The 57,671-nt window shown below is 43.4% G+C and carries 38 protein-coding genes and 5 pseudogenes (1 of these 43 running past the window's edge); 33 read left to right on the top strand and 10 right to left on the bottom strand.

From position 1 onward, the window contains the following. The 8 genes from A8708_RS34175 to A8708_RS36705 form a co-directional block, all read left to right on the top strand. Positions 1-2,842: the 3' portion of a hybrid sensor histidine kinase/response regulator gene (locus A8708_RS34175; protein WP_068671488.1), read on the top strand. It extends 305 nt beyond the left edge of the window; only the last 2,842 of its 3,147 coding nucleotides appear in the window; the start codon falls outside the window, past its left edge; it ends in the stop codon at positions 2,840-2,842. Positions 2,843-3,069: 227 nt separating this feature from the next. Then, positions 3,070-7,455 (top strand): FG-GAP-like repeat-containing protein, encoded by a 4,386-nt coding sequence (locus A8708_RS34170; RefSeq protein ID WP_068671486.1) that lies wholly within the window; start codon positions 3,070-3,072, stop codon positions 7,453-7,455. A gap of 555 nt (positions 7,456-8,010) precedes the next feature. Then, entirely contained in the window at positions 8,011-8,145 is a 135-nt protein-coding gene (locus A8708_RS36940; protein WP_275667952.1) for an NUDIX hydrolase, read from the top strand. Continuing rightward, positions 8,103-8,417, top strand: a complete 315-nt coding sequence (locus A8708_RS34165; protein WP_239696933.1) for an NUDIX hydrolase — start codon at positions 8,103-8,105, stop codon at positions 8,415-8,417. The genes A8708_RS36940 and A8708_RS34165 overlap by 43 nt, the downstream gene beginning before the upstream one ends. A 45-nt stretch (positions 8,418-8,462) precedes the next feature. Continuing rightward, entirely contained in the window at positions 8,463-8,765 is a 303-nt protein-coding gene (locus A8708_RS34160; protein WP_068671484.1) for a hypothetical protein, read from the top strand. Between the two features lie 554 nt (positions 8,766-9,319). Continuing rightward, on the top strand, positions 9,320-10,036 hold the full coding sequence (locus A8708_RS34155) for a 3-ketoacyl-ACP reductase (protein WP_028557774.1): 717 nt from the start codon (positions 9,320-9,322) through the stop codon (positions 10,034-10,036). Positions 10,037-10,762: 726 nt separating this feature from the next. Beyond that, on the top strand, positions 10,763-11,563 hold the full coding sequence (locus A8708_RS34150) for an NPCBM/NEW2 domain-containing protein (RefSeq protein WP_068671482.1): 801 nt from the start codon (positions 10,763-10,765) through the stop codon (positions 11,561-11,563). 84 nt (positions 11,564-11,647) lie between these two features. Further along, positions 11,648-11,851 carry a TerC family protein gene (locus tag A8708_RS36705; RefSeq protein ID WP_068671480.1) on the top strand — a complete coding sequence of 68 codons (204 nt, stop codon included), beginning with the start codon at positions 11,648-11,650 and terminating at the stop codon, positions 11,849-11,851. A gap of 141 nt (positions 11,852-11,992) precedes the next feature. On the opposite strand, the gene A8708_RS34140 is transcribed toward A8708_RS36705, so the two are convergent. Both A8708_RS34140 and A8708_RS34135 read right to left on the bottom strand, forming a co-directional pair. Continuing rightward, positions 11,993-12,745 carry a response regulator transcription factor gene (locus A8708_RS34140; RefSeq protein ID WP_068671478.1) on the bottom strand — a complete coding sequence of 251 codons (753 nt, stop codon included), beginning with the start codon at positions 12,743-12,745 and terminating at the stop codon, positions 11,993-11,995. A gap of 1 nt (position 12,746) precedes the next feature. Beyond that, a complete protein-coding gene (locus A8708_RS34135) occupies positions 12,747-14,600 on the bottom strand; it encodes a sensor histidine kinase (RefSeq protein ID WP_068671476.1) in 1,854 nt (617 codons plus the stop codon). Between the two features lie 313 nt (positions 14,601-14,913). Between A8708_RS34135 and A8708_RS34130 the strand changes: the two genes are divergently transcribed. The 9 genes and pseudogenes from A8708_RS34130 to A8708_RS34090 all read left to right on the top strand — a co-directional run bounded on the left by A8708_RS34130 (position 14,914) and on the right by A8708_RS34090 (position 28,192). Then, entirely contained in the window at positions 14,914-16,260 is a 1,347-nt protein-coding gene (locus A8708_RS34130; protein ID WP_068671473.1) for an ABC transporter substrate-binding protein, read from the top strand. Between the two features lie 93 nt (positions 16,261-16,353). Beyond that, entirely contained in the window at positions 16,354-17,232 is an 879-nt protein-coding gene (locus A8708_RS34125; protein ID WP_068671471.1) for a carbohydrate ABC transporter permease, read from the top strand. Further along, positions 17,229-18,050 carry a carbohydrate ABC transporter permease gene (locus tag A8708_RS34120; protein ID WP_068671469.1) on the top strand — a complete coding sequence of 274 codons (822 nt, stop codon included), beginning with the start codon at positions 17,229-17,231 and terminating at the stop codon, positions 18,048-18,050. The genes A8708_RS34125 and A8708_RS34120 overlap by 4 nt, the downstream gene beginning before the upstream one ends. A gap of 130 nt (positions 18,051-18,180) precedes the next feature. Beyond that, complete coding sequence (locus A8708_RS36700) at positions 18,181-21,609, top strand: CBM35 domain-containing protein (protein ID WP_068671467.1); 3,429 nt, start codon at positions 18,181-18,183, stop codon at positions 21,607-21,609. 86 nt (positions 21,610-21,695) lie between these two features. Then, the gene (locus A8708_RS34110) at positions 21,696-24,044 is read left to right on the top strand and encodes a PDZ domain-containing protein (RefSeq protein WP_068671465.1); all 2,349 of its coding nucleotides are present in this window, start codon (positions 21,696-21,698) and stop codon (positions 24,042-24,044) included. Between the two features lie 43 nt (positions 24,045-24,087). Then, entirely contained in the window at positions 24,088-24,975 is an 888-nt protein-coding gene (locus tag A8708_RS34105) for a sugar phosphate isomerase/epimerase family protein (RefSeq protein ID WP_068671463.1), read from the top strand. Between the two features lie 19 nt (positions 24,976-24,994). Next, a pseudogene (locus A8708_RS34100) lies at positions 24,995-26,034 on the top strand (Gfo/Idh/MocA family protein). Positions 26,035-26,133: 99 nt separating this feature from the next. Further along, positions 26,134-27,207 (top strand): annotated as a pseudogene (locus tag A8708_RS34095) (Gfo/Idh/MocA family protein). 16 nt (positions 27,208-27,223) lie between these two features. Beyond that, complete coding sequence (locus A8708_RS34090) at positions 27,224-28,192, top strand: sugar phosphate isomerase/epimerase family protein (protein WP_068671461.1); 969 nt, start codon at positions 27,224-27,226, stop codon at positions 28,190-28,192. A 518-nt stretch (positions 28,193-28,710) separates the two neighbouring features. On the opposite strand, the gene A8708_RS34085 is transcribed toward A8708_RS34090, so the two are convergent. Beyond that, positions 28,711-29,070: an FAD-dependent monooxygenase gene (locus tag A8708_RS34085; RefSeq protein ID WP_068671459.1), complete on the bottom strand. Its 360-nt coding sequence runs from the start codon at positions 29,068-29,070 to the stop codon at positions 28,711-28,713. 171 nt (positions 29,071-29,241) lie between these two features. Then, positions 29,242-31,566 (bottom strand): alpha-xylosidase, encoded by a 2,325-nt coding sequence (gene yicI, locus A8708_RS34080; protein WP_068671457.1) that lies wholly within the window; start codon positions 31,564-31,566, stop codon positions 29,242-29,244. Between the two features lie 128 nt (positions 31,567-31,694). Between yicI and A8708_RS34075 the strand changes: the two genes are divergently transcribed. Further along, the gene (locus A8708_RS34075) at positions 31,695-32,627 is read left to right on the top strand and encodes an AraC family transcriptional regulator (protein ID WP_068671455.1); all 933 of its coding nucleotides are present in this window, start codon (positions 31,695-31,697) and stop codon (positions 32,625-32,627) included. A 301-nt stretch (positions 32,628-32,928) separates the two neighbouring features. Here the strand turns inward: A8708_RS34075 and A8708_RS34070 are convergent, their stop codons facing one another. Together A8708_RS34070 and A8708_RS34065 are read right to left on the bottom strand one after the other, a co-directional pair. Next, a complete protein-coding gene (locus A8708_RS34070; protein WP_068671453.1) occupies positions 32,929-34,359 on the bottom strand; it encodes an alpha-L-fucosidase in 1,431 nt (476 codons plus the stop codon). A gap of 25 nt (positions 34,360-34,384) precedes the next feature. Next, positions 34,385-36,412: a beta-galactosidase gene (locus A8708_RS34065; protein ID WP_068671521.1), complete on the bottom strand. Its 2,028-nt coding sequence runs from the start codon at positions 36,410-36,412 to the stop codon at positions 34,385-34,387. A 199-nt stretch (positions 36,413-36,611) separates the two neighbouring features. On the opposite strand from A8708_RS34065, the gene A8708_RS34060 reads away from it, so the two are divergent. From A8708_RS34060 to A8708_RS34040, 5 genes are all read left to right on the top strand, one after another. After that, positions 36,612-38,279, top strand: a complete 1,668-nt coding sequence (locus A8708_RS34060; RefSeq protein ID WP_082927993.1) for an extracellular solute-binding protein — start codon at positions 36,612-36,614, stop codon at positions 38,277-38,279. 88 nt (positions 38,280-38,367) lie between these two features. Continuing rightward, positions 38,368-39,276: an ABC transporter permease gene (locus A8708_RS34055; protein ID WP_068671449.1), complete on the top strand. Its 909-nt coding sequence runs from the start codon at positions 38,368-38,370 to the stop codon at positions 39,274-39,276. 19 nt (positions 39,277-39,295) lie between these two features. Then, positions 39,296-40,165, top strand: coding sequence for a carbohydrate ABC transporter permease (locus A8708_RS34050; RefSeq protein WP_068671446.1), 870 nt, complete (start codon positions 39,296-39,298; stop codon positions 40,163-40,165). Between the two features lie 37 nt (positions 40,166-40,202). Beyond that, a complete protein-coding gene (locus A8708_RS34045; protein ID WP_068671444.1) occupies positions 40,203-41,939 on the top strand; it encodes a sensor histidine kinase in 1,737 nt (578 codons plus the stop codon). Beyond that, on the top strand, positions 41,940-43,526 hold the full coding sequence (locus tag A8708_RS34040) for a response regulator (RefSeq protein ID WP_068671442.1): 1,587 nt from the start codon (positions 41,940-41,942) through the stop codon (positions 43,524-43,526). It begins immediately after the preceding gene. A 238-nt stretch (positions 43,527-43,764) separates the two neighbouring features. Here the strand turns inward: A8708_RS34040 and A8708_RS34035 are convergent, their stop codons facing one another. Further along, positions 43,765-44,580, bottom strand: a complete 816-nt coding sequence (locus tag A8708_RS34035) for an AraC family transcriptional regulator (protein WP_167355956.1) — start codon at positions 44,578-44,580, stop codon at positions 43,765-43,767. A 1,084-nt stretch (positions 44,581-45,664) separates the two neighbouring features. On the opposite strand from A8708_RS34035, the gene A8708_RS35140 reads away from it, so the two are divergent. Both A8708_RS35140 and A8708_RS34025 read left to right on the top strand, forming a co-directional pair. Then, positions 45,665-45,802: an NADAR domain-containing protein gene (locus A8708_RS35140; RefSeq protein ID WP_082927991.1), complete on the top strand. Its 138-nt coding sequence runs from the start codon at positions 45,665-45,667 to the stop codon at positions 45,800-45,802. A 407-nt stretch (positions 45,803-46,209) separates the two neighbouring features. Beyond that, complete coding sequence (locus A8708_RS34025) at positions 46,210-47,070, top strand: stalk domain-containing protein (protein ID WP_068671438.1); 861 nt, start codon at positions 46,210-46,212, stop codon at positions 47,068-47,070. A gap of 131 nt (positions 47,071-47,201) precedes the next feature. On the opposite strand, the gene A8708_RS34020 is transcribed toward A8708_RS34025, so the two are convergent. Further along, positions 47,202-47,594 carry a MerR family transcriptional regulator gene (locus A8708_RS34020; protein WP_068671436.1) on the bottom strand — a complete coding sequence of 131 codons (393 nt, stop codon included), beginning with the start codon at positions 47,592-47,594 and terminating at the stop codon, positions 47,202-47,204. 300 nt (positions 47,595-47,894) lie between these two features. Here A8708_RS34020 and A8708_RS34015 point away from each other — a divergent pair, with 300 nt between their 5' ends. From A8708_RS34015 to A8708_RS34010, 3 genes and pseudogenes are all read left to right on the top strand, one after another. Further along, positions 47,895-48,875: an aldo/keto reductase gene (locus A8708_RS34015; RefSeq protein ID WP_068671432.1), complete on the top strand. Its 981-nt coding sequence runs from the start codon at positions 47,895-47,897 to the stop codon at positions 48,873-48,875. A gap of 213 nt (positions 48,876-49,088) precedes the next feature. Then, a pseudogene (locus A8708_RS36695) lies at positions 49,089-49,208 on the top strand (cupin domain-containing protein); the annotation flags it as partial. Next, positions 49,199-49,907, top strand: a pseudogene (locus tag A8708_RS34010) (aldo/keto reductase); the annotation flags it as partial. The pseudogenes A8708_RS36695 and A8708_RS34010, both read left to right, overlap by 10 nt. 310 nt (positions 49,908-50,217) lie before the next feature. Here the strand turns inward: A8708_RS34010 and A8708_RS34005 are convergent. Further along, positions 50,218-51,108 (bottom strand): LysR family transcriptional regulator, encoded by an 891-nt coding sequence (locus tag A8708_RS34005; protein ID WP_068671430.1) that lies wholly within the window; start codon positions 51,106-51,108, stop codon positions 50,218-50,220. A 296-nt stretch (positions 51,109-51,404) separates the two neighbouring features. Between A8708_RS34005 and A8708_RS35980 the strand changes: the two genes are divergently transcribed. The 5 genes and pseudogenes from A8708_RS35980 to A8708_RS36690 all read left to right on the top strand — a co-directional run. Continuing rightward, on the top strand, positions 51,405-51,956 hold the full coding sequence (locus A8708_RS35980) for a cyclophilin-like fold protein (RefSeq protein WP_204787697.1): 552 nt from the start codon (positions 51,405-51,407) through the stop codon (positions 51,954-51,956). Between the two features lie 74 nt (positions 51,957-52,030). Further along, positions 52,031-53,206, top strand: coding sequence for an MFS transporter (locus tag A8708_RS33995; protein ID WP_068671428.1), 1,176 nt, complete (start codon positions 52,031-52,033; stop codon positions 53,204-53,206). A 22-nt stretch (positions 53,207-53,228) separates the two neighbouring features. Further along, entirely contained in the window at positions 53,229-53,360 is a 132-nt protein-coding gene (locus tag A8708_RS36935) for a hypothetical protein (protein ID WP_275667951.1), read from the top strand. Between the two features lie 206 nt (positions 53,361-53,566). After that, positions 53,567-53,746 carry a hypothetical protein gene (locus tag A8708_RS36290; RefSeq protein WP_204787696.1) on the top strand — a complete coding sequence of 60 codons (180 nt, stop codon included), beginning with the start codon at positions 53,567-53,569 and terminating at the stop codon, positions 53,744-53,746. 227 nt (positions 53,747-53,973) lie between these two features. After that, a pseudogene (locus A8708_RS36690) lies at positions 53,974-54,837 on the top strand (transposase family protein); the annotation flags it as partial. Between the two features lie 142 nt (positions 54,838-54,979). Here A8708_RS36690 and A8708_RS33980 read toward each other — a convergent pair. Further along, positions 54,980-57,671 (bottom strand): DUF5018 domain-containing protein (locus A8708_RS33980; protein ID WP_068671422.1); only part of this gene is annotated, 2,692 nt, incomplete at its 5' end.

Here is a 57,671-nt window from a genome sequence, read left to right as displayed (position 1 = left end):
CGATGCCACTAATGCCTATGGTTACGGAACGTATCGGCTTCGCATCCTAACCGATCGGCTTGAACAGCCTGTTGCGTTCTGGTTCAAAGGGATTCAAGCCTCCTCGCTAGTCGAGATCAACGGTAACATTATCGGGGGAGCAGGGCACGTTGCCGAGGCAGCAAGCGAGTATGTGCCCAGCAATACCTCATATAGCCTCTCTTATACGGAAAAGGGGGCTACGGAGATCGATCTGCTCATTCGCACGGCGAATTTCCACGCTCCGTTCTCCGGGGGGATTACGCGTTCTGTCCGATTCGGCACGGAGACGGCGATAGATGACATGAGCCAGCGTTCGCTCCTCTTTCAGATATTGACTGTGGGTATTTTGTTATTGCACGGTATGTATGCTTGCATCGTCTACTTCTACAGACGCAAAGACACATCTCTCTTCTTCACGGGGTTGTTTTTTTTATTTGCCGGCGTTACGGTATCCAGCGGTTTTGACAAATCATTGTTTATGTGGCTGCCTTTCGACTACACATGGACCATCAGGATCAGGCCTATTGCCTTGCTGTGGAAAAATATGTTTTTGCAGCTCGTCTTCATGAAGTCGACAGGAATTTCATGGCGCGGACGAGGGATGAAGATATACATTGCCGTGCTTGCGGGACTGACAGCGGGTCTATTGGTTGCGCCTGCATCGGTCGTGAACAGCGTGGTAGACTTGCATATTTTCCTTGTGGTTTACTTGCTGTCGTATATTTTGTTTATTGGGGTCGTGGTCAAGGCGGTATTCAAGAAGCAAGCCGACAACGATCTGAATTGGCTGCTGGTTGCCGCGATCAGTACGTTTTCCAATCTGACGTGGGTTATGTTGGACAGTTTCAGGGAAGTGACGAGCGTCTATTATCCAATCGACATTATGGTTGCCGTCATCGCATTTTCAACGCATTGGTTCAAAAAGTATTCGCGGAATGCCGATGAGATTAGCGAATTATACGAGCAGTTAAAGATCGCCGACAAAATAAAAGATAGGTTTCTCGCGAACACCTCGCATGAATTGCGTACGCCGCTGCACGGCATTATGAATATCGCGGGTAATCTCTACGAGAGAGAGAAGGATAATCTCACGGAGGGCAGTCGCCAGGAGATGGAACTGCTCGGCACGATTAGTCGGCGTATGTCTTATCTACTCGATGACTTGCTTGACGTCGTACGCTTGCGGGATCATCGCATAAGCTTGCAATTGGAGCCGCTTCGCGCCCAAGCGATCGTCCCCGGCGTTATAGCGATGCTTCAATATATGGCGGAAGGCAAGCCGATCATGCTGCATATGAACATAACGGAGTCGCTGCCGCCTGTGATGGCGGACGAGAAACGTTTGGTACAAATCCTGTATAACTTACTGCACAATGCGCTGAAGTATACGGAGCGGGGATCTATCACTCTATCTGCCGAAGTCCGGAGCGGGCAAGCCGTGATTGAGATAGCTGACACCGGCATTGGCATGGATGAAGAGACGCAGGCGCGAATATTCATGCCTTACGAACAAGCTGTATACGGAATCGGCGATGGTAGAGGAATCGGGCTGGGGCTTAGTATTTGTAAACAATTGGTCGATCTGCACGGCGGTGAGCTGTCGGTTGACTCCGCGTTAAGCAGGGGCTCGACATTCCGCGTTACTCTTCCGTTGGCGGATAGGACCGCACAATCGCTCGCTGGGCAGATTCGGCTTGCGGAGCGGGAAACGGCGACGGCGACGCAACCGTACGAAGGCTTGCGAGCGGAAGGGCGAGAGATAGACGGCAGATCATTACGCGACGCGGTTCCGCCGTTGCTCCATGGCGACAATATTCGCCTATTGGTGGTTGACGACGATCCGATCAATCTGAAGGTGCTCGCCGGCATACTAGAGTCAGAGCCTTTCCAGATCGTGACGGCGCATTCCGGGGAAGAGGCGTTGCAATTGCTGGAGCAACAATCGTGGGATCTCGTGATTGCCGATGTTATGATGCCGGGAATGTCCGGTTACCATCTGACGCAGAGGGTGAGAGAGCGTTACTCCGTTTCGGAGCTGCCCGTGCTGTTGATGACCGCCCGCAGCCAGTCTGCAGATATCTACACGGGCTTCCTGGCAGGAGCGAACGATTATGTGACCAAGCCTGCTGATGCGATTGAACTTCGGTGCCGGATTCGTTCGTTGATCGCGCTCAAGCGGTCGATCCAGGATCGGTTGCGAATGGAAGCCGCGTATTTGCAAGCGCAAATTCAGCCGCATTTCCTATTCAATACGCTCAACGCGCTGATGGTGCTTAGCAAGATCGATACGACCAGGATGCAGAAGCTGGGTGAAGCGTTCACCTCCTATCTGCGCATCAGCTTCGATTATATGAACACAGGGGAGAAGGTCGAGCTGGCTCACGAGCTTGCCTTGGTAGAAGCTTATCTGCACATTGAGAAGGAGCGATTCGGCGACAAGCTGGAGGTCGTTCGGAAAATAGAGAAAGGAGTTCGCGTGTCGCTTCCACCGCTGTCGATCCAGCCACTGGTCGAGAATGCCATTAGGCACGGTCTCTTGAGCAAGGGGATAGGCGGCACGGTTCAACTGCGGATCGCTCGCCTGGAAGACGGCATTCTGATCGAGGTCAAGGATAACGGCGTTGGCCTGTCATCCGATAGGATCGAGAAGCTGTTGAATCCTTCCCTGCAAGAGCAGAGAGGCATTGGCATTGTCAATACGAATCGGAGGTTGATTCAATTGTATGGACACGGGCTGAGTTTCGAGAGTAAGCTAGGTGAAGGAACGACAGTATCCTTCGTAGTTCCAACGGGGCGAGCGCAGTTAATAAGAGTTGAATAAAGCTTACCTATATAAAAGGCTGCTCTACGAGATAGAAACGGAATTATTTCGTTTCTATCTCGCGGAGCGGTCTTTTTTTTGCAGCTTAACGTATTCGCTTACGCGCTTTATAAGTCGATGGAAGGGCTGCGACTGTGATTGTATAGGGTTTGTATAGTTTGATTTGATATTCTATTGCATGAGTCGACAAAATCTTTAGGAAATGGTTTGGGAGGAGATGAATTACAGTGAGATGGAAGTCCGGTAACAAACTTATCAAACTTATACCTGCGATTCTTACAGCAATGTTAACAGTAGCGCCGCTTCATTCATTGGCAGCCGACCCGTCGCATTATCAAAGCGCTACAACCATCTATACCGTTGCAGCATCGGAACTAATCCATCACGTAGAGTACGCCGATCTCGACGACGATGGAAATCTGGATATGATCATTATTCAGCTTATGACCGATCAAGTCGGGGTTCTGCGAGGTAATGGCGACGGAACGTTTCAAGTGCCTCAACTCTATAATGTCGGCGACAGTCCTAAGTCCGCAACAGTAGGCGATTTCAACAAAGACGGGATAAACGATATTGTCGTTGGCAGTTACAACGACACCACGATTTCCATCCTGATCGGAAAGGCTGACGGCCAATATATGGACGCCGTCTTCTACCCTTCCGGCTACAGATCTTTGACTGTGACCTCCGGCGATTTCAATAAAGACGGGAACTTGGATGTAGTTGCTACGAACGATGGTGCAGACAGGATCTCCATTCTGTACGGGAATGGCAACGGCTCCTTCCAGACAGCTGTTACTGAGATGGTGGGAAGATATCCGCGCTACGTGGAGACTTACGACATCAATAACGATGGGAATTTGGATTTGATCTGTTCCAACGATGGCTCCAATTCGATAAGTGTCTTTCTTGGTGACGGTAACGGCGGATTCAGTAGGCAAGATTATCCGGCGGGAACCTTTCCTAACGAAATTGCAATCGGAGATTGGGATGGCGATGGCGTAGCTGACCTAGCGTTAAACGCGAATGGCGATAGCGGAATGACGATCCTGCTCGGCAACGCAGACGGTTCGTTTCGCGCACCGATCTTCTATTCGTCCGGTGGGGGGTCATACCCGCTCTATTTAGACGCTGGCGACATCAATAACGATGGCCGTCTTGATATCCTGGTTACGACTCAAGCGTACTCTTATGTCCTATTCCTTGGTAACGGCGACGGCACTTTCCAATCGGGCATCACTTATGCCCCGCCTGTTAACGTAAGAGAGGTCAACGCTGAAGATTTCAACGGCGACGGAATTCCGGATTTGGTACTCAAATCCAACAGTTCTATTGAGCTCATGCTCAGCAAGTCCGAAGGGTCGATCGCCTTCAATTCGGCTGCTTATTCCGTCTCCGAGGACGGAGGATCCGCCATTGTTACCATCGTTCGAAGCGACAGCTACGGGCCGACGACGGTACGATTGACGACGACGGACGGCTCCGCCACCGCCGGCACTGATTATACCGCAGTCACCGATACGATCTCGTTCCTGGCGGGCGAAACGGTCAAGACCTATCCGATCCCGATTGACGATAACACGGTGTACTCCGGCAATCGGATGTTTACGGCAACGCTCTCTGATCCTTCGAACACGGTGTCGCTGGGAGCGCAGTCAAGCGCAAGCATCACGATTATGGAGGACGAGCTGCCGGATACGACGGCTCCGACCGTAGATGTTACGAAGTTCACGGCTATCGACAACTATGCCGGAACGCCGGATCAACTGCGCGGATCGGCGAATGCGATCAGCGAGTCCGGAGTGAACGTTCGCGCTTATGCCTGGAATGACGCCAATGCTGACAACTTGATCGATGCAGGCGAGTTGTCGGCGACGGGAGTGAATCTGGGAATGAGCGCGGCCGATGGCTCCGTACCCGCGGCCGCTCTAGGCAATCTGCCGCCCGGCTCGTACAAGTACGTCCTTACCGCGACGGACGCTGCTGGCAACGAATCGCCGCGAGTAGCGAGCGCGGCCATCTCCGTTAACCTATCGAAGGCGACGATGCCGCAGGATAGCGTGATCAGCCCGACGACGGCGACGTTTGATATAAATCTGGCGAACCAGGCGGATGTAGCGACGGAGATGACACTGAACGGCAACACGCTGATGAGTATCGCGAATGGCGGGACGCTGTTGGGAAAAGACGTGGACTACACGGTAGTGGACGGAACCGTCACGATTGGTCAGAGCTACTTGGCGGGGCAGTCAGTGGGATCGACGACGCTGACGTTTACATTTAGCGCCGGATCTGAGCAGACATTAGTGATAACGGTGAGCGATTCGACGCCGCCGATGTATGGCGTCACTTACGATGGCAATACATCCGATGGCGGCACGACCCCGATGGAGACGAATCAAGCGTCTGGAGCAACCTTTGCGGCTAAAGCGAATACGTTCACGAAAACGGGCTATACGTTTGCAGGGTGGAACTCGCAGGCGGACGGCGGCGGAACGGCGTATGCGGCGGGTGCAACGGTGACGATGCCATCCGGCACGTTAACGTTGTACGCGCAGTGGACGCCGATTACGTACGCGGTGACCTACGCCGGTAATACATCCGACGGCGGCACTGCGCCGACGGAGACGAACAAGGCGCAGGGAGCGATGTTTGCGGCGCAAGCGAATACGTACACGAAAACGGGCTATACGTTTGCAGGATGGAACACGCAGGCGGACGGAGGCGGAATGGCGTATGCGGCGAGTGCAACGGTGACGATGCCATCCGGGGCGTTAACGTTGTACGCGCAGTGGACGCCGATTACGTACGCCGTAACTTACGCCGGTAATACATCCGACGGTGGCACGGTGCCGACGGAGACGAACAAAGCCTCTGGAGCGACCTTCGCGGCGCAAGCGAATACGTTCACGAAAACGGGCTACACGTTTACGGGATGGAACACGCAGGCGGACGGAGGCGGAACGGCGTATGCGGCAGGTGCAACGGTGACGATGCCATCCGTCGCGTTAACGTTGTACGCGCAGTGGACGCCGATTACGTACACGATCAGTCCGTTGCCGAACGTGACGCTGAATAATCTGACAACAGGCTATGCATCGGGGGCACGGGATACGAAAACAGTGAACGTGACGCGGACGGGCGCGGGCGACTTGACGAACTTGGCGACAATGTTGAGCGGGACGAATGCGAGCAGTTTTACGATTACGCAGCCCGCAGAGACTTCGTTGAATAGCGGGGCGCCGTCCACGACATTTACGTTACAACCGAACGCCGGACTTGCCGCAGGAACCTATACGGCAACGGTATCGGTATCAGCGACCGACATGATGCCAGTGACTTTTACGGTGACACAGATTGTAATAAGCGCAGGAGACGGCAGCTCGACACCTCCAACTTCTCCGGAACCGGAGAAGGAACAGGTCTCCGATTTGGTTATCGATCTGAACGGTGTACCATTTGACCCGAATACCATCGATACGACGAAGCCGTCCGTCACGCTGGAAGTGACGCCGAAGGGCGGGATAGTTTATGTCAGCATCCCTGATAGCATATTAACGAGATTTGCGGGCCAGAACGCAACTTTCTTCATCGAGATTCAGACGCCTTTTGGCAGTTACCGAGTGCCGGTTAATCTGGCTTCCCTCATTCCGGGAATGAAGGATTTGCTTGCCGCGAACAAACTGAATGCCGAGGATATAAGCTTCAAGATCACACTGACCGACAAGTCCGGTGACGCGGACATTCAAGCTGCGTTTGCAAGCGGCTTGCCGAACGGCAAGGTAATGGGCGCCATTGTCGATTTCAACATCGAGATCATCAATATCCAGACTAAGCAACTGATAGGTACGGCTGACAAGTTCAGCAAGGCGATGGTAAGAATCATCCCGATGCCGAATGAATTGACGGACCTGCCGGAACAATGGGGGGCATTCCGCTATAACGAAACGAAGACGCAATTCGAGTTTGTTCCTGCGCGCAAGGTGCAGATCGAGGGCAACTTGTATGTGATGATCAGCTCATTATCGAACAGTGTGTACGTCGTGGCGGACAATCCGGTCGACTTCACCGATGTACGACAAGATTGGAGCAAACCTTTCATCGATCTAGCGGCGGCAAAAGGGCTTGTTAGCGGCGTAGGCTTGTATGATCCGAACAAAGCGGTCACTAGAGGGGAATTTGCCGCGATGCTCGTACGGATACTTGGACGCGGCCATTCTACCAACACCACAGCGCCATATGAGGATGTAAAGCAAGGTGCTTGGTATTATAGCGAGCTTGCACAAGCGAAGGAACTCGGCCTATTGGAGTTCGCGAGCGGCAACCGCTTTAAGCCGGATCAACTGCTGACGCGCGAGGAAATGGCGAGTATGCTGGCGGCTGCAATTGGACTTGAGAAGCTGCCATCCACAGGAGAAAAGGTTAGCTTGAATGGCTATAAGGATATTGGAAGGATAGACACGATATATATGGAGGACATTCAACTGATGGTTAAGCTTAACATCATGACTGGTACCAGCAAGGATATGTTCAGTCCGGAAGCCGAGACGACACGTGCGCAAGCGGCGGCCGTCCTTGTGCGGACGCTTCGGGTGCTTGGATTCATTGATTAATTGAACCATCCATCATTCAAAATCAAAGACCGTTCAATGTGAACTGCACCCCAATTGTTAGACACAATCTAACAATTGGAGGTGCAGTTTTTCTATATGTCCAAATTAACACCACAAGAAAAATACAAGCTGCAAAAAGGTACCTTGAGAGAAAGGAAAGTCAGGATACCGTTGCTCAAAGTAGTGGGGATATCCAAGGCTATTCTTCAGACGTAGATACGTCAGTACCAACTTCAAGGAGAAGATTCTTTTATAACTACAACTGACCAATTAACTAACAAAGTTTTCAGCAGTCTCTGTCGAGTTTACTGATCTAAACAAAACGGCCAGCCATTGTATTTACTTGGTGGTGCAAGCGCTCAACTAACGGGAGTAAAAATTGCGAGGATTTAAAAATGAGAATTTCGAAATTAGAATTCAAAAGTTGTTTAAGAGACGGTTATCCAGGACCGATTATTTTGCTGATTTTATAGTAGATGGACAATCAGTATACGAAATATATGCTGAGGAATTCGATTTTGTATCTTGTTTAGGGTGGGGCAGGAGGGGATTCTGATGAATCCTTGGGTCGGTGCGGCAGCTATATGTAACAATTCTGATAGACAATTACTTATGGTACTACAAGGTAAACCAGAAGAAGAAAAACGATGGTCGGTGCCTTCTGGGGAAAAGAAGAAGATCAAACCTTAGAAGATTGCTGTATTAGGGAAGTTTATGAGGAGACAGGTTGCCTCTGTAAAATTAACAAAGAGATAAAGGGTAATGCAGGGGCAATTGGTCCAGTTGAATTCCATGTAACATATTTTGAGGTTGAGATTTTAAGTGACCATCCAACAATCCATGACCCTGGACTTATATATGAAATTGCTTGGAAGACCACTGAGCAGCTAAATGACCTGCACTTTTCCTTTCCTGAAGATAAAGAGTTCTTGTTACAGTACATCGAACAAAAACTGCGTTAAAGGCGAACGTAAGCATTTAAAGCTATACATGGGGAGTTATTAAAGATGGAAGTTTTGAAAGAAAAGGCATACGTATATCTGTTTTATTGTGTTCTTTTAGATATTCGGAGTGCTTCTTATACTCATCGTATAAAATGGTGGAAACCTTCATCATGGATCCAGGCTAAAATTGATTTGCAAGAAATAAACAATATTGCTGATGTATTTCATAACTTACCTGACTTGCTTGTTAACCGACCAAATGAATTTGATGAAAAGTGGTTTTGGGATTACTTAAAACAGCGACTTCCAGAGAAATATGAATTTTATTTTCAAGTTTTTACCGAAAAGTTAAACGAAAAAGCATGAGTTCATTCATCTTACGAGATACATTAGCGCGGCGATGGAATCGATCCATCGACTAATTTCGTTCCTGGCGATCCTCTCGACTAATGGGCAAGGACATACCAGACGATTTTGCAGTGTATACCGTGGAGGGCGAGAAGCCAATTTTAATGGTTTGGTTGGTACCCGTCACACCTCAAGAGATAAAATTCGTGAATCAACATGGGTAGAAGCTGTTTGAAGTTTTGCTGGAGGCTTCAGACCCCAATTAGATTGATTTCAACCATAGGAGCATTGTCTGATAAATAGACTTTATTGCGCTAACGAGGGAACGTTAATTCAACAAAAAACGCTTTAACTGGTACACAAGTCTGATATCTGTTACCAATGTAACAGCGACTTGTTCCGTTTGTTTGTAAATAACATCTGAGTAAATACAGAAGATGTCATTTTGATAATACAATACTGCACACAGGGACCACCTCACTCTCGAATATCGATTTTAGTCTTATTTTTGTTTGTGCTAAAATAGTGTTGAATCAAGCTTTACATATCGAGAACTAAAGGAGCGAAAAAATATGCAATCCGTAGCAGGGAAAGTAGCATTAATTACCGGAGCGGGACGCGGTATCGGGCGTGCAACAGCAATTGCGTTTGCTCAAGAGGGCATTCACGTCGGTCTTGTGGGACGTTCGCTTGAAAATTTGCAGAAGGTAGCGGAGGAGCTCAAGCCGTACGGCGTGAAGGTAGTCATTTCAACAGCCGACGTGGCGGATCTTGCTTCCATTACTGCGGCGGTTGAGTCCATTCGCGGTGAACTGGGTGCAATTGACATTCTCGTCAACAATGCCGGAATTAGCAAATTCGGCGGCTTTATGGAGTTAACGCCCGAAGAATGGACGAATATTATCGACGTCAACGTTAAAGGCGTATATTACACCACCCGCGCGGTATTGCCGGAAATGATGGAGCGCAATGCTGGCGATATTGTTAATATTGCATCAACGGCTGGACAAAGAGGGGCTCCGCTCACGAGCGCTTATACGGCATCGAAAGCCGCTGTTATCGGGTTAAGCGAGTCCTTAATGCTTGAGGTTCGAAAGAAAAACATTCGCGTAAGCACATTGACTCCAAGCACGGTCGCAACCGATATGGCATTGGAGCTCAAGCTGACGGACGGCAACCCTGAGAAGGTCATGCAGCCGGAAGACTTGGCTGACTTGATCGTTGCGCAGTTGAAGCTGCATCCTCGCGTCGTATTGAAGCATGCCGGACTTTGGTCGACGAACCCCTAACCGTCCGCTGTCTCTCGTCGTCGCGGAAAACAATTGTGTGACCTAGAAGTTAGTGAAGTTATGGAGTTCATGGTCCGATTCACCAATTGAATTTGCGTGATGCACTTATGGTAGGTGATCGTGAGGTGAAAACATCATTTCAAGTACCACCAGTGCTTCATTGCCTGGGTATTGAATACGATGGTGATGCCTAAGTCGTAGTCGTCTCATTTACTGATAATAGAAGTCTATGAAATAAATGTTGTAACAAATTTTTTAAGGTTGTTCTACTCAGAACAACCTTTTTATTTTGACTGAGCGTGTGGCTTTATAAAGGCTCTTAATAGTTAAAGGTGGCAAGATGATGTTCTTTTGATTAATCTAAGCCTCCCAATAAGCGTCCAGGACTGGCTCGGGCAATAACCTTGTAAAGTTGTTCAACTACCAGGCAGTTTAGCTTGGAAGATCTAAGGATTACTAGAGATAACTGGGTTTACCTAACACACTAACCGCTAGTCCTGCTTGATTTCCCATGAATACTCTTCAAGAATAGCGAGCATTATGCTTGTGGCGGCTCTTTATTTTAACTCAAGTGATTGTAATTTTTTTGTGAAAAATTAATGAACTTAATATTTTTTGCGACAAATTACGACAACATAAATCGCCAATTTTCGATAAAATAACGTTTGTGTTGCCTAGTAAACAACCGGTATAAACATAAAGTTATGGAAAGCAAGGGGGATTCAAATGAAGAGATTATTGCAAGGTTTTGTTGGTGGTTTTTTGATTTGCTTAGTATTGTCAGGAACAGCGGTGTACGCAGCATCGGGGAGTACTATGATTGACGTGTATTTTAAAAACTTAACGTATCTGTTTGATGGCGTTAAGAAAGCCCCCCCTCAAGATGCCAAAGGATTTATTTATAACGGAAATACTTACGTTCCGCTACGTTTTCTTACAGAAGCATTAGGTAAAGAAGTGAAGTGGGACGGCAGTACGGATACGATCTCGATTGGGCAAAATAGCGTTGCTACAACACCAATTCCCACAACGCCAACGAGCAGTGGTTTAGAGCAGAATGAGAAGTATCTAAGTGAACTTGTCTATGATACCAAAGATGGTGATGCGAATGTATTCCTAAGCTTAGATGATTGGGAGAAATTCGCTTGGAATACAAAGCCAGGGGACACGTTTAAGATAAATGGCAAGATGTATAATTATGGATTAGGTGTGCATTTGAATAAGTCAGTTCCGCCTACATACTATAAAAGTGGTGGTGCGGTCACTTATACCTTAAACGGTGAGTATAAGAAGTTAACAGGGTATGTTGGTATTGATGATTCTGTTGTGAAAAGCAAAGCTAAAGGAACGTTAACCATAACAGGTGACGGCAAGGTATTGTCAGTTACAAGTGATGTCATTGCTGCGGTAGACCCAGTTGCCCTTAATGTCGATATTACGAATGTGAAAACACTAGAAATTCGATTCCAGACGAATCGTAATGATTATGTTAATTTTGTATTTGCTGATGCGAAATTAATTAAATAATAAACTTTGTTGAAGTGGTAAGAACGATTAATGAGCCGGAGTTAACATTTTAAGTAGAATAGAATTCACAATATAGCATTAAGCTTGCATAACAATGATGAGCAAGAAGAGAAGCAGCAGTCGAGTTCACATTTAAGCACGGCGATTAAAACGATTCTTATTGCCGATCTTGTTATGAGCCTCGATAATGTGTTGGCTGTTGCCGGGGCAGCAGGTGGAAGTTTTTTACTGATTACATTGGGACTAGCCATCAGTATTCCGCTCATCTTATGGGGAGTAATTTGCTGATGACACTTATAAATCGTTTGCCAGTGATCGCTGTTCTGGTTGTTGCTTCTGTTCTAAATAATTCGATTGTGTTTTCCTGTATGGATTAAGGTCAGTTCTTGACGCGCATTATGAAATGCGGTTAAGAACTGATTTTTTGTTTCAAGATTGCTCATTTTGTTGAAACCCTTTTGGTGTTAAGCCCGTGACTTGTTTGAAAATTCGGCTAAAATAAAATTGGTCCGGATAACCAACTAATTCTCCTACCTCTTTTATGGCAAGTTGTTTGTTGTTTGTAAGTAAATACTTGGCTTCGTTAATACGCAGAGTTGTAAGATATTTCGAGGGCAATTCACCTGTATACTTGATAAAAATCTTACTTAAATAAGATGATTTAAAATTAAATTTACTTGAAATTTCTACCATATTTAATTCTTTATTAAAGTTTTCACGAATGTACTGTTGCACCGCATGTACAATTTCTCTAGGGTCACCTGAATGATCTATGGCAATCAATGCTGTCTTTTCGTCTTCCAGTGATAGCTTAATATTCATAAGCGCTCTGTTTAATTCAATCGGTTTTACTGGTTTAAGTAAATATTCATCAATATTATAACGAATAGCTTGTTGTGCGTATTCAAAATCAGCAAATCCGCTAATAATGATTTTCTTAATATGATGGAAATGAAGATGGAGTGTTTTAATTAATTCAAGTCCGTCCATAACCGGCATACGTATATCGGTTACGACAAGGTCAGGTTGATATAACTCGATTAGTTCAAGCGCAGATTTCCCGTCATTTGCCGCACCGATAACATGAAAATTTAGATCGCTGGTTTCAATTTTTTTTACTAAATAATTGCGTATCAACAGTTCATCTTCAGCAATAACTACTTTAATCTGCTTATGTTTCATATCATTCCTCCTCTACGATGAAACCACCTATTGTAACAGATGCACCACCATTAGAATTGTATGCAATTCGAAAAACCATTTTGGCTTGATATTGTAATTTAAGCCGTAAATAAATATTTAGCAACCCCATTCCATTAAGCTTAAGCCCAGGCATAATTTTACTTTGTTCGATTTTCTCAATTTTTTCATATAGGAGATTTAACTGTTGATCATTAAACCCTAAGCCGTTATCAGAAACAGTAATTTGCCAGTTGTTGTTCGTAATTGTTCCGACAATGTGAATATGCCAAGGCGAGGCTTTTCTTGTGACGAATTTTAAAGCATTTTCTACCAACGGCTGAATGATCAGTTTAGGAATTTTTAAATCTAACATATTGGGATCAATTTCAAAGGAATATTGTAATTGGGAACCATACCTTATTTGATGTATGTTTATATATTTTTCAGTATAGTGAAGCTCAGTTGCTATATCTACTTCTAAAGATTCATCAGAAGAAATGTAACGCAGCATGTCAGATAGATTATCGGACATTTCAATAATTTGGGAATTCATATTTTCTTCTGCCATAATTCGTATGGTCATTATCGTATTATATAGAAAGTGGGGGTTCATCTGCGATTGAAGCGCTATCATTTTGGATTGAAGCTCCTGAGCTTGTGACAACAAGAGCTCATTCATTGAATTCTTCAACCTGGAATTCATATTGATAAAGGATAAATGTAATTGATCTAGTTCATTTAAACCGCTATTCAATTGTTGGGGAGTTGGGTTGTATCCAATATCCTCCAACCGAATATTGCGAATCGTACGATGTATTTTTAAAATCGGCAGCGTAATTCTTTTTGCAGAAAAAAATGATAGCAGGATAGCGAAAATTAGTATAAGAATTGCGACAAAAACGGTTCTTTTTGCAAATAAGGAAAGGGGAGCTAGCAATTTTTTCTCTGAAATGATGATAGCTACATTCCATCTAGTAAATTGAGAATGTTTAATAGAGAGCATTTCTTTTTCTTTGGTTGTTGGATTGGTGATTATCGTATATTTATCGTCATTGTTATAATTAGAATATTTTGTAATGTAGGGCTCGTAATCTGATTGATTCATGTTTAATGGATATATGATGTGATTCGAATCGTCAAACACTATTATTTTCTCGCGATTTGGATTTCGATCGAGATAGTCCATAATACTCTTAAAGATATGGTTGTAATATTGCTTAACTTCGACAATTCCTTGGGCTACATTTTCTTGATCGTAAAACAAACGAAAGAGTGAAATGGAGTACTGCACTTGGTTGGATGACAAGAACTTAGACATTTTTTCATCTGGGACAGGAGGGTGAATAAATTTGCCTTTTTTATTTTCAGTAACAGTTTTATACCAGTCTTCTTTAGTTGGATCATAGCTTTGATGGCCGTTTTCAATCCCATTTGCATAGACACTATTCATAAAATCGTATAAATAAACTTGATCCACCGGTCTACTGGGACCGATTGCAATTGCCAAAATGTCGGCTAGTTCTTTGGAACTTTCGAAGTTATTCATGGGTATTGATTTACTCGTACTAGCATGTAATTGTTCTTCCGTTTTTCCACTCGTGTATTCAATAAATAAGTCTTTTACCAAATTAGAATACATCACATCAAGCGTAACGGCATCCATCTTTTGTATTTCAAGATCTAATTTTTCTTGCGTCGATTGAGCAAGATTGTATATGGAATCCGTTGCGTTTTCCCTTAATAAATCGGATACCCATAAATAAATCCAAACGACTAGAACTGTAAAAACAATTATGATGATCAAGGAATACGTGGTGAAAAGAATGGTTTGAATGTTTTTAAATTTGTTCAGCATAACTTCCTCCTGTCGGAAATTATAAATGGTATTCAACGTGTCAAATATAATTTTGTTCTTCAATTATGTGTGTAGAAATCAAGTTTGTCAAAGCTATTTATATGGATTCATGTGGTTAAAATAATACAAAAAAAACGCTGACCATCTCCATGGAGAACCTGAAACAACTTTAATATAATAAGGATGTAATCAGCGAGATCATTCGTTTGGAGGGTAGAATTAGAGGAAAAGGGGGAACAAGCAACATAATAATGAATTTTTTATTCCTTTATGAATACGTTTACAAAAAATGAATAAAAGGGGATATGGGAACATGAATAAATTGTCTTCAATAACTACTGTTTGCCTATTAAGTATTGGTTTATTAGCGGGATGCAGTTCTTCCAAAACGGAATCAACAGCTACTGTTGCTCCAACATCGTCTGAAGTAACACCAGTCTCAACCTCAAAAGTGAAAAAAGACATTACGTTAACATACATAGCTAGTCAGGATTGGGTAAAAGATGGTGAAATGAAATTAGCCAAAAAATTCGAAGCGGAAACGGGTATTCACATTGATTACCAGATTATTCCGGCAGATCAGTATACGAATATTCTCAAAACAAAATTAAACGCCCAGGAAGCACCTGACATTTTTGGCGGGCAGAGTGGTAAAAGTGACATTGTTACACAATATAACGTAGAGAAAAATGCTGTTGATCTAAGTGGAGAAGAATGGGTGAAGCGTGAAGATCCGCTATCTATTGAACAAGCGTCGGTTAATGGCAAAGTGTATGCTTTGACAGTGTGGGATAATACGGGAAGTTGGATTATCAACTACAATAAGCAGATTTTCCAAAAGTTAGGGTTATCTATTCCGAAAACGTATTCGGAATTTAAATCAATTAGTCAAAAAATTAAAGATTCTGGGATTACACCAATCTATGAGCCTATTTCGGATGGATGGCATCACGTATTATGGTTTCCGGAAATTGGACCACGCTTCGAAGAAGTAACACCAGGCCTAACGGATAGACTAAATACAAATAAAGCGAAATTTGCCGATGATCCGACTATGTTGCTTGCTCTAACTCAACTTCAGGAAATGAACAAATTAGGATTCTTTGGGACGAATGCCTTCTCTGATACGTTTGCTGATACAGAGAAAAATATGGCAAGTGGTAAATTTGCAATGACGCTTAATAATCCAAGTGAACCTGCAAACATTGAGAAAGCCTATCCTGAAATGAAAGCGGATAACTTTGGTTTTTTTGTAATGCCACTTGCAGATAATCAAATTTTAAATGTAAATCCTGCTGCTCCAAGTAAGTTTATTTATTCAGGTTCCCAACATATTGCAGAAGCCAAACAATATTTTGCATTTTTAGCCAAACAGGAAAACTTGCAAGCATTTTTAGATAGTGAGCCTAAGTTTTCCACGCTTAATTTTCCAAATTTAAAGGATAAATTTACACCTGAGCAAAAGAAGTTTTTCGAAACCTATAAAAAGGCAGGAACAGTTTTCCAGACTTCTATTAATTATTTAAATGCGCAGTGGATGGATATAGGTAAGGAGCTTCAGGCCATGTTGGGAAGCACTTCAACACCTGCAGATGTATTAAAGTCTATTGATAAAAAGAGAGAGAGTATAGCAAAAGCTGCTAAAGATCCTGCTTGGTAATTGTAGATTATAAAAGATGGAACAACAACCCATCTGGGCTATTTTTCCAGATGGGTTGTTGTTTTTATTAAAGATAGAGTGGAGTGCATACGTATGAACAAAAAAATATATCCTTCTTATTTTGCAATTGGAGCAGTTGGTTTGTATGTGGTGTTTATCATAATCCCAAGTTTTATGGGGTTTTACTATTCATTTACGGATTGGAGCGGTTTTTCCGATGAGATCACTTTCATTGGCCTTGACAATTTCAAAATGATATTTTCATCTGATGAACATTACATGCATTATATCAATAATACGCTCATTTTTTCGGTAGCAACTATTATTTTGAAGTCGGTTTTGGGATTTTCGTTTGCCTTACTTTTAAACGAAGGTGCAAATAAATTAAGGAATATTCACCGTGTGCTGATTTTCATGCCAGCGATAATACCGGTATTAGTTGTCGGACTTATTTTTAAATCTATCTTAAATCCAGAGACAGGGTTATTGAATGTGAGCTTACGGGCAGTTGGGTTAGATGTGTTCGCACAGCAATGGCTTGTCGATCTGGATTGGGCCTTTAAATCAATTATTGCCGTGGATATTTGGAAGGGTGTTGGCTATATCATGGTCATTTTACTGGCAGGGCTCCAATCCATTTCCAAGGATTATTACGAGGCAGCCGTTATCGATGGTGCAAACTTTTTTGCAAAACTCAAACATATTACGATTCCATTGCTAATGCCCGCGCTTTTAATAACGACTGTCTTAAATCTGCTCTATGGTTTAAGGGTATTTGACATCGTCTATGTATTAACAAACGGTGGTCCGGGCTATGCGACAGATGTTATTTACACGGCTGTGTTTAAAGAGTTTTCAGAAGGGCGTTATGGTGTGGGGACTACCTTATCTACGGTTTTATTCACAGTTATGATGATCATTGGTTACTTTGTCATTCGATTAATGAGTAAAGAGGAGGGGGTTCGGACATGAAGTTAAAAAATGTACTTGGCAGCTTAAATCATTTGATTTCAATTTTGATCAGCCTTGTCATGGTTGTTCCACTCCTCTTAATTGTAAATAATTCTCTGAAGGAATCCAGTCAAGCAAGTTCTATGGGATTTGATTTACCCAAAAGCCTACATTTTGAAAACTATTCAATCGTTATAGAAAAAGGAAAACTAGCGCATACTTTTCTGAATAGTGTGATGTATTCAGGGTTTTCAACCATCATAGGGATTTTGCTCGCCTCGATGGCAGCTTATGTATTCGCAAGAAATAAGTCTAAGATGAATCGAATGATGTATTTATTTGTCATCATGGGAATAGCCATGCCAATCAATTACGTGACATTAACGAAAGTGATGCAGTTCACTCATCTAATCAATTCACAAGCAGGAATTATCATTTTATATGCTGCTTTTCAGATCCCTTTCAGCGTATTTCTTATTTATGGTTTTGTCGAAGGTGTGCCTAAAGAACTGGATGAAGCTGCAGTTGTGGATGGATGTGGCCCGAATAGAGCATTCTTTCAAGTTGTATTTCCGTTATTAAGACCCGTTGCTATTACTGCAGCTATCTTAATATTTATGAATACATGGAACGAGTTTGTGCTTCCTTTATATTATCTAAACGATACGTCAAATTGGCCAATGACGCTGGCGATATATAATTTCTTCGGACAATTTTCTAAAAATTGGAATTTAGTCTCCGCCGATATTGTATTGACAAGCTTACCTGTTGTAATCGTCTATTTATTTGGTCAAAAATACATCGTTTCAGGCATGGTTTCAGGCTCGGTGAAAGGCTGATTATTGTGAACCCATGGAAACAGAATTAGAGGGCAATCGCGGAAGGGGGGATTATTATGTAGCGAGAATGTTTGTAATTCAGGAGTTCAAGCAATGAATGAAAAGAAACATTTATTAAGGAGGAAGCAGGGTGACAAAAAGACATATCTATACAATTTTATCCCCATTCATGGTTTTAATCATGCTTTTGCAAACGATTACAATTTTCCCTAAGCAGACGCATGCAGAAATCACGGCTCCACTATCTCCTGTTTTACCAGCGTTTAGCAATCCAGTAAATCCCGTTTTTAATCCCAATTATAGCGAACTAATAGGGCGGTCTGATCTAACTTATACGGGATTAATTACAAGCGGTAATAAAGGAATGCCTGTGGCGACTGGAAGGTTCGGTGGCCCTGTTTGGCAGAGCAGTGGAAATACGCTTAGTATGCAGTTGAACCACACAGATAGCTTTATGTTCAACGATGCCTCTTCCGTCTCCAAAGATCATCAAAATTCTGGTGGAGGTGCTTTGGGACGTGTCCATGTTGGTTTTGGATCAGGTACGGTTTTTGATGCTGCTACGCAACAACGTTTATCCCTTTATGACGGCAAACTGAACATTATGGGGACAGGAGTTGCCATCAATGTCATTGCAAATATGAATTCAGATGCCATCGCGATTCAAATAACGGATAATCGCGCGACGCCTACTGCGATCACTGTCGATCTGGCCATGCTGCGCGCAGCGAACCAAGTATGGGGGGCTCATTCCGCGGTTTCCACGCTTACCACGGAATCAGATAATAAGACGATTGTACTGGAGCAAGTGATTCAGGAACCAAGCAGTACAGGGATAGCAGTTAATAATTATTACAACCGCACAGCCGTTGCGGCAACAGTTCAAGGCAGGAATGTTTCCTCGGTTTCCACCAGCACAGTTGGCACTCGTCAAGCGCTTCGCTTGAATTTGCCAGCGCAAAGCGGTAGCTTCACGGTCATTATTGGGGGAGACTCAACCATGAGTCAATCAGTAAACGTAAAAGCCAATGCGATCGCGAACGCATTGAATTCCCCGACGTATAGCAGCATATATGCGTCCAGTCAGGGATGGTGGAGCGCCTTCTGGGATAAATCTTATATCTATTTGCCTTCGAAGAAAGATTTTGAACAACGGCGCAACTATTACATGTATTTGGCAGCGATATCCAACCGAGGAAATTTCCCCTCCAAGTATAACGGCGGAATCTGGATCGGCGAGGAGGATCGGCGGGATTGGGGTAGCTTTTTTTGGAACTGGAACCAAGATTCCTTGTACCAGCCTTTGATTGCGGCAAATCATATGGAATTGATGGATCCGATGTTTAAAATGCGGGATAGAAGTTATCAGCAATACGTAACCGCCGCAGATCAAATGTGGGGCAGCCAAGGGACTTTTATCGGTGAGACGGCTGGTGTCCTTGGATGGGAAACGCTACCGAGTAATATTGCCACTTCCGTAAAGCAATATTACAATTTCACCACCAACACGCGTTCGCAAGATTTCACAAATTTAACTGCGCAGCGAAATACATTTCTTCCAGTGTGGAATTGGAACGTATTCGGCGCCAATAACCAAGCGAGTTATGTGTCGCATACGATGATGGCTACGCAGGAAACTGCGGAGTATTACTGGCAAGTCTATCTTCACACCAAAGACCTTAACTGGTTAAGGGATGAAGCCTATCCCTTTATCAAAGGTGCGGCTGAGCTTTACCGAACTTATGCAGGTTTAAGAAAAGAGACCGATGGGAAATATCATTTCTATAATACCAACCTTCACGAACATATTTGGGCTGGTAAGGACGTCATTGATGATTTGTCCATGGCTAGAGGCGTGTTTGCGGCCGTAGTTGAGGCTTCAACCTTGCTAGGAGTCGACTCAACTTTGCGACCGCAGTGGGTGGATCGCCGTGACAATCTCGCGAGATATCCATTGCGCACGGACACCGGAGCCCTATGGGCGGGTAGTACAAATTCATCGCTTGCTTCGCAACTTGCGACGAATCAGCCCGCATGGGCGCAGGGACTGCAACCGGCATACTTTATTAGAGATCTGCATGGGACTGAAAGCCCGATCTTTAAGATGCTTGAGAAGTATGATGTCCTAAATTTGGAAACCAGAGATCAGGGTCTAGATAACGGTGATTGGGCAATCGCGCTTAATACGTTTCTCCATTCTCCGGGCTACTACAATCAAGTTCAAAATCAGGTTGTTGACAGAAACGGATCCAGCCGCTTTCATGTGGACGCTGCGAAACTTGGGCGGGCGCAAGATATGGATGAGATTTTAAATACACAATATGGTGTGTTCACTATTAATGGCGTGAACCCGAACCTGCTATTTGACCAAGGTGATTATTATTCGGCAGAAGGCTATGGGACTTTCTCCGCTGCGATTCAGGAAGCGCTCAATCAAAGCCTTAGTCCAACGCCTGTCGGTGATCCCGTGATACGCGTGTTCCCGGCATGGCCAACGGCGTGGGACGCCAAATACAAACTGCTTGCAAAAGATGGTTTCGAGGTTTCCTCTTCCATGAAATCAGGGGATATTCAATATGTCGAGATTGAATCGAAGCTTGGAAATGTAGCTCGTGTTCGAAACCCGTGGACAACAAATGTCGTGCTTTATCGCAATGGTGTTCAGAGTCAGACGCTTTCCGGCTCCTTGCTTAGCTTTAACACCATGGCTGGGGAAACCATCGTGCTTGTGAGACCGGGAACAACGCCGGATCAGTACAGAAGTTCCACCTTGGATGGATCGAGCACAGGTGTGGGCACGTATGAAGCGGAGAGCGCTCAATTGTCGAGTGGCGCAAAAGTGAACAACGATCATCCGGGATATACCGGTTCGGGATTTGTTGACGGTTACTGGACTTCCGGAGCAACTGCGACTTTTAGCGTGAATGTTGCAACTGCTGGCAGCTATCGGGTGACCACTCGTTATGCCAATGCTCAGAACAATCCATCTACAGCAAGTCTCTATGTAAACGGAACGAAAATTAAACAATCAAACTTCCCCAAACTGGCGAACTGGGATACATGGGGGAATCAATCAGAAGTCATCACTCTGAACTCTGGATCTAATACGATTGCTTACAAATACGACACGGGAGATACGGGTTGGATTAATCTCGATAATATTACGCTCACTTCTTTGATAAAAGCTGAAGCGGAATCCGCACAATTATCAGGGGGAGCGAAGGTGAACACAGACCATACGGGCTACTCGGGAACAGGCTTTGTCGACGGGTATTGGATCTCAGGAGCAAACACGACGTTTAGTGTTACGGTTCCTACCGCAGGGAATTACAGCATATCAGCACGTTACGCCAATGCGCAAAATAATCCGTCCACTGCAAGTATTTATGTGAATGGAACGAAAATTAAACAGGCAACCTTTGCCAAACTAGCTAATTGGGATACTTGGGCGAACCAAACGGATGTCCTAGCACTGAACGCTGGCGTCAATACAATTACCTATAAATACGATACTGGTGATACGGGATATATCAATTTAGACTACATTCAAGTGCAATAAGATTTAGAAAGTATACGGGTTCTATTCTCCAGGGAACTGGAGAATAGAACTGTAAGGAAGCTCTCTAGAAAGAAAGGAAACTATGCATGAATAACTCAAAAGTACAAATTTATGTCTCCCCAGGTGGAAATGATCTTGCAGTAGGGAGCATGGGGGAGCCTTTTTCCACACTGCAGCGGGCACAGCTTGAAGCACGTTTGGCAGCGAAAAAGGGAATGACGGCCCATGTTTTCGTATATGGAGGTACTTACTATCTCACTGAAGAACTGAAGTTTATGCCAGAGGACTCTGGAACCGCAGATGTTCAAGTCATTTATGAAGCAGTGCCTGGCCATGAGGTCATTATTAGTGGTGGTAGAAAACTTGATCTTAAATGGACTACATATGAAGGACCTATTATGCAAACAACGGGGATTCCATCCCATTTAAAATTAGATCAGTTATTCATAAATGGCAAGCAAATGCATATGGCAAGATACCCTAGTTTTAATGAACATACCCGTATTATGAATGGCTACGCCAAGGATTGTATGGAACCAGAACGGATCAAGAACTGGACAAATCCAACCGGAGGTTACGTCCATGCCATGCACAAGCATTTATGGGGGGACTACCATTATCTGATAAAAGGCAAGGATAATAACAACCAGCTTCTAATGGAAGGAGGCTGGCAAAATAATCGGCAAATGGGTATGCATGATGATTACCGCTATGTGGAACATATTTTTGAGGAATTGAACGCTCCAGGGGAATGGTACTACGACGAAATAGGCGGAACGCTCTATGTATATCCCTATCCAGAAATGGTATTGAAGGAAGCATTGGTTGAGGGGGTCTTTTTGTCACATTTAATTGAATTTATTGGAAGTGAGGATGCTCCGGTTCATCATATTCAGCTTAATGGCTTTACTTTTAAACACGCGAAGAGAACCTTTATGGATAACCGGGAGCCGTTGCTCCGAAGCGACTGGACGACGTATCGCGGTGGTGCGATCGTGTTGCGTGGAACAGAGAATTGTTCAATTAAGGATTGTACTTTCGTACATGTAGGCGGGAATGCTGTATTCGTTGATAGCTATAATCGAAACGCCGTCATTCGAGGATGTCATATTATGGATGTTGGTGCAAACGGAATTGCTTTTGTAGGAGATCCGAATGCAGTTCGTAGTCCCTTGTTTGAATATAATGAACGTCAAAAGCTTCAAGACATTGATCAAACCCCAGGACCAAAAACAAATCAATACCCAGCAGAGTGTTTGGTTGAGGACTGCCTGATTTATAGAGTTGGACGTGTGGAAAAGCAATCTGCGGCAATTCAAATTTCCATGGCTCTCGATATAACCGTTCGACATTGCAGCATTTACGAGGTACCAAGAGCTGGAATTAATATGTCGGAGGGAACATTCGGTGGTCATGTCATTGAGCACTGCGATATATTTGATACCGTTCTTGAAACAGGCGATCACGGTTCGTTTAACTCGTGGGGGAGAGACAGGTATTGGCTACTGGAAGATATCGATATGGACAACATAAATTTGGATAGCGAGACGGAGGATAACGTATTACCTATTTTGGATATGGTAAGGCCAATTACCCTCCGAAATAATAGATGGCGATGTGATTATGGATGGGATATCGATCTTGACGATGGTTCCACTTGGTATCATATCTACAATAATTTATGTCTCGGTGGCGGTATTAAGTTGCGTGAAGGTTTCTACCGAAAATGCGAAAACAATATTTTGGTAAATAATTCGTTTCATCCGCACGTATGGTTTAAAGGAAGTAGGGACGTTTTTCGAAATAATATCTTCTTTACCGAGTATGCTCCCATTCGTGTACCAAAACCATGGGGACAAATATGCGATTGGAACCTGCTTCATAATGCCGATTTATTGGAACCAGAGCCTGCTTTAATACTTCATGAACAGAGCGGTGGGGATATGCATTCAATGATTGGCGATGCGTTGTTTATGGATACTTCTTCTGGCAATTATCAAGTGCATAACGATTCTCCTGCTCTCAAATTGGGGTTTCGCAATTTCCCAATGGATCAGTTCGGCGTACGCAAGCCTGAATTAAAGAAGATTTCGAAAGCCCCCAAAATGCCTGAACTTGGCGTTGTTGTCAGCGAATCTGGTCGTCTCCCACAGTATTCCCGTTGGGATCAATGCAAAATTAAAAATATTGTTGGGATGGGGGAGGTGTCTGCTGCGGGTTTGCCTGCTGAAACAGGGGTAATTATAGAATCAATTCCGTGGGGGAGTTGGCAGATGGAGAAAGGCTTTCAAGTAGATGATGTGATCTTGGAGTTGAATCGAGAGAAAGTGGACACGGTAGATGATTTGTTACGCTTATACCAAGCTGAGACCTCAGGTAAGAGCTTTAGCGTTAGGGTTTTCCGTGGGCAAAGAGAGATAGATTTGGACGTGTAGCGGTTCGAAGGACCAGTCAGTTATTGTATGAGGAGGATTCTCTATGGGAAAATTACGTATTGGAACAATGGTGTGGGGTGGCAATGCCTTGAATGTCATCCCACAAATTTTGCCCCACGGATTTGAAAGCTTTGATGTCTCATTTTGGTTGACTACTGGAGATACAGATCTAAGGGAAACAGCAAAACGACTTCATGACATCTTAGCAGAAAAAGATGTGACAATTTCTTGTCTCTCTATTTTTGGTAACCCACTAACGGGCATAGGAGATAGTGAAGACACCCTTGCCAGTTGGGAGCGTCTGATTGATAACGCGCATCACTTTGGTGTCGATCTCGTTACTGGGTTTACTGGACGTCTCACTGACCGTCCTATCGATGAATCTATACCTCGGTTTAAAGAAGTATTTGGGGAATTATCTAGGAGAGCTATGGATAAAGGAGTCCGCCTCGCATTCGAAAATTGCGACATGGATGGGAATTGGAAGGGGGGGGACTGGAATATCGCACATAATCCAACTGCCTGGGAAATGATGTTTAACGCAGTCCCTATGGATAACATCGGCTTGGAGTGGGAACCTGCCCATCAATTGGTTAGTTTGATGGATCCGATTCCACAACTTCGTAAATGGGTTCATAAAGTATTTCACGTACACGGGAAAGATGCCACAATCGCGTGGGATATTGTGAAGGAATATGGTATCCATGGTCCTAAAGAATTTGTCTGGCATCGTACCCCTGGTTTCGGGGATAGCAATTGGACGGACATAATCACGATTTTAAGACAGGCTGGCTATGAGGGGACGATCGATATAGAAGGTTGGCACGACCCTGTATATAAAGGAGATTTGGAAATGACAGGACAAGTACATGCATTGAATTATTTGAAGCAATGTCGTGGCGGATTATTAATTCCAAATCCAATAAAATAAACATAAGGGGATACATAGTATGGGAAAAATAAAAGTTGTATCGGTTGGCTGCGGAATCATAGCCAATGAATGGATGAAGAATGCCCTCCCAAGAACAGACATGGAAATTGTAGCGTTGGTGGATATTAGAAAGGAATCTGCGGAGGCATTAGCTTCACGTTATGGATTGACTTGCCCGACATTTACCGATGTAGCTACTGCTATTCAACAAACAAATGCTGATGTGGTGTTCGACTTAACGATTCCGGCAAGCCATTTCAGTGTATGTACAACGGCCATTAATCATGGATGCGACGTTTTTAGTGAAAAACCTATGGCTGCAACAATGACAGAAGCTCGTGATATGATTCGGCATGTAGAGCGAAAAGGGAGATTCTTCTCAGTCATGCAGAACCAAAGATATAACCCAAATATTCGCGCGTTACGCCATCTTGTTCACTCTGGAGCAATAGGTGTTCCAGGGTATATTGGCGCCGACTTTTTCATAGGGGCTCACTTCGACGGGTTTCGTGTTTTAATGGATAGTCCGCTTGTACTGGATATGGCAATTCATACTTTTGACCAAGCACGTTTTATTTTAGGAGCAGATCCCGTATCTGTATATTGTCATGAATTTAATCCATTTGGATCTTGGTACAGTGGCAACGCAGCAGCAATATGTATTTTTGAAATGTCAGATGAGTCCGTTTTTTGTTATCGCGGCTCTTGGTGTGCAGAAGGGGCCTCTACCGCCTGGGAATCTAGTTGGCGGGTTACGGGTGAAAAAGGGACTGCAATTTGGGATGGACATAGTGCACCTTATGCAGAAATCGTTTCTCTGAGTGGTCAAGAAGACAAGTTTATTCGTGATTATACGCGCATTGAAAGTGATTATAAATGATTGGAAACTTGGGCCATGCTGGTTGTCTCGATGAGATGTTCTCTGCCCTAAAGGAAGGCCGATACGCGGAGACGGATTGCCGAGATAATATCAATAGCATTGCAATGGTACTTGGAGCTGTTGAGAGTGCCAAAACAGGCAAAAAAGTTGATCTTTTGAATTACATCCAGAATGGATAAAACATATGTGGTCATGTATGGAGTAAGAGAAAAAAACGAAAATTACCTCTTCATTGTGCTATTCGGTATGAATAAAACAAAGAGAGGAATATTGCCATAATGGACATTCGAGTAGGAATGATTGGTTACAAATTTATGGGGAAAGCACACAGTCATGCGTATCGTGACTTACCTATGTTTTTTCCTGAAGCGGTAAAACCAGTGATGAAACTAGTCTGTGGTCGGGATGAAGCAGGAGTGTCTCAAGCGGCAAGTCAATTCGGTTGGGAGGGCTATATTACCGATTGGCGGCAATTGTTGGAGAGGGACGATATTGATTTGATAGATATCAACGCCCCGAGCGATGCGCATAAAGAGATTGCACTTGCGGCGGTGAAGGCCGGTAAGCATTTGTTGTGCGAGAAACCGATGGCTCTGACTTTGGCCGATGCAAGAGAGATGCTATACGCGGCGGAGGAGGAGGGCGTGAAGCACATGGTCGGTTTCAATTATCGTTTCGCTCCCGCAGTGCAGCTTGCCAAGAAGCTGATTCAGGAAGGCAGGATTGGGAAAATTTATCATTTTCGTGGATTATTTCTACAGGATTGGATCGTGGATCCTGGAGCCTGATTTTCCCCTTGTCTGGCGGCTGCAGAAGGAGATTGCTGGTTCTGGTTCGCATGGCGACCTTGGAGCTCATATAATTGACCTAGCTCATTTCTTGGTTGGCGATATTTCCGAGGTCATCGGGATGAGTGAGACATTTATTAAAGAACGACCAATTCCTTCTTCAATGACTGGCCTTAGCGTTTTGAAGCATCGCGTTTTGCACCAGGACATCGCTGTTCCAACTCATTTGAAATTAATGGAAGCAAAGGAAGCATCCGATTCGATTTTGAAAGAATGAATGAACTGGAAGTTTATTTTACCGAAGACACAGAAGATGTACAAGGATTCCGTAGGGTTTTGGCAACCGATTCGGCACACGCCTATATGCAAGCATGGTGGCCTCCAGGTCATACCATTGGATTTGAACACACCTTTATTCATGAGATCCTGGAACTGCTGCAAGCCATAAAAGAAGATCGTTTGCCAAGTCCAAATTTTCACGATGGAGTGAAATGTCAAGAGGTCTTAGAAGCGGTTGATTTATCGATTGCGGAACGTCGCTGGGTACAAATAAAAGAAGTTTAATAATGGAGGGGTATCCATGAAAATAGGAGTTTTTACCGTTTTATTTGGCAGTAAGTCCTTTGAAGAGACCCTGGATTACCTAGCCGAACGAGGCGTTGAATCCATTGAAATAGGAACTGGTGGATATGTCGGAAACGCTCATTGCAATCCGGGAGAACTCCTTCAAGCTCCTGAAAGGATTAAGGAGTTTAAGAAAGCAGTGGATGCCCGGAACATGACGATTAGCGCATTAAGCTGCCATGGGAATCCGCTTCATCCTCAAAAGGAACTTGCTCGTGCTTTTCAGGACGACATTGTAAAAAGCGTTCAATTGGCTGAGAAACTGGAAATTCCAGTTGTCGTGACGTTTTCTGGACTTCCAGGTGACCATGAAGATGCTAAATATCCAAATTGGCCAGTATCCCCATGGCCGAATGATTTTCAAGAAGTGCATGCCTGGCAGTGGGAAAATAAAGTGATTCCTTATTGGACTGCAATGGGCAAATTTGCCGAACAGCACAATGTAAAGTTTGCTCTTGAGCCGCATGGGGGCTTCTCCGTCCACTCTCCAGCTACTTTGTTAAAGCTTCGCAAAGAGGTTGGCGAGGTTGTCGGTGCGAATTTGGACCCCAGCCATATGTGGTGGCAAGGAATAGATCCTGTTCAGGCCATTCGAATTTTAGGAAACGAAGGAGCCATTTATCATTTCCATGCGAAGGATACAGCGATTGATCCAGTAAATGTAAATAGGTTTGGTTTAACCGATATGCAATCGTATTCTGATATGTTGAGTCGAGCTTGGATGTTCCGTACCGTTGGTTATGGACACGATTTGAAAGTATGGTCGGATATTATTAGTGCGCTCCGTTTAGTCGGTTACGACGGGGCAATAAGTATAGAACATGAAGACGGATTAATGTCCATAGATGAGGGACTGGGAAAAGCCGTGTATAATTTGAAACAGGTGTTAATTAAAGAACCGTTAGGCGAAATGTGGTGGGTGTAGTCTAAGTATGGCGGGAGTTCGACATGCCATTCGGGCAAAATGCTGCTACTGCTAGTAAAACAATCTTACAATATTTTACTTATAACGAGAAATCGCCAAAATTTAAATGTCAAAACACCTGGATAAGTACTTAAATAAAGACAAAACAAGCTACAACTCACAATTATTGTGAGTTGTAGCTTGTTTTGTCGGTGATTGGAAGATGAAGTGTCGCTTGATTGAAATATAAATGACGTGAGCTTTAGCCTTGATGCTATGGGCTTTTTCGTATTTAATTGTAATTTTGAGTTTACTAGATTATTTTAAATTCCAACATGGATTGATGTATTAGTGTTTAGAAATTGTAATATGATTTGAAGTTTCTATTGAATAATAATAGAAAAAAGTGAAAAGGAATTAACTATTTTAGCAAAATAAGTTTGAACCTCATATGATTCTAAATAAGTACAAAAATGATGTATATATGATCATATAAGCTAGTGTAGGATCAGTGCGGTGGCTGTCAGCTTGAGCTTTCATCAGCACCAATCAGATATTTGCAGCGAACGTTGTCCCCGGAAGAGAGCTTCGCAATTACAAATAGAATCATGTTTGAAACTTTCCACGGCTTTGCCGACCTCTATCATAAGTCCGTTGCGATCGATCAAGCGATGCATGATGGCGTCGGTGCGGAGCTGAGGTATCAATAAGGTGTTTGGATAAGGTGCGTTTGGAGTGGATATTTTCTGCAGTATCATTCGCCACGGCACTGTAAACGGTCCGATATGGATGCCAGCAAGAGGGCACTCTCCACCTTCAGCCAAAGCTTCTTCTAATACCCCGAGGTCTTCAAAGACCTCAAAAGTACGTGGTTGAACTCCCTTTGCACGAGAGCCCATGAATGTGTTTGGTGCCTTATCAATTAGTCAAACTCTAAGACCGCGTCGTAGAAGGTCTGCTGCAAGCGTGGGCCCAGTTGGGCTAGCACCGGCGATAAGTATTCATACTCCAATTAGATATTACAGGTAAAGATTTAAATAATTGTTCTCTAACTAAAAATTAAGCTTCCACTACAACCTTATAGTAATCAGCGACGTATTTGTTTCTGGTTTAAGTACAATTCCAATCGAAGAATCTGCCCAAGTAGCACCTTCTACCGTAGCGATTTGATGTATGCCTCTTAGCACTAGTGTGTAAGATTTCGTTTGCCCGCCTTGAACGGTAATGTTAATTAGACCATCTTGTCGAGTAGCCTTCCCATTTAACTGTAATTTCGTGTGAATATCATATACATCTGATTCCGTGGTAGCACCATCCTCAAGTTGGAACAAATGGAACGAAACCCCGTCGGCATAATCATAATCGGGCTTGCTATCATTTGCTCCAACCGCTAGCAATGTATTGGGTTTAACCAGCAACGGAATAGATAGGTAGCCATGTGTTTCCTCATGCCATTTACCGCCTTCAACGACGCGCTCGCTAAAGAAATCGCTCCATCGTCCCTCAGGAACATAATACTGTACCTGACCTTGTTCATTAAAGATAGGGGCAACGAGTAAACTGTCACCAAGCATGTATTGTGTATCTAGGTGATGTGTGGTCGGGTCCATAGGGAAATCCAATACCATCGCTCGCATCATGGGAATCCCCATTTCTGTTGATTGGATAGCACTTCCAAACAGATAGGGCATTAAGGTGCTTTTTAACTTTGTGAAATAGCGGAGCACATCGACGGCTTCCTCGTCAAACAGCCATGGAACGCGATAGGATTCATTGCCATGTAGACGGCTATGAGAAGATAGTAAACCAAAAGCTACCCAACGCTTGTAGATATCAGGTGGTGCAGTTTTTTCAAATCCGCTGATGTCATGGCTCCAGAAACCGAAGCCCGATAAACCGAGGGACAGTCCACCTCGCAGCGATTCTGCCATAGAGTCGTAATTAGCGGAGCAGTCACCACCCCAATGAACCGGGAATTGCTGTCCTCCTGCGGTTGCAGAGCGGGCAAATAACATGGCTTCGTTCTTGCCAAGCTTTTCTTCTAACACTTCGAATACTGCCTTATTGTAAAGGAATGTGTAATAATTATGCATTTTAAAAGGGTCGGAACCATTATAGTATTTGACATCAGTTGGGATGCGTTCGCCAAAATCGGTTTTGAAACAATCTACCCCCATGTCCACTAGTCGCCTTAAATGCTCCTTATACCATTCCGTCGCATCTGGATTCGTGAAATCGACTAGACCCATGCCTGCTTGCCAGAGATCCCATTGCCAAACGTGATCATCCAGGGTTTTAACTAAATAACCCTTTTCCATACCTTCTTTAAAAAGAGGCGACTTCTGACCAATGTAGGAATTGATCCAGACACATATTTTGAGACCCTTGTTTTTCAAACGTTTGAGCATGCCAACAGGGTCTGGGAACATATCGGCATCCCACTCAAAGTTGGTCCATTGATATTCTTTCATCCAAAAACAATCAAAATGGAAGACATGAAGTGGAATGTCACGCTCGAACATACCGTCAATAAAGCTATTGACAGTTGCTTCGTCATAATCGGTTGTGAAAGAGGTTGTTAACCATAGTCCGAAGGACCACGCGGGTGGCAGTGCAGGTTTACCGGTAAGCTTCGTGTAATTGTTCAAAACATCTTTAAGTGTTTTACCGCCTATGATGAAATACTCGATCGTTTCACCAGGTACGCTAAACTGAACTTTTGATACAACTTCAGAGCCTACTTCGAACGAGACACGTTCGGGATGGTTAACGAACACACCATATCCTTTGCTAGATAAGTAAAAGGGAACATTTTTGTAGGATTGATCAGAGCTCGTGCCACCATCTTCGTTCCAAATATCTATCGTCTGCCCGTTCTTCACAACATTCGTAAAGCGCTCGCCAAGTCCGTAAATATGCTCGCCAACGCCTAGTTCAAGCTGTTCACGCACAAATGCTTCTTTATTATCTGTCGTAATATAACCTGCACCCTTACTGTTGGTACCGGTTAGGCGGCGATTTTCGAAGAAGAACTCAGCTGCCCATGTGCTATGGTTGTTAATTTTCACGCTTAAGTTGCCAGATGACAAAGTCACATGGTCGCTGCTATTTTTAATAGAAAGTGGCGTATGTGGATTCGTGAAGAGTTCAAAGGCAGGTTCTGTCAAAGTCCTCCCAGCATGATGAGTCCAGCTTACCCGAATAATATCAGGTAGAGGAGAACTCAATTCGCAGGTTAACATCGCACCATTTAGCGTATCTCCTTTTCGCTGGATTTTCCGCGTGGCCGTGTAGACGGTTAGCTTATCTTCTTCTGCATGAACCTCCCGAACATCAATCGGATTTTGAATGGTATATCCTTCCTTTGTCATCCAATAACCATTTGAAAATTTCATTGCCATCATCCCTTCAATATTTATAATAAAAGTATATTGATTTATATGAATGTATTCTTTCATTATTTTATTAATTATTATCATGATTTTGATATTAATTAAACCTCGAAGGAGATAACTGTACTGTTATGCTGCAAACTAATCTAAAAGAAAATCGTGTGCACGGTGATCCACTGTATCCGATACGTGTGTATGAAATATGCTGTCAGCCAGGAGAAGAATTGCTCGAACTTCATTGGCATGAGGAGTTAGAGTTTCTCATGGTAACTAAGGGAAAAGCGGTATTTCGGGTTTCAATGGATGACTATACATTGGAAGCTGGGGATGCGATTTTTGTTAATGCAGGTCAGCTTCATTCAGGTCAACTTGTTGATGATGAAGCGTGTTGCTTTACGGCAATAGTATTTCACGCGGATGTTTTGGGAGGTGGGCAATTTGATATTGTCCGTGAGAAATATATTCTCCCCTTGATTCAGCAGAATTTTGTCATTCCTGTACACATTACTCGTCATACGGAAAGGGAAAAGGAATTGTTAGCATTGCTACAGGAAGTTTTCCAGTTGAATGTGAGCGAAGGGCTCTTGTATGAATTATCGACAAAGGGACTGCTGCTAATGATTATTTCTAAGCTTATCCTGCTTGGTGGACCCGTCTTTCGTGAGCTTCCGTTATCGGTCAACCATACAAAAGTAGATCGATTAAAAATGATCATTGCGTATATAAACTTGAATTTCAGCCTTCCTATCCGATTGGAGGATTTAGCGGCGCTAGTGTCATTTAGCGATTCCTATTTCTGCAGATATTTCAAGAGTTACACAGGAAAAAGCCCACTAGTGTACTTAAATCAAGTGCGGGTGCAACGAGCGGCAATTCTGCTCCGAGAAACGGATCGGAGAATTACGGAGATTTCGTTGGATGTTGGATTCAATACCTTGAGCTATTTTATTGGTGTATTCAAAGCGCATTTTGGGGATACGCCATCTACATATAGGAAAAGGGATAAAATGGGGGAGAAAATAGCACAGAAGCGATTAATCTCTAATCTGCATGAGGATATCTGAAATGTGATATGTGAATCTAGTAAATACTCAACTTATTCCGGAAATCAGAAACTGGTTACAACGTGTATTAACCTATGTACCGCATCTTTTCTAGTATATATGTGATATGCAAGGTATCATGGAACATTTTAATAACGGTCTTCGTATTTCTGACCTTCCACCGTTACGAGTCTATGATGTAAGAGTCAAAACACAAATTACAATCAAACCATTTATCCCGAAACCATCCTGGCAATATAACTACCAGCGATTTCAGGATAAACTGAAAAGCGCGCACCGATTGAGTATCGGTGCGCACTTTTTATTTTTTACCGGTGCTGTAATATACTTCAAAAGCGGAAATGGTCGGACACCAGCGTGACTCCTCGATCACCAGCCTGATTTGTCTTGCCGTGGTTTCATCAAAGGTCAGAATACGCTTATAGCCAACAACCGTGCAGCCGACTGTCCGCTTCCATACTCCACCCTCTAGAACCTCTATACAAAGTTTCTCAATACGTTGACCGGACCCAATATGTTCTTTTAGCACGATTGTATCAAAGGTCTGGGGGATTCCAAGGTCAATGTCAATAACAACCTGTTCTGTTCCTTCATTTGGACACCAGTAAGAATCCTTGTTGCCATCAAGCATGCGCATTGCGTTGTGCTCCTCATCGAGAGATTCCGCTGCAATTGCGACAGCCCCGGAGGTAAGATTATGTTGAAATATCGTTCTGATCACTTCACCAAGCTCTGTCATGCGTTGGGCATCGTTCTCATGGATAAGTCCTCGTTTGTCTGGTGGCAAATTTAACAGAAACGTAGAATTTCCTCCAACTGATTTGTAATAAATATCAAGCAGGGTTTCAAGGCTCCTTACCTTGTCGTCTTCAGCAGAGTGGTAGAACCAGCCTGGCCGGATAGACGTGTTTACTTCCGCAGGATACCATACAAGCTTATCTTTGTATTTAATGGTTGCTCGGCTTCCCAGATTTTCGTCCCGGGAATTAGAGCGTTTGGAGAATTCGCCGTCGTCGATATGTTGGGACTCCTCTTGAATCTTCTCGCAATCCTTAAGCTCCTCAGGAACTACGCTCCATTCCGAATCTCGGGTATGGCCCGCTTCATTTCCGCACCATCGAACATCCGGACCACAGACGGAGATCACTGCATTTGGTTGAAGGCTGCGAATGACATTGTAATAGCCGTCCCAATCATAAACCTGCTTTAAGCCATTTGGTCCTTCTCCACATGCGCCATCAAACCACACACAGAAGATATCTCCATAACCGGTGAGAAGCTCCTGAAGCTGATCCTTGAAGTAGGTGTTATATACTTCGGTTCCATAGCGATTATCATGCCGATCCCATGGCGATAAATATACGCCAAAGGCCAATCCGCCTTTGCGACAAGCATCGGCTACTTCTTGAACCATGTCCCCTGCTCCGTCTTTCCATGGACTATTCTTAACCGAATGATCGGTATACGAGCTTGGCCATAGGCAGAAACCATCATGATGCTTACAGGTCAGAATGAGTCCTTTCATGCCTGCCGATTTGCATACCTCTACCCATTGATTTGCGTCAAATTCGGTTGGATTAAAAATGGATGGCTCTTCGTCTCCAAGTCCCCACTCCTTGTCCGTGAAAGTATTAACTCCGAAGTGAATAAAGGAATAGAACTCAAGCTCCTGCCAAGCCATTTGTCTTGCTGATGGTGCGATTTGCGCAACGTGTTTGATGCGTTCTGTCATATTAGTCTCCTCCTCATGGTAGAACTTAAATTAATACATCTGCTTCGTAGCCGCTAAGTACCATTACTTGATCGAAATGGCGACCCGTCAATAACCCCGTAGCAGGCTTGTTGAGCGAAATAGTTTGATCCGTGCCGGTCGTATTTACGAAGATGACAGAATCATCTTCAAGTCTGCGAGCGACTACGCCAAGTGGAGTAGTTGGCCCCTTGATAATACCCCGTTCTGGAAATAGTTGTTCAAGTAGCGAGCTGACAAAGGAAGTTTCTGCTGGAATAGCGACATAGATAGCTTCTCCCTTTCCGTATCGGTTTCTAGTGACAGCAGGGGACAATTCAAGCGTATTTGTAAAAGTGGCTGTTGCCTGGGCAGTGCGGACTTCGAGTATTTCATAATAATCGATCTCAGGAGTATGCTGCGATTCCCCGAGTTGAATAATCGGACGCTCACGTTCCAGCCTAAGCTCGGCTTTCTCCAATCCACCTGCGTTTTCTGAAGGAGTGTGGCTTCTGGTGCGTGTGAAGGCTCCACAACGGATGCCAAATACATCGCTGAGTTCTCCTGGTAAGGTTGTGTCGAAGACTTGATTATGTTCATTTACCTTAGAAGAGTATGCTGTCATGATAACGGTTCCGCCCTTCTCCACATAGGAACGAATAGCTGAGGCGGAGGCTTTGTCCATGACGGCATGACCAGGCACAAGAAGGATTTTGTAGTCCTTGCGCATATCTCGCAGATTCACGATGTTGCAGTCTAGATTAGCTCTAACTACCGAATCGTAAGCTTGAAGCACCTGATGGGTATAATCAGATTTATAGTAGCTGCGGTTGCCGGCCATAACCTTCAAGCTTTCATAGGAATAAGCGATGGCAATTTCCGGTTTCGTCTTTCGCGGGAAGCCATGGCTCTGCAGCAACTTGAATTCCTCTGAGAATTGTTTGAATTCGTCATACTTCCAGCCTGGAACACCGTCATGATCCAGCAGGCCGAAAATATACTGTTCTTCTCCCCCAAGCATAGAGCGCCAGGTCCACGCACAAACCGCCTGAGATCTATAAATAAGAGATAAATAAGCATACATTCTCATCGCTTTGCGAGGCGAGCCGTAGCCGCCAAAGTCACCTGTCTGAAATTCAAGGCACCATATAGGCTCGTCCAGCTCTCCGGTACGGTGATCCATGAAGAAGCATGCAGCAGTCAAAGCGCGTCTGTCTTCAGGGTTGGTACCCGGATAGAAACCGATACCCGGTAAATCCACGATATCCCGGTACTGCTTCAAGTAATCAAACCCGTAACCCGGATTTTCAGACCAGTGATTGGTCGTTTCTCGTGCACCCGGAGCTAATTTTTTGACAAGAGTGCTCAGTTTTTGCATGTAAGCTAACGTTTCGTCGGAATAGAAACGCCACATATCCAGAACACGCTCCGGAGCGCCTTGAACTTTGCCGGATACAGGGAGGACAACATCATGGAAGCTTGCCAGTTTGCGTGACCATCTTTGAGTGGTCCAGGCAGCATTCAGGTTGCCAATGGTTTCGTATTTATGGCGCAACCACTCAATAAATCGATTTCTTGCAGCAATGGAATAGGAGGGGGCACCAGAGCCAAGCTCGTTGCACAGACCGAAAGCATATAGCGCTGGGTGCTTTCGGTACCGGCATATTAGCTTTTCGGCGAATCGCAGCGCATATTCCTGGAAGGCCGGATGCCCGATATCCTCCATATAACGAGAGTGTGCTTCCATTCGAATGCCGTTTGTATCCGTGAGACTAATGTCCGGGTACTTCTTATGCAGCCAAGTAGGCGCAGGGCGGGTGGCAATATCAAGTACAACCTGGATCCCTGCTTCATGAAAGTGGTCCATAACCTCATCAAACCACTCAAACGTAAAATTTCCTTCGGAAGGCTCATAGCTGTCCCAACATAAATGACCGAGACGGACAATATTAAAAGAAGCCTCGCGCATTAATTCAATGTCGCGTCTCCACCGCTCTGTTGGCCAGTCATGCGGATGGTAGTTTGTTCCTGTAAATAACAAGTTGATCACCGCCATATAAAAATTATAAAGATACAAACTATAATAGATGCTGTAAAGTAAATAGGATATATAAAAAAAATAACCAATCATATAAGAATTTGAACTTAAAAAATACTGACTAAAATAGTTGCATATTTCTCTTTTTATTCGTATTTAATAGATTGTAGTGAGGGCAGTATACTGGAAATCAACCATACATAAGGAGGTCATGAAATTGAAGAAAAGATTTACAAGAAAAACGTCAATCGCCTTGATTGCAGTTCTTGCTCTATTGACAGCGGCTGGTTGCAGTTCAAATGCCCCGGATTCTAACTCAAAGGCAAATCAGAATGGGCAAGGAAACAACGGGAATGCGGTAAGTGAAGAAGCCACCATTACGCTGGGCCGTGTTGTCGGCTCTGATAACCAATTTAAGAATAAGGAGAGTATTGAAGATAACGTTCATACCCGATGGGCGAAAGAAAGGTTTGGAATCAACTTCAAGGTGGATTGGACCGTTGGTACGGGGGAGGCTTATACTACTAGATTACGGCTGCTTCTTAATTCCAATGACAAGCTTCCGGATGTGTTCACATTAAGCGACCCGACACTAGAGAATCAGGTTGTTGATTCCGGCAAGGTGATGTCAATTGATGAAGCGTTTAATAAATATGCCTCGCCTCGAATTAAGGAGCTATACGCGAAATATCCTGAAATCTGGAATACGGTAACCTATGAAGGTAAGCATTACGGTCTTCCGACGTTTAATGCTAACAGCTCATTCAGTGTCTTATGGATCCGTCAAGATTGGCTGGACAAGCTGGGTCTAAAGGCACCAAAAACCATGAGTGAAATGGAAAACGTCATGGATGCATTTGTAAATAAAGATCCGGACGGCAATGGCGTGAAGGATACCTTTGGCTTATCCGTTTCCCTGAAAAAAGGTGTATCGGCCGTTAAAGATACTTATATGGTTTCGAGCGACTTTATTTTCGGGAAAAAAGCCGTTCCGACTTACTGGACGGAAGCAGAGAATGGAACACTGCAATACGGATCTATTCAACCGATAGTCAAGGAAGGACTCGCGAAACTTAGCGAATGGATGAGCAAAGGTTATCTCGATAAGGATGCTGGCGTGCAGGATGAAGCGAAGGCAGCTGAGAGCTTTGTTCAAGGGAAATCAGGTATGGTATTTGGACCTACTTGGATGGCTACTTACCCGTTTAATGCCGATATGAAGTTTAATTATGTACCTGTGCCGATTCCTGCGGGCGTAGATGGAAATAGAGGATTTGGCAGTGAGCCTCAATCATCTGTTCGGTTCTATTTCAATAAGGATTTTAAATACATGGAAGCCTTCTTTAAATATCTGGATGCGATTATGGGACCTGGCTTTTATGATCCTAAATCGGAGCTCGCCAACGGTTGGGCGGAAGGCTACGACTATGTCATGGTTAACGGAGAGCCGGTGTATGAGCATGATAAAATTCCGGGTGGTTGGATTGACGTGAAGAAATATTCAATTTACGGCAATGATATCCAGACGCCTAAGAAAGAGCTTGAAGTCATGGCTAAACTGGGGCAAGGCGTTAAACCGGAGACCCCTTACGAGAAGTATTTCTCCGCAAGACCAAAAAAATGGGCTGATGCTGCTGCTGTTCTTCAAACCTATATCGATGACGCTGCGGTATACGATCAATTTACCGGGCCGCCAACGAAGACAATGGCACAAAAGGGCGAATTGCTTCGCAAAATGGAAAACGAGACCTTCTTGAAAATTATTTATGGGCAGGAGTCGCCTGACTCGTTTGACAGCTTTGTTGATAAATGGAAATCCTCAGGTGGTAACGAGATTACGAAAGAAGTAAACGATTGGTACCAAGCAGTAAAAAATAATAAATAAGTCAACGGCGGCAGGCCTTGCACAACAATTACATTGATAGGCCTGCCTCGCTTCTGCAAAGAAATCGAAGAAAGGGGCTGCACAGATCATGGAATGGAAAAAAGGCCGGGTAAGGTTCATTCGCCAGCTGCCTCTTCATTTGCTTATATTGCCTTCACTCATCTGTCTGCTTATCTTCAATTATGCTCCTATGGCTGGTTTGCTTATGGCTTTTCAGGATTATAAGCCCCGTCTTGGTATTATTCATTCGCCGTGGGCAGGACTTGAGCATTTTCGTTATATGTTTTCGTATCCGGACAGCGTTCAGGTGATATCCAATACTTTATGGATAGCCTCTCTCAAAATAGTGGCAAACACCGTGGTACCCATTGTATTCGCACTCCTTCTTAACGAGGTTAGAGCGATTGTATTCAAGCGCTTTGTGCAAACGTTCGTATATTTGCCTCATTTTCTGTCGTGGGTCATTCTCGGAGGTATCCTGACAGACGTCTTGGGCAATAAAGGTATTGTCAATCATCTGCTTTCCTTGACTGGCGCGGACCCTATTTTCTTTCTGGGGGATGGCACCTGGTTCAGAATTACGGTCATTATAAGCGACGTGTGGAAAGAATTCGGGTTCTCTACGATTATTTATCTTGCTGCAATGAGCGGAATCAATATGGCTTTGTATGAAGCAGCTGAAATGGATGGCGCCGGCCGTTTCAAACAGACGCTTCACGTTACTTTACCAGCGATGGTACCTGTTATCCTCGTTGTGAGTACACTTGCTCTCGGTAACATTCTTAATGCCGGATTCGACCAGATCTTTAACCTGTATAACCCGCTTGTCTACAAAGAAGGGGATATTATTGACACCTTTGTCTACCGGGTGGGTCTAATGGGCGGATCATTTAGCTTCGCGACAGCAGTCGGCTTATTCAAATCGGTGGTAAGCTTTGTATTAATTGTCGTGTCATATAGACTTGCTTACCAGTTTGGTAATTACCGTATTTTCTAAGTAAAGGCAGGCTGATCCTATGTATCGCAATACGCTCCGTTACCGTTGGTTTGCATCCTCAAATGCGCTGCTGCTTACGGCTATATCCATTTTATGTATCTTGCCGCTGCTTCATGTGGCTGCTGTTTCTTTCAGCTCGAGCTCTGCCGCTACGGCTAATCAGGTTTATTTCTGGCCTGTAGGATTTACAAAAACGGCTTATTTGAAAACGCTGGATAATCCCTTGTTCTTGCATTCATTGGTTTTATCCGTAGAGAGGACGGTTGCAGGCACCCTGATCTCCATGCTTCTTACCGTCACAGCTGCGTACACCTTGTCGCGCTCGTTCTACGGAAGATCTTTTTATTCTTGGTTTTTTGTCTTTACCATGCTATTTAACGGCGGACTCATTCCAACCTATATGGTAATTACCGGACTTCATTTGACCAATACGCTCTGGGCTCTTATACTGCCGTCGGCTGTAAATGTTTTTAATACGATTCTTATGATGCAGTTTTTTCGTGCAATTCCAAAGGAGCTTGAAGAGGCGGCGCTAATTGACGGGGCAGGTTATTTCAGATCCTTAGTTTCCATTTTTCTTCCTTTATCGCTGCCTTCCCTGGCTACACTGTCGTTATTTTCCATGGTCTGGCACTGGAACTCTTGGTTTGACGGATTAATCTATATGACCGATTATAGGCAATACCCTCTGGCTACCTTTCTGCAAACGATTATACAAAGCGGTGATATGCGAAATACGAATATCGATCCCGGACAGCTGCAGGCTCTATCGGAGAGAACCGTACGTTCAGCTCAAATTATAATTGGAGCGCTTCCGATATTGATCGTGTACCCGTTCCTGCAGCGTTTTTTTGTGCAAGGATTGACGATGGGAGCGGTAAAGGAATAGAATATAGAAAAAAATTGGGAGTCTGGAGCTATCATTAATGATCAATAAGGAACGTAGTCTCTTTACCAAATTGGTAGGTGCACTTATATTACTGCTGCTCCCCGTTTTATTTGTTTCTGTCTATTCCAACCGGGTTAATGAACGCCTGATTACTCAGCAGATCAAGGAATCAAGTACAGGCCGTGTATCCACATTGGCTGACCAGATCAACCATACTATTATGCAGATGGAAACCTATTCTCAAATGTTGATCAGAGATCCGAATGTCATTGAATTTCAGGATTTATCTTTATTGTCTACCAGTTACTATGAACAGGTTAAACGAAAAAAGATTATACAGGACAAGCTGTATTTGCAAAGCGCTTCGACGAACTGGATTAACGACATCACTGTGTATTCCCCCAATACAGGAGATGTTTTGTCAACCGTTCATGGTATTCGTTATGAGGCAGGACGTTTAGAGAGATTAAGCCGAGACAACTGGAATTTCGTATGGAACGACAGTGGGTCTGGTGATCGCGGCAGGGTCATACACCTGACGTATGAACCTCATCAGGGGACGGATGGCATAAGTAAAGCGAATTCCATCATTGAAATCAGCTTTGATATGAACGATATTGTTCGATTGCTGAATCAATTTCAATCGCAAGACAGCGGAGATGCTTTTTTTTACAGAAATAAAGATACTTATCTTGCGACTAATTCAATGCCGCCGATGCTTCTTAAGGGAGCTTTGTCGTTACTAAATGATTCCCTTCTGAATAAAGAAGGGAATATTGCCTTATATATGGATGGAGTCTCTTATTTAGTTGTGTATTCTAAGATCGTTTCATTCGATGGATATGTCGTTAATATTGTTCCTTTGCAAGATATTGTGATGCCGTTAAGAAGGACAAATCAACTAGGTTATCTTGTGTTGGGATTATTACTTATCGTTGGCGTCGCTATATCTTGGATGCTATACCGCAACGTTCAATTACCGCTTCGTGCCTTGATTAAAGGCGTACAGCAAATTAAGCTGGGGCAATACAAATCCAGAATTCCATTTCAGGCCAGCAACGAATTCCGGCTGATAATTTCTAGATTTAACGAAATGGCAGAGCAGATTCAAACTTTAATTGAAAATGTACTCGAACAAAAGCTTTTTGCTCGTGAAGCTGAGCTCAAGCAGTTGCAATCCCAGATTAATCCTCACTTCCTATATAATAGTCTGTCCTATGTAATCAGCATGACCAAGCTGGACAAAAAGGAAGCCGTGCTTCAGATGGCGTACCACCTCTCCGGTTACTATCGATATTCGACGCGAGTGGAACAGCAGCTGGTGGAGTTAGGAGAAGAGCTTAAAAATGCCGAGGACTACCTGGAAATTCACCGCTTACGTATGAAAAGAATTAATTACGCTATTCATGTGGAAACCAGCATGCTGATGGTTAGGGTACCACGTTTGTTTTTGCAACCCATAGTTGAGAATGCCCTCATTCATGGTATTGAAAACCTGGAGGCTATCGGTCTTATAACGATTAAAGGAAGTCGCAGCGACGGGGAGTACAAGTTAACGGTGGAGGATAATGGAGGAACCTTGACTCCGGAGCGGCTGCAGTCGCTGAGAATACGGTTGGTCACCAAGGTGGCTGAAGGTGCGGACAGCTGTGGACTTCAGAATGTTCATCGGCGGCTTCAGCTTCGATATGGCGAGGGGAGCGGACTACACCTATCCATTAATAAAGAATCTGGACTTCGTGTGGAGTTGCGCTGGAGAGAGGAGCCTGAATAGATGAAGCTGTTAATCGTAGATGATGAAGAGCATTTGGTCGAAAGTATCGCTGCCATGCGGGATTGGGAGACAGTTGGCATAAGGCATGTGCTTACAGCTAATTCTGGTAAACAAGCTCTTCTTGTCATGGAAGCAGAGGGTGCAGATATTGTCATTACCGATATACGGATGCCCGGGATGAATGGCATTGAATTAATTAAAGAAATTAAAAGCAACTGGCCGGAGACAGAGTGTCTGCTGTTAAGCGGGCATGCCGAATTTGATTATGCGCAGCAAGGGCTAAAGAACAAAGCTTCTCATTACTTGCTCAAGCCGGTGAAGGATGAGGAATTGCTCACAGCCGTGCAAGAAGCTACCCAAAACTTACAACGGGAGCAGGAACGTAAGCTGGCTTACCTACATTCCCAGTCTATGATTCATCTTAATCTGCCCGTTCTTCGATCCAATTTGTTGAACAATTTGATTCAGGGACGGGCTCTGCCTGAAAAAAAGTTACAGGATCAGCTCAGTTTGTACGGAATTGCAATTGATATGGATAGGTCTGTATCCCTCGTTTTGATACGACTCGAAGATCGGGGGCGTCGCTATGAGCCTTCAGATATGTCCATTATGGGGTACGCTGTAGCCAATATCGTGGAAGAATTGCTTATGGATCACCGGTATAGCTATTGGAACTGCGATGATTTGTATGGTCATTTAATGTTTGTGGTTCAGCCGAAACACAATGAATTTGAAAACATGCAGGCACTGGTTAATCTAGAAGATCATATGAAAAAGACCGTTAATGAGCTGCTTCATCTGACGATAACAGTAATCCCATCTCCTTTGGGCTCACTGACTTTCCAAATGGAAGAATTGTATCAGCGCTGTCTTGTAACTGTACGTGCACAAAGCGCTCAAGACGGTGACTTTACTTCTCGACTCGGAGTGGATAGTGCTAGGACATCTTCCCATGTAGTAGCTTCTTTGTATACACCTCCGCTGTTTCCTCACTTGTTGGAAGCGGGTAATTGGAAAGCGGCTAGCGGGAAGTTGACGGAGATATTGAGCGAATGGAATGAGAAGTACAGCGGTTCTAATGAGCATTTGACGGAAATTTATTATTCTCTCAAGTCCGCTTTTTCTTATTTCGTGCATAAGAATGGAGGACTTCTCGCCGATTATGGACTGCATGAGTCAACGGAAATAAAAAGCCCAGGCGAACTTGAGCACTGGGCCGTGAAAATGCTGAACAGACTTCGTGAGCAATTGAACACGGAGTTGACCTCTTCTCGGCATTTCATCGTTGCTGCCCGGGTTCACCAATTTGTGCAAGACCATTTATCGGAAGATGTGTCTCTGCAGGCTATCGCGGATCACGTGTATATGCATCCTACTCATTTATCCAAAGTATTTAAACGCGAAACAGGAGAAAACATATCCGAATATTTGTTCCGTTTGCGAATGGAAAGAGCTGTCTTTCTATTGAAGGACAGTCGATACAAGGTATATGAAATCGCAAGCATGTTGGGTTACAAGAACCCGACCTATTTTATTAAAGTCTTTAAAGAGCATATTGGAGTAACGCCGCAGGAGTTCAGAGAATAGTCGTGTTAAGGTTCTTGTAACAATGGGGCGAAATAACGGCACTTTTGCTTATAATCTTTTTAACCCTTTCCTACAGACAGCAAACGGCTATCGCTAATGCTATTGTTCTTAGCCAGGAAGATGCGCAGAGGCTAATGCTTACGCAGATCGTTATTTGCCTTTTCCTTATAGGCAGGCTACTCCCCTTTTACACTATTTTGGTATAAGGTACAATTTCTGATGAGACAGAACACTAGACCTAGTTAAGCTCTCTGTAATTCAGCGGCGTAATGGATTCGTTTTTGCGGAATGTGGAGACAAAGTGACTGGCATCTAAAAAACCCACTTTTAAAGCGATGGCTTTAACGGTGAGGTTTTTTTCATTAACTAGCAATTCTTTCGCCTTTTGGATTCTAAGGTGAATGAGATATTGGTAGGGGCTCATCCCCGTTGCCATTCGGAACAAGTAGTTCAGACGTTGGGGGCTAATACCGGCATATTCGGCTAGTCTGTCTAGTCCAAGGGACGTATCGGGATAATTCTCCTCCAAGTATCGGAATAATGGAATAACACAAGCAGTATGATGAGAAAAGGAGCGCTGGTTATCCACTTGTCCGGAGCGCTTTAGTTCCATCAGGAAGCGGTATACGAATGCAGAACCATCCATACTATTAAATTTAAAGTTGTCTCTTGCTAGATTCCGGCTTCTCCTATGCATTCCAGATAGTCTGGAAAGAGGATCCCAACTGATTGCAGTGCAAGTTGAGAGACCAAGGGAAGATACCAATATAGATGCTATATTCCCGTTGAACGTAATATACCAAGTCGACCAAGGGTAAGAGGTCGTGCTGTAACGGTGCGGAACGTTTGGAGGCAACAGTATGCCCATATTCGGACCGAGAATTATAGTTTTACCTTCACATTCAAATTTTCCTTCTCCGCCTGTCGTCTGCAGCCAATGATAACAGTGGTAACCATGAGGGCGTATGAATTCATCCTGCCATTCATTCCATCCTAATAGCTCGATATAGATGGGCAAAGTCCGATCAAGTGGGGTAATTAACATTTGCTTCATATAGTGTTCCATGGCATCTCTACTTTCATTTTTTTATATCATAGTTGTATTATATCTGTTTTTCCTTCTGTAATCTAAATTTATATAATTCATATATTTGATGGAAATGTGGATGGAATTGATGGGTTAATTACTGGAGAGTATTGATTATCTCAACATACATACTCCTCTTAAGAATATGATTGGTTTTTGGATAATGGATACTGATTCAATAGGTTTCTAATGAAGGATTTAGGTGGGGATGGAAAGCAGGTAGAAAATCATCAAACAAAGCTACAATTGCAAGAGATCAAGCAGCGTTAATAAGTGAAATTGAACAAGTAGCCGCAGCTACTGAATACGTATAAAATGGTAGAAAAAATAGCCTCACAAGAGTTTTCCAATATGTGGTCTAGGATTAATTGTGTTGGTGAGGGAGTACTTCAGGAAGGATTTATAAGGCGTTGAACTAACACGGAAAGTTAGTGCATAGCAGAGTGCTATTAATCACGCTGATCATCTCCCTCTAGCTGCTTAGAAGCTAACAAAAAAGACGCATTTTACAGCGCCTTTTTTGTTAAATATTTTATATTTTCGACAAGATTATTGAAACAAGTATTCCTAAAATTGATATCCATACAAAAACTGATTTAAATATACTTTTGATAATCGAGTCCTGACTTTTCAAGTCATTACCATGGTTTTCATGAATGGCTAAATCGATGTTTCCGATAGAATTAGATGAACCTTTAGAGCCTACTCCTTTGAAAAGCAAGGTTAATATTAGCAGAATTATAGAACCCATAAAAAGATAATCAGAGATTTGTTGCATTTTATTAACCACCGCCTTATTAACAATATTAGCATATTTTAACAATCGTGTTAAGCAATTTTTAACTTCATCGTACTTCAAACGTAAAAAGAAATCAGATATTTAACTTCATTAAAGTAACGTGCATTAGAGTGTGGTGGTAATAGGGTATTCATTAACGGTGAAAACCAACATTTTTACATGAATCGATTTTATTGGTAGACCAACAGTATCAATAATGTTACTCTTTAATTGGATAATTATGGATTACTTCTTTGGGGGAAGGTACAGATAATGCGTGATGCTATAATTGCTAAAGTTGATCAGCACGAAAATTTTGAATCGATTCTATTATCTACGGGCAATTGCACAATTATTGAACATACAATCAATGATTCTTTTTGGGGAGATGGAGGTAACTTTAAAGGTTAAAATATGTTAGGGAAATTATTGATGGAAGTCAGAAATAGTTTAGAGGGGTTATTTATCGGAGTGGAGGAAGAAGCAAACTTCAGAAGCACTAAAAGAATATGATGAATACTTTACACCTCCAGAAGAGTGGATTGAAGCAAGGAAAGTACGAGAAGCTATTAAAAATAAACTCAAAGAAGAAAAGTGAATTTCAATACTTGTTATGGTAAATTTCGGTGAACATTGCGCTTACAAAGAACGATAGCTGAATAGATTTACCTCGGCAGCCAGCCATTTCGATCGGCTGCCGTTTCCATGTTAACGGGCAGAATTTTGAAATGTATATCACGGTAAAAAAAGATGATATATGGGTATTTCGGAATAGATTAAGAGCAAAAGTGAGTAAAGATGGACAGGGGGAATGTTAAGTGAATAGATTTCGTAACTTTCGAACATTGATTATGGTGTTGGGGCTATTAATGTTTTCAGTTTCGTCACCAAGATATGCGGCTTCCGATGAGCCTTTTCGAGTGTTTGTCAACGGTTTCCAAGTGCTGTTTACCCAACTTCCAGTTTTGGAAGAAGGAAGTATGTTAGTGCAATTACGCCCAATCTATGAGAAACTTGATATTAAAATCGACTGGGATGAGACGACTCAGACGATAACAGGATCGAAGAATGCATTCCAGATTAGTATGACAGTAAATTCGACGGAGGCATCGGTTGATGGTAAGGCTGTTATAATACCGATAGCACCAAGAATTATGTATCAGAGCACATTTGTACCGCTCAGATTTGTAGCTGAAAGTGTCGGCGGAGATGTGACTTGGGATGAAAAGACAAATCACATAAATATCATCACCGATAAGGGCTATTATGTATTTTTAGCTGCAGCAAGGAACGATTTAAAGCAAGTGAAGTATTGGTTAAATAATGGGGGAGGACCAGATTTCAAAAATAAAAATGATGGTCTAACTACACTTAGCTTTGCAATACAACGAAACAACGTCGAAATGCTTGAAATGCTCTTGAAATCGAGTGCAGATCCAAATCTAAGTTTAGTAGGGTTCGGCGACTTTATAAGGCCGTTAATATCCGCAGTCTTCGAGAAAGATCCGAGGATAGTCCAACTCTTAATCGAATATGGCGCGGACGTTAATCATACAACCAGAGAAGGTACAGCTTTGGACACAGCTAAGAATTTACTGAAGAAGCAAACGAATAGTTCTGATAAACAAAATCTAGAGGAGATTATGAAAATTCTTGAAAATAAGATGAAGTCAAAATAAACTATACATATTTCTGATTGTTAACTTAACGAGGAATGTTAGTTCAGGAACTAAAACGTGAGGCTGCCGCGAAATTGGTCGGGCAGCCTCATTAAGCTATTGGGCAGTTTAGTTTAAAAACCGTGTTTCCATTACCATTTCCCAGGATTCGTGTTATCCTGGACAACTTGATTGATAATGTCCAAATAGTGATTTGCTTTTTTCTCCATGAACTTTGCTCTTAATTTCGCCTCCTCCAACTGAGCTAGGGCAGCATTTTTTTGTTCTAGAATGATTTCATAGCGCTCCCGAACGGTAGAATCACCTTCCAGACATAAATCCACATAGGTTTTGATGGATTCTACTGACATCCCACATCGTTTCAGATTTTTTATACCTGTAAGCCAATGAACGGATTTTTCGTCAAAAAGACGATTATTATTTTTGTCTCGCTGTACGTTTGGAACTAACCCTTTATCTGTATAATAGCGAACGGTATGTTCGGACAAATCAAGCAGCTTAGACACTTCCTTCACCGTATACATGTAAGCCCTCCTCTTTTTATCCCATATTCTGTTACACTTGATGTATTGACTTCGTGTTACTCGAAGGTGTTAGGCTAATAATAGCTCAAACGAGTTGAAATTGTAAATCCAATAAGAAAAGGGTATCACAGGGGATATTCAGTGACTCGACACAAAATATGGATTTACGTAGGAGGATAACAGTAATGGAATATACGAAACTGGGCAACACCGGCTTGGATCAATAAAGAATAAAATCAGTCAAATAAGCAAACAACATTTAATGGAAAAATTAACTATTAAATAAGGTAGGTGTATTCAATGGATTATGTGAAACTTGGAAATACAGGATTGGATGTCTCACGACTTTGTCTTGGATGCATGGGCTTTGGTGACACAAGTCGGTGGATTCACCAATGGGCGCTTGATGAAGAGAGCAGTCGTGAAGTTATCAGAAGAGCACTGGAACTTGGAATCAACTTCTTTGATACAGCGAATGTTTATGCAGACGGTACTAGCGAGGAATATTTAGGACGCGCTCTGAAGGATTTTGCAAGTCGTGATGAAGTTGTAATTGCAACGAAAGTTTATAATCGCATGCATGAGGGACCAAACGGTGCGGGGCTTTCCAGAAAAGCTATTATGAGTGAAATCGATAAAAGTCTAAAACGATTGGGAACCGATTACGTGGATCTTTACCAAATACATCGTTGGGATTACAATACGCCAATTGAAGAAACAATGGAGGCGCTGCATGATGTGGTAAAGGCAGGTAAGGCAAGATATATTGGAGCCTCGGCTATGTATGCATGGCAATTCCAAAAGGCATTATATGTAGCGGAAAAGAATGGATGGACGCGATTTGTTTCCATGCAAAATCATTTAAACCTCATTTACCGCGAGGAAGAGAGAGAAATGCTGCCGCTCTGCAAGGCTGAAAAAATTGGTGTAATCCCATATAGCCCCCTTGCAGGAGGAAGATTAACGAGAGATCCTAAGGAAAAAACGCATCGTTCCGAAACAGATCAAATAGCAAAACAAAAATACGATGCAACAGCAGATGCCGATCTACTGGTTGTCGATCAGGTTGCAACCATCGCAAAACAACGTGGCGTGTTACTTACCGAAGTCGCGCTTGCATGGTTGCTACAGAAAGAACCTGTAACATCTCCTATAATCGGTGCTACAAAAATGTCCCATTTGGAAGTTGCTATTTCGTCGCTTTCGATGTCGTTAACGCCAGAAGAAATTAAGCAACTAGAACAGCATTATGTACCTCATTCTATAGTCGGCTTCCAATAATTTAAAAATTTATTTATTTTGAAATTAACGGAATTGTGGAAGTTGTATGAAGAGGAAAAAACGAATTCAAGGATTTGGTTTGCTAACAATTAAAGCGTATGCAATTAAGATGAGGATGTTAATTGGTGAACTTAGTGATCTTGATATCGATGGAATCACAATACAACGATTAAAGGAATACTTAGCTAAGCAATTCGAACTCTTAAAGCCCAAACATTAATTGCTGATCCTAAAGTGAATGTTGGTGTTGGGAATGTAACCTTTGAACCGGGTTGCCGAAATAACTGGTATATCCATCGTGATGGATTTCAACTTTTATTAGTCTCGGAAGGGCATTAAATGACTTTGCGAAGCGCGATGAGATCGTCATTGCCACGAAGGTCTTTAATCGTATGCATGAAGGTCCGAACGGCGCAGGACTATCTGTATCAAATTCACAGATGGGATTACACGACCTCTATTGAAGAAACAATGGAAGCCCTTCATGATGTGGTGAAAGCCGGGAAGGCAAGGTATATCGGCGATTCCGCGATGTATGCATGGCAGTTTTTAAAAGCACTCCATACAGCAGAGCAGAATGGTTGGACAAGATTCGTAACCATGCAGAATCACTACAATCTCATCTACAGAGAAGAAGAGCGAGAAATGATGCCAATCTGTAAAGCAGAAAAAATCGGTGTTATTCCTTATAGTCCGCTTGCAGGCGGTAGGTTGACGCGAGATCCTCAGACAAAAACTCACCGATCGGAAACCGATCAAATTCAAAAACAGAAATACGGCGCGACCGCGGATGCGGATCGGATTATCATCGATCAAGTGGCAGCCCTGGCAGAAAAACATGCTGTTCCTCGCGTTCAAATTGCGCTTGCTTGGTTGCTGCAGAAAGATCCGGTGACGGCTCCAATTGTAGGCGCGACGAAAAAATCGCATCTTGAGGACTCAGTGGCGGCTCTATCGATAAAATTGTCGCCTGAAGAATTGGCTTCGTTAGAGATACCCTATGTGCCCCACCGAATTGTTGGTCATCAATAGGATTTCTTTTTTCGATAACACAGTTTGAAAACATGGGTGAGCAGATTGCTTAGAAGTAGTTACTCCTTTATTTAATGGTTTTCATAGGAAATGTTCTAATAATAATTAAGCCCCCAAGCCTATTTATGTTGGCTTGGGGGCTCTGTTATTAAAGCCTTCTCTACCACCTTTACCGAAACTGTATTGTTTACCGACAGATTGAAACGGCAGCCACTCGGTTGCTGTTTTCTACAACTCGCATGCTTACATCTTCTTTATCACGATCGAGTTTATAACTATAACCTGGATCACCTTCGTTCAACCTGATCATTCACTGAAATTTGGACTGAATTTTATTTAAAAACCTATCAGCAGCAGCTGAAAAGACCTGATGCTTTTTCCAAACCATATTTAAGCCAGATTGAAGTCTTGGCTCTAGCGGCTTGAAACAAAGGTTACTATCACTGGACGTATTCACGATTTTATCCAGTGTTACTGCATAACCAATGCCTTCTTCTACCATAATTGCAGCATTATAAGCAAGATTGTATGTGGCCACGACATTTAATTTATCAAAGTCATCGCCAAACCAATCTGCAAATTCATTTTTGGAATAGGTCATTTTCATAGCTTGTCGTGAACAGATTAACGGAAGGTTTATTATATCTGCTGGTTGAATGGCATCTTTGAGGGCAAGAGGGCTGTCTTTCCTCATCACAACGCCCCAAGTATCCTTTGCCGGGATATTAATATAATTGTATTTTGATACTGAGGCTGGTTGAATTAAGATTCCAAAGTCAAGCAGTCCCTTTTCAAGTCGTTCAGTCACATCATCTTCGTTTCCACTATAGAGGTGATACCGTATATTCGGATAGCTTGACTGTAATTCTTTCACTACCCGTGCAAGATGTTTCATTGCGTCTGTTTCCCCACCGCCTATATAAACATCTCCACTAATTGTCTCCTCCATGGAACTAAACTCTGTCTCTAATTTATCGACCATATCAACGATTTCTTCTGCTCTCTTTCTCAAGAGCATTCCTTCTTCTGTAAGCAGGATGCTATGACTGCTACGGATAAAAAGTTTTTTTCCCAACGTTTGTTCGAGATCTTTTAATTGTCTGGAAAGAGTTGGCTGAGTAAGATGTAAAAAATCGGCAGCTGCCGTAATGCTGCCTTCTCTTGCAACCGTAAGAAAATAACGTAAGACTCTAACTTCCATTTACCAGTCCTCCTATGTCACTTAAACGGCCGAATTCTGGCCATTTGTGATGATTGTTGCATCTTAAGCATCAGCCTGATCTTAACTATACATCTACAAGAAATGCCTTTCAAGTATATCTTGTTATTTGATATAGGTATTTGTTATATGTGAAAAGCACGCTACAATAAATACTAGCAGCAGTCTTAATTTTTGGAGAGGCTGGAGAGAATGAATAAATTGTGTCTTATTCACTGAACGCAGCACTTGCGCTGCTTGCCGTACATTTAAATTTAGACTAGGAGGGTAACAATAAGTTGAGAATAATATTAACTCTGTTTTTTACATTCGTGATGGCCTTTTCACTTTCAGCATGTGACGGTAAAGTGAAGTCCAGTTCTCAAAGAGATGATAATGGGACAATTAAGAAGACTAATGAACCGAATAATTCGGTTGCCTCACCTACTGCTTCACCGACTGTAGATAATAACGGTTCAGCGGATGTGAGAATCAAATTGGTATTTGATAATGAGGAATACATTGTAAAGATGAATGATAACCCGACAAGTCGAGATTTTTTGTCAAGGCTTCCGTTGACACTTATCTATAAGGAGTATGGCGGATTTGAAAAATTGAACATTCTTGATAAAGGATTAACTATGGAAGATGCACCGACAGGAAGTGATCCGGAAGTTGGAGATATCGGTTATTTCGCTCCGTGGAAAGATGTGAACATATATTATTCTGACTGGAATTATTCGAAAGGACTTATTAAATTAGGAAGAATCGAATCCGGTCTCGAAGAGTTTACTAAAAAGCTTAAAGACATGCATGATGATTTTACGGTAACCATTCAAAAAATGAACTGACTAGTTGTTCCTATAAAAAATTTGAGGAAACATTCCTGCCTAATTGTAAATCATTAAAGATAGGAGCTGTTTTTTTGTCCAAACGAAGTAATTTACATATATTTATATTGACCATAGGAGCTTTCGGCATCATTAATACGGAGATGGGTGTTATTGGAATATTACCCTACATTGCTGATTATTTTCATATCAGTGTGGCTAAAGCCGGATGGCTGGTAAGTTTTTTCGCATTTACGGTTACAATATCTGGTCCAACGATGCCGTTATTGTTTTCGGGGATAAATCGCAAGAAGGCAATGTTACTTGTACTTGGTATTTTCGTCCTAGGTAACCTTATCTCTATATTTACAACTAACTATGCTATTGCAATCATTGCCCGCGTAATTCCAGCGATCTTCCATCCTATATATTTTTCGGCAGCTTTTACTTTGGCTGCTGATTCTGTTCGGAAGGAAGAAGCTCCAAAAGCTGTTTCAAAAGTCTTTATTGGCGTATCTTCGGGAATGGTTCTTGGTGTACCAATCGCAAGTTTTCTTGCTAGTACAGTTTCGTTTCAAGTATCAATGGCATTTTTCGCCATCGTAAACGCAATAGTATTTATTGCTACACTAGTATTTTTCCCTTCAATGCCTGTTAAAGAAAGACTTTCTTATGGTGCACAGGTAAGCGTATTAAAAAAACCAATTATTTGGCTTTCCATTGTTGCTGTCATTTTACTAAACTCAGCCATATTCGGGGTATATAGTTACCTTGCTGAGTATCTAAAAACCGTTACGAATATCTCAGGGAGTTTAATTAGTTTAATGTTAGTCATATTCGGCGGGGCCAATATTATTGGAAACATTGTGGCAGGGAAATTACTCACTAAAAATGCCATAAGATCTGTAATAGTATTTCCTTTTATATTGGGAGTCATTTACATTCTGTTATTTTTATTAGGACAATTTACTTTACCTATGGCGATTATTATTTTAGTTTGGGGAGTATTGGCTGGCATAGGGGGCAATATTAATCAATATTGGATTACGTCTGCAGCGCCGAAATCTCCTGATTTCGCTAATGGATTATTTTTATCATCCGTGAACTTTGGAACCACAATTGGAACAGCGGTAGGCGGAATGTTTATTTCACAATTAGGAACACAATATGTTGTATTAGTGGGAATATTATCGTTGGTATTAGGGCTGGTATTTATTTTACTAAGAAACTATATGCAGAACCCTATAAAACACAAACTAGGGGGAATTTAGAAGTTAAGTTCTCTCTCAGTCATTGATAAGGTTGTACGCTGCTGGCTATGTTCGCGTAGAAGAAGTGGGTGTTCCGCAGTTGCCACAACCAACTGATGTCATTTTGAAAGTAGCTGCTGCCTGTATTTGCGGAAGCGATCTTCATCCTTTCTGATTTTGTTACTTGGTGTGATAGATACTTAGTATTGGTGTGATAGATACTTAGTATTTGAGGGTAACAATAAGATTAGTGGTGAAGAATTCTATTCTGCTAGTTGTGGAATGTTACATTCTTATACTGTTAACTCAAGGTCTACAAGAAGGAATAAAGCACGAAAGATCGTATACTCAAATACAACAACGATTAAGAACGGAATAAAAATGCCGATATTACCAGCAGATGATGTGGTAATAGTTTCTATAGTGGCATTAGTAGAAGCTCTCTCCAATGGCATAAACTGTTTTTTAATTGATATTTACAGAGATAAAAATAATATCAGTATTTTTGAAGAACGGGCGACCGAAATATTTGGAACCGAAAAGTATGGTGAATCAATTTAGTTTCCATTAGACATCTGTTTCTATCACAGGCAACACTTCATTAGAATCAGAATGCTGTCTGTCGGTGACCTAACCCTAACGAGAAACGAGAGTTTAATAACAAGATGAAAAGGCGGTTGATCCAATTGGATTAGCTGCCTTTTCTCAAGTAACGGGCAGATTTGCGTGGTGGTAACTGTTTCTTTTTGATAAAGTTATAATATCTAATCAGTCCTGAGCTAGATTGACTTGGACATTTTCTAGCCGAAGGCAAGTGGAATGAAGCGGTGCTGCAAAACAAAGTGAAGAATGAAGCGCTTCAACAGGTGGTTCAGATAGCCAACCAGACGGCGGATCCGCTGTTTATCATTCATGATGATACGATCTCCAAGAAGACAAAGTCTTCGTCACAGGCTACGTCTCCGATGGAACAGACTGGCTTTCATCATTCGCATCTGGAAGGTAAAGTCGTATGGGGACATCAGGTTCAAGCGACGGTCGTCCAAAGCAGCGACACCTCATTGATCCATTCCATTGACTTATACGAAGATCGATCACGTATGTGACATGGCCGTTACGCTTCCGATTCCGCCCTATGGTGGTTATGCACTGGTCGATTCCTGGTTTACTTGCGCCCGTGTGATCGACAGTTACGCCGCTGCGGGATACCACTTGATTGGCGGTCTTAAAACAAACCGGATCATCTATCCGCAAGGCATCCGCATTTCGATACAGGATTTTGCCGCTCATATGTACAAAGAAGACATTCGCCTTGTGACCGTGAACGAAACTTCATACTGGACATACCGATATGAGGGCGCCTTGAACGACATCGAAAACGCCGTTGTTCTTTTGTGCTGGCCGGAGCAAGCGTTTGACGAGCTTTTTTATGCACCGATGCCTCTTTGGATACGGAAACGATTTCGACTCTGGGCGCTACTTGCGTGGACACATTTGTACTGTACCACTGGCTTAGGGCAACTCTGTCCATTTGGCGATGGCTTGCGCGCCGTCCGCAAACAAGTTCAACTGGATCGCCTGCAGTTTGTCTACGACTGTGGTCAGAAAGGCATCCGTTCCATCTTATTCATGAGGGGTTTAAATTAGCTTAATCTCAATTGGATATTTCTGTATCCGTTTTTGCTCATTTATAGTTATACTTTCTTATATTTAAAAAAAGAGCCCTTGCGGGCTCTTTTCCTGACGGTGCTTAATCGTTTGAGTTATTTCCAAAAGTATTTCAAGCTGAGGAAATTAGATCAATTCGGATTGCTGAAGCAGTCTTTTTATGATAACTGCAACCTCAGCTCGCGTCACGCTATCAAGAGGAGCAAGTGTATTTTCGCTTTTACCATTGATCACTTTTGCTTGTATGGTGCTCGCGATTCTGTTTAGTGCCCAATCAGAAGCAGTATCTGCATCTTTATAAGCAAGTAGTATTTCGTCTTCAGATACCGAGGGTAGCTTGGCCTCAAGCCCAGTTAACGTCATCGCTCTGGCGATGATCACCATCGCTTGCTCGCGCGTAATGGTGTCATTCGGACGGAATGTACCGTCTTCAAAGCCGGTAATCAACTTGTAAGAGGCAGCCGTTTGAACGATAGCGCTGTACCAATCGTGCTCTGTCACATCCGAGAACGAGGAGCCGCTGGTTGCCTGAGTAAGACCTAGTCCTCGAACGAGAATAGCTGCAAACTCCGCTCGCGTAATCATTTGATCTGGACGGTATAAACCTCCATCTGTTCCATTGACTATCATCCTTTCACTCATTTCAATAATGTCTTGCGCTGCCCAATGCTTCGTTATATCGCTGAAGGTGATGGAATGCGATACCACGATATAGGTGTTGGTGGACAGGCTATTTACTTTGGCATAACGTTTGCCTTCTGCTACAACGATTTTGGTAGGAAGAGGGCGGTTGTTGCCATCTGATTCTATTGCCAGAATTGTTAGTGCGCTTGTCGAGGAGATAAGCTCAGGAATCACAAGGCGATGCTCAGTGTGAGTATCGAGTTTCGTGAGGTTCAAGATTGTCTCTCCATACTTGGCTTGAAGCGTAAAGGCAGTCTGGGCTGTAAGAGGTGTCGTTGTCCCTCCGCTCTGAATTGTGTTAGCTTCAGTGAGCTTAGCTTGAACTTGAATACCGATTTCAATTTTGATGTCTTTTAAAGCTGCGGATTCCCCTAGTTGGCTGCTTAAGGAATCGATGTTCATTTGCCCCGCAGATAGTGCGTATACGGCTTGCCCTGTGTTAAGCTCAATGCGTGCTTGATGTTGTTGCAGATCTCTAAGTAATTCGCCATCCAGACTGGCAACAATGTTATCAAAGCTTTCTCTAGCTTGAAAGGTAAGAACAGCACCTTTGCCTTCAACAGCGACAAGCGGGTCGAGCGTGCTTCGATTGGCGGAAATCGTTAATCGATTACTTCCGTTTACGCTGGTTGTTGCTCCTGATAAGACGGCTTTGTTATTCAGTAAGATGTCTGCGACTGTTCTCACGGGCACGTTGTCAGTTTCCGATGGAGAGCTAGGGACGACTACAGGAGGCTCCACTATTACGGTAACGGTGTACACCTGCGTCGATCCGTCCGCCGCGGTCACGGTGTAGGTTACCTGACTTGTAAAGTTCTGCGCCGTACCGCTAGTGGGAGAAATACTGGCTCCCGAGTGGGCGATGGTCGGCACAAGCGCCGTTACGTTGGTACCATGAGGAACGGTAACGGCAATGGTTTTGTTCGTTTCGTTAACGGTACCTGTAGCTGATGGACTCGCGAAGCTGAAAGCCGTAATGGCTTTAGCCGGGTTAGCCGCCACCGTTACGGTAACGGTGTACACTTGCGTCGATCCGTCCGCCGCGGTCACGGTGTAGGTTACCGGACTTGTAAAGTTCTGCGCCGTACCGCTAGTGGGAGAAATACTGGCTCCCGAGTGGGCGATGGTCGGCACAAGCGCCGTTACGTTGGTACCATGCGGAACGGTAACGGCAATGGTTTTGTTCGTTTCGTTGACGGTGCCCGTAGCTGCCGGACTAGCGAAGCTGAAAGCAGTAATGGCTTTAGCGGGGTTAGCCGCCACCGTTACAGTAACGGTGTAAGCCTGCGTCGAGCCGTTCGCAGCAGTCACGGTGTACGTCACCGGATTCGTAAAGTTCTGCGCCGTACCGCTAACAGGCGAGATGCTAGCTCCCGAATGGGTGATCGTCGGCTCAAGTACCGTCACATTGGTACCATGCGGAACGGTAATGGCAATGGTTTTGTTCGTTTCGTTGACGGTGCCCGTAGCTGCCGGACTAGCGAAGCTGAAAGCAGTAATGGCTTTAGCGGGGTTAGCCGCCACCGTTACAGTAACGGTGTAAGCCTGCGTCGAGCCGTTCGCAGCAGTCACGGTGTACGTCACCGGATTCGTAAAGTTCTGCGCCGTACCGCTAACAGGCGAGATGCTAGCTCCCGAATGGGTGATCGTCGGCTCAAGTACCGTCACATTGGTACCATGCGGAACGGTAATGGCAATGGTTTTGTTCGTTTCGTTGACGGTGCCCGTAGCTGCGGGGCTCGCAAAGCTAAAAGCAGTAATCGCTTTAGCCGGGTTAGCCGCCACCGTTACGGTAACGGTGTACACCTGCGTCGATCCGTCCGCCGCGGTCACGGTGTAGGTTACCGGATTCGTAAAGTTCTGTGCCGTACCGCTAGTGGGATAAATACTGGCTCCCGAGTGGGCGATGGTCGGCACAAGCGCCGTAACGTTGGTACCATACGGAACGGTAACGGCAACGGTTTTGTTCGTTTCGTTGACGGTGCCCGTAGCTGATGGACTAGCGAAGCTGAAAGCAGTAATCGCTTTAGCCGGGTTAGCCGCCACCGTTACAGTAACGGTGTACACCTGCGTCGATCCGTCCGCCGCGGTCACGGTGTAGGTTACCGGACTCGTAAAGTTCTGCGCCGTACCG

The sequence above is a fragment of the Paenibacillus oryzisoli genome (genome assembly GCF_001653565.1).
Lineage (GTDB): Bacteria > Bacillota > Bacilli > Paenibacillales > NBRC-103111 > Paenibacillus_E > Paenibacillus_E oryzisoli.
Note: the sequence above shows the minus strand (reverse complement) of the source record. Positions and strands in the feature narration are given on the sequence as shown.

What these genes read in the sequence shown, in the direction of transcription:
- A8708_RS36940 (WP_275667952.1), top strand. Translation starts at nt 8,011, where the DNA reads ATGAATCCTTGGGTCGGTGCGGCAGCTATATGTAACAATTCTGATAGA.
- A8708_RS34165 (WP_239696933.1), top strand. Translation starts at nt 8,103, where the DNA reads ATGGTCGGTGCCTTCTGGGGAAAAGAAGAAGATCAAACCTTAGAAGAT.
- A8708_RS34160 (WP_068671484.1), top strand. Translation starts at nt 8,463, where the DNA reads ATGGAAGTTTTGAAAGAAAAGGCATACGTATATCTGTTTTATTGTGTT.
- A8708_RS34155 (WP_028557774.1), top strand. Translation starts at nt 9,320, where the DNA reads ATGCAATCCGTAGCAGGGAAAGTAGCATTAATTACCGGAGCGGGACGC.
- A8708_RS34150 (WP_068671482.1), top strand. Translation starts at nt 10,763, where the DNA reads ATGAAGAGATTATTGCAAGGTTTTGTTGGTGGTTTTTTGATTTGCTTA.
- A8708_RS34140 (WP_068671478.1), bottom strand. Translation starts at nt 12,745, where the DNA reads ATGAAACATAAGCAGATTAAAGTAGTTATTGCTGAAGATGAACTGTTG.
- A8708_RS34135 (WP_068671476.1), bottom strand. Translation starts at nt 14,600, where the DNA reads ATGCTGAACAAATTTAAAAACATTCAAACCATTCTTTTCACCACGTAT.
- A8708_RS34130 (WP_068671473.1), top strand. Translation starts at nt 14,914, where the DNA reads ATGAATAAATTGTCTTCAATAACTACTGTTTGCCTATTAAGTATTGGT.
- A8708_RS34125 (WP_068671471.1), top strand. Translation starts at nt 16,354, where the DNA reads ATGAACAAAAAAATATATCCTTCTTATTTTGCAATTGGAGCAGTTGGT.
- A8708_RS34120 (WP_068671469.1), top strand. Translation starts at nt 17,229, where the DNA reads ATGAAGTTAAAAAATGTACTTGGCAGCTTAAATCATTTGATTTCAATT.
- A8708_RS34110 (WP_068671465.1), top strand. Translation starts at nt 21,696, where the DNA reads ATGAATAACTCAAAAGTACAAATTTATGTCTCCCCAGGTGGAAATGAT.
- A8708_RS34105 (WP_068671463.1), top strand. Translation starts at nt 24,088, where the DNA reads ATGGGAAAATTACGTATTGGAACAATGGTGTGGGGTGGCAATGCCTTG.
- A8708_RS34090 (WP_068671461.1), top strand. Translation starts at nt 27,224, where the DNA reads ATGAAAATAGGAGTTTTTACCGTTTTATTTGGCAGTAAGTCCTTTGAA.
- A8708_RS34085 (WP_068671459.1), bottom strand. Translation starts at nt 29,070, where the DNA reads ATGGGCTCTCGTGCAAAGGGAGTTCAACCACGTACTTTTGAGGTCTTT.
- yicI (WP_068671457.1), bottom strand. Translation starts at nt 31,566, where the DNA reads ATGAAATTTTCAAATGGTTATTGGATGACAAAGGAAGGATATACCATT.
- A8708_RS34075 (WP_068671455.1), top strand. Translation starts at nt 31,695, where the DNA reads ATGCTGCAAACTAATCTAAAAGAAAATCGTGTGCACGGTGATCCACTG.
- A8708_RS34070 (WP_068671453.1), bottom strand. Translation starts at nt 34,359, where the DNA reads ATGACAGAACGCATCAAACACGTTGCGCAAATCGCACCATCAGCAAGA.
- A8708_RS34065 (WP_068671521.1), bottom strand. Translation starts at nt 36,412, where the DNA reads ATGGCGGTGATCAACTTGTTATTTACAGGAACAAACTACCATCCGCAT.
- A8708_RS34055 (WP_068671449.1), top strand. Translation starts at nt 38,368, where the DNA reads ATGGAATGGAAAAAAGGCCGGGTAAGGTTCATTCGCCAGCTGCCTCTT.
- A8708_RS34050 (WP_068671446.1), top strand. Translation starts at nt 39,296, where the DNA reads ATGTATCGCAATACGCTCCGTTACCGTTGGTTTGCATCCTCAAATGCG.
- A8708_RS34045 (WP_068671444.1), top strand. Translation starts at nt 40,203, where the DNA reads ATGATCAATAAGGAACGTAGTCTCTTTACCAAATTGGTAGGTGCACTT.
- A8708_RS34040 (WP_068671442.1), top strand. Translation starts at nt 41,940, where the DNA reads ATGAAGCTGTTAATCGTAGATGATGAAGAGCATTTGGTCGAAAGTATC.
- A8708_RS34035 (WP_167355956.1), bottom strand. Translation starts at nt 44,580, where the DNA reads ATGAAGCAAATGTTAATTACCCCACTTGATCGGACTTTGCCCATCTAT.
- A8708_RS35140 (WP_082927991.1), top strand. Translation starts at nt 45,665, where the DNA reads ATGCGTGATGCTATAATTGCTAAAGTTGATCAGCACGAAAATTTTGAA.
- A8708_RS34020 (WP_068671436.1), bottom strand. Translation starts at nt 47,594, where the DNA reads ATGTATACGGTGAAGGAAGTGTCTAAGCTGCTTGATTTGTCCGAACAT.
- A8708_RS34015 (WP_068671432.1), top strand. Translation starts at nt 47,895, where the DNA reads ATGGATTATGTGAAACTTGGAAATACAGGATTGGATGTCTCACGACTT.
- A8708_RS34005 (WP_068671430.1), bottom strand. Translation starts at nt 51,108, where the DNA reads ATGGAAGTTAGAGTCTTACGTTATTTTCTTACGGTTGCAAGAGAAGGC.
- A8708_RS36290 (WP_204787696.1), top strand. Translation starts at nt 53,567, where the DNA reads ATGCCGATATTACCAGCAGATGATGTGGTAATAGTTTCTATAGTGGCA.